The sequence below is a fragment of the Magnetococcus marinus MC-1 genome (assembly GCF_000014865.1).
Lineage (GTDB): Bacteria > Pseudomonadota > Magnetococcia > Magnetococcales > Magnetococcaceae > Magnetococcus > Magnetococcus marinus.
Genome location: NC_008576.1, coordinates 4432402 through 4490072, shown reverse-complemented (window position 1 = coordinate 4490072; position 57671 = coordinate 4432402). Strand labels below are relative to the sequence as shown.

Genomic DNA, 57671 nt, shown 5'->3' with positions numbered 1-57671 from the left:
TCTCGCCGAACCTTCAGGGGACAATAACGATACCCATTTGTGGATGGCGGTCATGGACCGTGCCGTTCGCGACTTGGTGGCGTTAGAGCGTTACCGTAAGGATCCGGCGGTTGTGGATGATCCTGTGTTTCGTTATGATTATCGTACCCTGAAAAAGTGGTTTCATTCCACCTCTATGGAACCTGGCTCATTCAATTGGATCTGTTCCTTGGTTAACATTGATCCAAAGTGGGCGCTGCGCCGTTTAGAAGAGCGTTTAGAAGTTTGTTTACTACCAGAGTCGCGTCGTGACAACCGGGAAGCGTTGGTTAGTGCTGCTGCACAGGCGGCCTGACAATTGGTAGGGTTGATATATAAAAAAGCCGGGCTTTGTGCCCGGCTTTTTTGTCGAGAGGTGGGTGGCGCGCTTGCATCCACACGCTAAGATAGAGGTGAAGTATGAGCAATGAAACCATGCGTAACTCCTGGGAACGCGGTAAAGCATTTTTAGGGAGTCGTTATGCTATTTTGGGCGGGGCGATGTCTTGGTTATCGGAGCACAAGTTGGTCGCAGCGATCTCTGAAGCGGGTGGTTTTGGAGTATTAGCCACGGGTAACATGCCACCAGAGATGTTACGGCAAGAGATCCAAGGGGTGCGTAAGTTGACGGACAAACCCTTTGGGGTCAATTTGATAGCCCTGAACCCCCAGTTGTCAGAGCTGGTAGAGATTTGTCAGCAGGAGCGGGTTAGCCATGTGGTGGTGGCGGGGGGGTTTCCAGATAAATCGACCATCGCTGCGTTAAAAGAGGCAGACATTAAGATCATGCTGTTTGCCCCCAATTTGCCGTTGGCTAAGCGTTTGATCACACGGGGGGCGGATGCCTTGATTATTGAAGGGCATGAAGCAGGGGGGCATGTGGGTCCAGTAGCGACCATTGTATTGGCGCAGGAAATTCTGCCCAACATTGATGAGGTTCCAGTGTTTGTGGCTGGGGGTATTGCCAATGGGCAGATGGTGTCGCATCTGGTGGCCATGGGGGCGGCGGGGTGTCAGGTAGGCACACGCTTTGTCTGTACGGATGAGTGTATCGCCCACGAAAATTTTAAAAATTTATTCATCAAGGCGTCAGCCAAAGATGCGGTTGTAACGGCGCAGTTTGATGTGGTGCTACCGGTCATACCGGTACGGGCCATTGCCAACAAGGGTACAGAGGCCTTTAACGATCTACAACTCAAATTGGTGCAAGAGGTTAAGGCGGGCAGCAAGGATCGTAAGGCGGCCATCCTGGAGTTAGAGCATTTCTGGGTAGGTGCTCTGAAGCGTGCGGCCATTGATGGGGATGTTGAGGGTGGCTCGGTGATGGCCGGGCAGAGCATTGGCTTGATCCACAAAATCGAGCCCGTGGTCGATGTGGTGGTTGAACTGGCCAGTGGGGTTGAGGCGCAACTTTAATCTCTCTAGGGTGCAGGGGCTAAAAAGGGCAGATTCACGAGAGAATCTGCCCTTTTTTTATACGAAGGGAGATGCCAAAATAGAGGTATATAACCGGGGGGATAGCATACCGAAATTTGGTAAACGGGTCGGTTGTGTCGATTTGTAACATATTGTTTTGTTACAGAACGGCTTCAACAAATATGCAAATGATGTTGACCAGTTTCTAGACGTTGAGGTTAAGAAACTGCTACAATTGGTAGCTATTTATGGAACGTTCATGGATGGCTCGTCAAAACAACGCAATGCTGGTCTACGGTTTGGTCTGTCCTGTTTAGTGAGGGGGGAGTTGTGTTCAACAATCTGTCTGTGCGGGTCAAGGTGACCGTTGGTTTTATCATTCCTTTGGTACTGCTGTTTATACTGGGCATCTGGAGCACCATGGTGAGCAGCGAGGTGGAAAAGCGCTCTATTGATGCCCGTACGGTCAGTTTTAAGTATGGCATGCTGGCCACCCAGATGGAAAAACAGGTGATCCAAATTCAGCAGTGGTTGACCGATATTTCAGCGACGCGCGGCTTAGATGGTCTTAACGATGGCTTTGCCGAAGCTGAGGTTAACTATAAAGGCCTGATGGCCAATATTGCAGATTTCAAGGTGCATTTTAAAGCCAGTGGTGCGTTGAAAGATGCCACGTCCATGGAGGAGCTGGGTAAACGGGTCACTAGCTTTTATCGTGTCGGTAAGCTGATGGCAGAGGCTTATATTGCAGAGGGGCCAAGTGGTGGTAATAAACGCATGGCCGCCTTTGATGGTGAATCTGAAGCATTGCAGGAAGTGCTGCAACCCTTTTTGAAAGAACAACTTGCGCGGGCCAATCGGAATTTAGATACCATTGAGCAGCGGGTCAACAGTCTCAAGCAAGGTATTACCTATTTAACCCTCTTTTCGGTGATCTTTCTGGTGGGTACTGGTTACTCCATTGGTCGGGCCATAACCCGGCCATTGAATCAGATATCCAGTGTGATGACCGAGATATCTAAAGGGGATTTGACGGTACGTACAGAGCTGGGCGAGCGTCAGGATGAGATGGGTGTGGTGGCAAAGCATATCAACTTGCTGGTAGGTGGTTTGAGTGAGAATGTGCGGTTGACCAATCTACAGGCTTCAAACATAACCACGTTTGTGCAGGAGATTTTGACGCTGCGTTCGGAACTGAGTGATACCAACATTGCTTTGGGTGAGATCGCGCACAAGGTTGATCAGGACAATCAGGTTCTCAACGATGAGATTGGCACCATCCGCTCGGGTATGGATGAGACCGTTACCAATATGGGCTCGGTATATGAGGCGGCGGCGCAGGTGAGTAAGCAGGTCAATCATATTGCGCGCACCGCCGAGGAGGCCAGCCAGAGTGTGGGTACCATGGCGGTTAATGCCGAAACCATGGCACTAAATGTGACCGGTGTTAATGAGCAGCTTACCCAGGTCAACAGATCGGTGGATCAGGTAGCCGCCTCGGTTAAGGAGATGCAGCGTTCGTTGGGGGATGTTCATAATCGGTGTCAGGCAGCGGTTGAGGCAACAGCGTATACCGAGCACCGCGCCCAAGAAGCGATGTTGGGTATGCAGCGTCTCTCTGAGACGGCCAATAACATTGGCAAGGTTGTGGATGTGATCAATGATATTGCCGAGCAGACCAACATGCTGGCCCTTAATGCCTCCATTGAGGCTGCCGGTGCAGGGGAAGCCGGCAAGGGTTTTGCGGTGGTTGCCAATGAGGTTAAGGCGTTGGCCAGTCAGACGGCAGATGCCACGCAGATGATTTGGGGCAATATTGATGAGATTCAGGATCAATCCAAAGCGGCGGTGGCGTTGACCGAGGACATTACCCAAGCCATTGGTCGGATTGGCAGTGCCAATGCGGAGATCAATGCTGCTGTAGATGAGCAGCACGCCGCCATTGGCGAGATTGCTGGGTCGGCCAATGCGGTCTCCCGTGCCGCCCATGAGGTGACGGCTAAAGTGGAGGTGTTACAGTTGGCGGTACGCGAGGTTGCGATGGCTGCTGCGGAGGCTGCCCAGTCTACCGTGGCCATTGCCGATGCCACCGAAGAGATTCGTCAAGCGGCGCAAAATATGGATAGCCGCACCAGTCGCGCGTTAGAGGCATCCAAGCAGATTCAACAGGCGGTGGGTAACACGGAGCAGATCTCCTATCAAGTGCGCGAGAGCGTGGAGCACTCATTGGACGTGGTGCTCTCCATGAGTGGAACGGTCAGGCATTTTCAGGCCGTGGGTGATGTGGCCAGTGGTATTAGTGATGCGCTTTACACCGCGCAGTGCCGGGTGGATATTGGTCCAGAACCCTTTAATATCCGTCTATTAAAAGAGGCCACGCTGTCGATTATGGGACAGCTAAACCGTGGGGTGACGGTGGGTGATGCTTCATTGGTGAGTGATTTTGGGGATACACAAGCCAGTACGGTGGGTAAATATCTGGCCAATGAGATCCCCGAAGCATTAAAACGCACAGAGCTTTACCAAAAGGTGTTGGGGACCCATGAGCAATTACATCATTCGGCGCGGGATGTGATTAAGCTGTTAAGGGCCTCTGAGACCGAAGGGGTTGAGCATGCGATGCGCTATTTTAACCAGTTGCGCGAAAATTTCTTTGCTCAGCTCAACCAATTGTATATGGGTGGAACGTTTGATGTGGGGGCATACGCCCCGGCCATCGCTTGGCGCAATGAATATTCAGTGGGTGTGCAGTTGTTGGATGCTGATCATAAGCAATTGATCAACCTTATCAATGAATTGTCTATAGCGGTTAAGGATGATCGGGAGAACTTCTTGCAGCATGTCTATGAGCGCTTGGTCAACTACGCGACGACCCATTTTGCCCGCGAAGAGCGCATGATGGCAGAGATCGGTTATAGCGCACTACCCAGTCAAAAGGCGGAGCATGAGCGTTTTCTCAGTACGGTGGGGAGCAAGCGGGATATTTTGTTAAATGGTGCCGATCCAAAGGTCGCCACAGAGATTATCGATTTCCTAAAAGATTGGCTGGTTGGTCATATTATGAAGAGCGATATGGCCTACAAACCCGCTTTTGCGGAAAAAAATGTGAGGTAAAAGGTAAATACAGGCTGTTGGGGGGATGGTTATTTTTCTCCTGCTGGTTTGACACGCCGAGGGTGGCAAGCGGGCAAGCCACTCCGAACGGTTTGGGGTTACAAAGGCCACAGCGGCTACCAGCCGCTGTGGCCTTTGTGTTGGGCCGTGGCGTTTGTGCACCCTTGCTATCCCGTCGTGTTAAACAATAAGGCGCGCCATAGCGTTAAGAAACAGGTTTACCAAGGTTTTGTCCCGAGCTGACGTTGGGCTTGGTCGATATCCACGAGGAGGGAGCCCCCCAGCAGCGCGTGCCCATGTCGCCACATTGAGACAAAACAGCACCCCTAAGGGTCATTGCGCGGGGCGCAACCCGTCGCATATTGGCTGTTTGCGGGGAAAATCGGCTTATCCACGGGTTTGCAGCCTGCCCAGGAGAGGCTGACACTAAGCCTACCTGTTCCCTCTGCTACCCCCCCCCCAAGCAACGGCAGCTTTTACCCTATGCATGGGGTAACTTTTGTAAAATAAGTAAACAAGCGTAATAATACCTATAAATATGAAGGAGATATATTTGGCATGCCGCTTGTAAAGGGTATTAAAGCCTAATTTGGCACAACCCTTTACAGAGGAGTGGCTTATGAGCGCATTCGCCATGCAGCTCGCCTCCTTGGGTCCCGTCTCTGGTGTGGAGTCAAAACCCACTGGAGCGGAACAGGCCAGCGCCGTCAATGAAGATGGCCAAAGCTTTGCCGATACTCTCAACCAAGTGGGCCAGCAGCAACAAGCCCAAGAGAACGCAGAGAAACAAGACCTGTCCAAGGACGAGAAGCAGCCCTCCGCCCATGCCATGCGTAAGGAACACGAAACGGTCAGGCGGAAAAATGGGTCAGATGCGCATAAGGACGTGCAAGGTGGGGAACAAGTCCCGCTTCAACAAACCCAGATGGAATCTAAAGCTCAGGTACAAAAGGGAGAAGTGAAGGGGCAACGGGTTGCGGTCAATGGTGACGGTAAGCCGGTCAATCAGGGGGAAATGCCCCGCGTATCGCCCAATGGTGAGCCGCAGTTGGGGCAAAATATTCCTGGTGTAGAGCTGCAAGTTGGCGGGCAAGAGGCACAGTTTGGTCGTATGCTTGAACAGATGCAGCTCCATGCTGATGAAAAAACAGTAAAAAGTGTTGAAAAACTGGATTTGCAAGTCAAAGAGGGCCTTGCCCAAATCAAGGGTGAGCAGGGGGGATCGAGCAAAGCGATGCGCGCGGTGGCGCAATCACCCATACGGGCACAAACTCCCCAGTTTGGGGATGAGTTGGGTAATCGCATTGGCCGTATGAAGCTTATCTCCAAACCTGGCGAGCAGGAGCAGATACGATTGCGCTTGGAGCCTCGTGAGTTGGGTTCCTTGGATGTGAAATTGCAGATTGATGCTGATAACAGGGTGCATTTGACCATTACCGCCGAGTCAGAAGCCGCTAAAGAGGCCATCAATCGCAACATGTCGCAACTGCGAGAGGCATTGGCAAGACAGGAGTTGGGTTTTGCGGAAGTCAATGTCGAAGTAGGTCAGCATGACTTTGCGGATGCCCGTTCCGATGCGGGTTTTAAGGATGCATCTGAGCAGGGTAAAGAGGGTTCTGAGGAGCGCTCGCCCTGGCAAAAAGAGTGGGATTTGGTGGAGCAGATTATTCAATCTGGGCAGATACGAGGCCCAGGATTGGGCGGGTTAAGCGTTATTGCTTAAAGGGAAAAGCGGCCACCTAAAACGAGGTGGCCGCTTTTTTTGTTAAGGGGTGGCGTGTCGGTGTAGAGGAACGGTTGTAAGCGTGTGGCGGATAGCTGAGCAGAGGTTGTGCAAGCTGGTGGTGCTGGGTGGTTTGGTTGATTTGTTGGAAATAATCGGTGGTTTACCCGGTCAAGCTTTTTTAAGTAGGGATGGGAAAAAAAGGGCAGCACGGGGGGGGGTGAGGCAAGAGTTGCCGGTAAAAAATGGTCGACAGAGCGGGATGAGGGAAGCGAGGGCATAAATTTAAGTATAATAAAAACATGAAGATAGAATAGAAAAATGGCTTGGCACGGCGATTGTTATGTAAAAGTACTAAAGAAAAGAAAAATTCGTCCGAGTAGGGCTGGCGACGTTTGGAGGAGAAGGGAATTATGAGCACAACGGGGATTGTTAATAACGTACCGGTCTACGACCCTAATGCAAGCAAGTATACAAGTACTTCGACCGATGCAAAAGAGTTGCAGTCGGATTTTCTACGCATGTTAACGGCACAATTGGAGCACCAAGATCCACTAGAGCCCATGGAAAACACCGAATTTACCAGTCAGCTTGCGACCTTTGAGGGGTTGAGCCAGCAACAGAACAGTACGCAACTGTTGCAGCAACTGGTGGAATTGATGAGTGGCGGTACTGATCAGGTTGGTCAAGCGGTTGCCTACATTGGCCGGGAAGTGCTGGTGGAGGGCAATACGCTAACCATTGGCGAGAGTGGTAAGGCCAATATTAACTTTGAGCTCTCCGATGCGGCCAATGTTGAGGTGGTGATGTACAACGCTGCGGGTGAAGAGCTCAAGAGTGTTTCCCTAAGCTACGACAGCGGCGGCATTAAGAGTTTGGATCTGAACAATGCGCAGTATGGGGATGCCACTGCGGCGGGTAACTATAAGTTCCGTGTTGTTGTGAGGGATGGCAGTGAGACCACAGCGCAGACATTGGCCACGGGCTTGGTGGCGGGGGTGGTGAATGATACCAATGGTGTGAAACTGGATGTCAACGGTACACAGGTTGATTTAGCCGATGTACGCCGTATTCAAATTGCGAGTTGAACGCGTGGGGCTGTAGTACCCCAGTGATCAACCCAGAGCATTAGTATGTTTTCGTCATGAGGCGACCAGAGAGAAGCCTCTAGCGGTGACTAGGAGATTAAGCAATGTCCATCCATCAGGCGATGTATGCCGGTTCCAGTGCGCTGACCAACTATGGCAATGCCATGACGGTTATTGGTAACAACCTCTCGAACACCAATACCACAGCGTTTAAAGGTTCCCGAACCACTTTCGAAGATGTGCTCATTCAGACGGTTGGTATTAGCGGTACCCGTGCTTCCACGCAGATTGGTACGGGGGTAGGGGTTTCGGCCATTGACCAGCTTATGCAACAAGGGGGGTTTGCTGGCACCTCCACCGTGACCGATTTGGCGATTGATGGTCAGGGTTTCTTTAAGGTTCGGGATGCCAATCCTGGTTCGGCGCAACTGGGTGGTGGTGGTGGTAATGCTACCTCAAGCATGGATACCTTTTACACCCGTGCAGGCGATTTTAAACAAAATTTGGATGGTTATATGGTGACCAACGCAGGTTTGATTCTGCAAGGTTACGCGGTGGATCAAACTTCGGGTGAGACCAGCGGTTCCATGACCGACATTAACCTGGCCACCTATCAGTCGGCAGAGCCCAAGGCGACGACGGCGATTTCTGTGGGTATGATGTTACAGTCGGATGCGGCGATTATTACCGATGCCAACCATAGCACCTATGATCCCAACGATCCGGCCAGTTATAATTATGCCACGCCGATTCGGGTGTATGACTCATTGGGTCAGGGTCACAATGTTGAGCTGCACTTTAAAAAGACCACCGACAACACGTGGAACTGGTATGTGGCTGTACCCAGTGAGGATCTGAGTGCGGCCCAGGCGGGTACGGGTGATCTGACCAATATGATGGCTGTAACCGGTGCCATGGAGAGCGCACCGACGGGTGCGGGTTACACCGCAGGGGTCTTGACCTTTGACACCTATGGCCGTTTAGATACAGAGGGATCTACCCCCATCACCTTCCAGTTTACCGGCAACAGCAGCACGGCGGAAACACAGCAGATTCTGTTTGATTTTGGCGATGCGATCACTGCCGATGCCACCAATGATTTTAGCATTGCCGATGGTGCGGTTTTGTATGGTAGTGGGACCAATACGGCGGAGGTGGCCAATACGGGTCTGCTGGGTAGTGTGCAGCGTGCGAGCTCATTTACCACCATGTCGGCTTCGCAGAATGGTTTTTCGGCGGGCTTTTTAGAGAGCCTGTCGGTGGGTTTGGATGGCACCATCAACGGCACCTATACCAATGGTGAGACCAAGGCGCTGTATCAAATTGGTTTGGTGGATTTTGATAATGAGCAGGCGTTGGATCAGGTGGGTGCCAACCTGTTTGCGGAGACGCATCTTTCGGGTGTTCCTCGCGAGGGTGAGCCCAACTCGGGGGCGTTGGGAACCATACGTAGCTATACGTTGGAAAACTCCAACGTGGATATGTCCAACGAAATGGTGAACATGATTACCACCCAGCGGGCGTTCCAGGCTAACTCGCGGCTGATTACGGTAACGGATGGTATGTTGGAAGAGTTGATCGCGCTCAAGCGCTAGGCAAGCTTGAGGGGTGAATAGGGGTTAACCGGCAACACTGGAATCTATTCTGGTGTTGCCAGTTGGCGTGGAAATCGCATACGGTTGAAGTTGAGTCCCGAAATACGGGCCGTGCCAATGGAACTGTGACGCGCAGGAAGAAGGGTAGAGAGATGGCTGAAGAAGGCACTCAAGAACAAGAAGGCGGTGGTGGCGGTGGTCTGATGAAGATCATCATCCCGGTTGTCGCTCTGTTAATCGGCGTCGGAGGTGGCTATTTCCTTGGCGACATGCTGGCGTCCAAATCGGTAGAGGAGCAGAAGCAGGCTGAGCCTACGGAGACGAAAAAGCCGGAGGATATTCGGGCCATGGTGGGGGATGTTTTCCCACTGGAGGATTTTCTGGTCAATCTCAATGAGGGCCGTGGTAACCGTTATCTTAAGGCGACCATTGAGCTGGAGTTGGATACCGAGGAGTTGCGTCCTGAGGTAGAGCGTCGTCAACCGCAGATTCGTGACGTAATTTTGTCGCTGTTGGGTTCCAAGAGTGCCAAAGAGCTTATGGATTCTGAGGGTAAGTTCCGTTTGCGTGAGGAGATTTTGTCACGCATCAATGCGGTATTGGTTAACGGCAATGTGAAGCGCGTCTACTTTACCGCTTTTGTGATTCAGTAAACACCGCGCTGATGCTCGACCATGCTGCGGCGGGTGGTGGGCAGGTATTTCTGATGGGGTGGTGAGCCTCTTATGAAACGCGAATGATCCGGGCCGAGTGGGGACAAACCGATGTCTCAAATTCTATCCACTGATGAAATTGATGCCCTAATGATGGGGTTGGAGGAGGGCACCATTGATCTGGATGAGATCGATGAGGATATGCCATCTGCCTCCAAGGATGAAAAAAAGACCACGCCTTTTACCTTTGGCCAGAAGACGGCCATTCGTGTGGGTGCATTACCGGGTCTGGATCTGATTAACGAGCATTTGGCGTCGCAGTTATCGTTTAAGCTGACGCAAAAGGTCGGGCGCGAGGTGCATGTGCAGCCCAAGACCACGACCAACCAGGTATTTGGTCGTTTTCTGCATACGGTCGAGCCGCCGATCTTTATCAATATTTTGCGGGTTGAGCCTTCGCAATCCATGGCATTGATCTCCATTGATGGGGATGTGATGTACACGGTATTGGAAGGTTTTTTTGGGGGTCCTGGTGACAGTGAGCGGCCATTCCGCAATTTTTCACCTTTTGAGATGAAGGTGATTGACCGCATCATGGATGTGGCGCGGGAGCAGATTGAGCTGTCGTGGAAAAAATTGGATCCCTCTTTCCGTTTGGTATTGGCGCGGTGGGAGAATCAGCCGCAGTTTGCGGCGGTGATGCCCCTGGACGAGACGGTATTTTTGATTACCTTTTCGGTCGAGGTAGGGGATGCGGAGGGTAACATTACCATCTGTTTTCCGGCGGTTATTTTGGAGCTCTTCAAGCAGCAGCTCAAGCAGGGTTTCCAGCAGAAGGAGGAGGTGGAGGGTGCCTCGGCCTGGATGGATGCGCTTAAGAATGAGCTGAGTTTGGTGCGGGTGGACATGACACCGGTGATGGGTACGGTGGAGATGTCGGTGGAGCAGATGTTAAATCTTAAAGTGGGTGATGAGTTTATACTGGGCACCGATATGTCCGAGGAGATGGCTGTTCAGATTGGTGGCATGGACAAGTTTATGTGTCATGCTGGGGTTGTGGATGGTAAGCGGGCGATTCGGATTACACGGACGGTTCAGCCGCAAAAGTGACGTATAACCGGGCGCGGTGATACACAGGAGTGGACGCGATGGATAGTAGCTTTGAAGACGAATTGGATGCCCTGGAAGAAGAAGCCGATGCCATGGGCGATGACGATGGTATGAGTGATCTTGCCCGTGAATTGAGGGATGAAATGGATCATGCGGAGAACCCATTTGATGTAAGCACGGATGGTGATTTGCCCAAGAACTTGGAACTCCTTATGGATGTTCCGCTTGAGGTATCGGTGCGGTTGGGGAGTGTGAGTTATCAGATCAAGGATCTGTTGCGTTTGAACAAGGGTTCTTTGGTCGAGTTGGAGAAGGAGGCAGATGATCCGTTGGAGATCTACGTGAATGATCGTCTGCTGGCGTATGGTGAGGTGGTGATGATTAAGGACAAGTTGGGTATACGTATTACCGACATTGTTTCGTTGAAGGAGCGGTTGGAGAATCTGCGTTAGCATTGTCAGCCGGTGGATAGAGTGGAAAAGACGGCCCTTGAGCGATTGGGGGCCGTTTTTTTATGGGGTGTATGATCTCTGCGGGGGTGTCGTTGCTTGTGTGTTGACGGTAGGTCATGGATGGGTTGGGGTAGAAAAGCGTTTTTTTCTATTCGCGGTCCATGGCGTTTGCCTATGGGGTGACGTTACACTGTTCATTTAGGATTTTTTCACGGACGGTGATGAGAGACGATGGTTAAGGTTGTGGGATTTTTTATCATGGTTTATCTGGGGTTTCTGCCGGGTTTGGTGGGGGCGGCGGAGGCGGTTACGTCGGTGGGTTTGGCGACGCCGGATGAGTTGGATTTAGTGGGTCAGAGTTTACGCATTGTTGGTTTTTTATTGGTACTTATTGTGGTGGCGGCGTTGGTGAATCGGTATGGACGCAGGTTGCACAATCACATGGGTTCCAATACGGGAATTGAGTTATTGACGGGGCGTAATTTGGGGCAGGGTGTGGGGGTTCGGGTGATACGCATTCACAAGCGGGCGTGGTTGGTGGGTGTGAGTAAGGAGGGGGTTTCCTTATTGGCGGAGTTGGATGAGGAAGAGGTTAACGCGGTGAATGGAGTGGGCAAGTGATGAAGGGACGTCGGTGGATATGGCCGTTAGCGGGCTTTGGATTGGTCACGATGGCGTTCATGGTGCTGTTGGTTGGCGATGCGTTAGCGGTTGAGGTTAATTTACCTGGGTTATCGTTACAGGGTGGAGGTAATCCTGGGGATGCGGATCCGGAGCAGGTGAGTATTGCGCTACAGATATTAGCGTTTATGACGTTATTTTCGTTAGCGCCGGGCATATTGGTGATGGTGACATCGTTTACACGGGTGATTGTGGTGATGTCATTTGTGCGGCAGGCGATGGGGTTACAGGGTCAGCCGCCGAACCAGGTTTTGATTGCGTTGGCGTTATTTGTGACGATGTTTGTGATGGGTCCGGTGATGGACAAGGTGTGGGACACGGCATTGAACCCTTATTTGAACAAGCAGATAGGGGGTGAGCAGGCGTGGGATAATGCGGTGATACCGGTGAAGGATTTTATGTTACGGCAGACGCGAGAGAGTGATTTGGGGTTATTTATGCGTTTGGCGGGTATGGAGCAGGTTGAGAAGCGTGATGAGGCGCCTTTACGGTTGGTGATACCGGCTTTTATGGTATCGGAGTTAAAGACGGCGTTTCAGATAGGGTTTATGGTTTATTTACCTTTTTTGATTGTGGATATGGTGGTTGCGAGTGTGGTTATGTCGATGGGTATGATGATGTTACCGCCGTTGGTGATTTCGATGCCGATCAAGTTGATCTTATTTGTGTTGGTGGATGGTTGGGTGTTGGTGGTGGGTTCGTTGGTGCAATCCTTTCGGTAGGGGGTATGTCTGAGTGATCTTGAATGCCATTATGCCCAGGGAGTTCCATTATTAAAAGGGATTGGGGGGTCTGGGGGGAAGCTCTGCTTGCCCACCCAGCGGGTGCAGGGCGGCGCCCTGCCGGGTCTGGGCGGAGCCCAGTGGGGTTCGGGGCGAAGCCCTGAGATCTTTTGACTTTTAAATCTTTTGATCTTTTGTAAAGCCCCGTACCGATGGAGCAAGGGTGCAGGGATTTTTTTTAAGCGAGCACGGGTTTTGTAGGGGTGCGGTACGGGGCTTAGGGTAGCGATGTCACGCGCCAGCGTGGCGGGCGGTTGGGCACACGGGCGCAGGGGGAAAACACGTTGGGCACACGGGCGCAGGGGGAAAACACGTTGGGCACACGGGCGCAGGGGGAAAACACGTTGGGCACACGGGCGCAGGGGGAAAACACACCACGCACTCCTGCTACAGCCCAGACCTAACCCCCGCTGGGGCATTTGGCATTCCCTCTGGGAGATCCCTTGAAAAAAGCCTCAAGGGACCCCCCAGAGGGAATTAAAAGGGTGGCTCGCTGGTCGCTAAGCGGCAAAAAAACGCCGCTTAGCTCCCCTAGCGAAGGGCGAGCCTAAAAGCAAAAAAGTCAAAAAATTAAAAGCCAAACCCTGGGGGGAGACAGAGAACTTCTCCCCCCAGCCCCCCCTCTAACCTTTTTTTAAGAATAGAAGCCATAACGTTAGGTGCGGAAAGCCGGAAAAAAACAGCAAAAGACGCACAGCCAAACCCAAAAACAACACCCATCATCCCAACGCCTCTATATATGCCCGGTAAAAACCTAACCTGGGATGATACTCTGAATCTCTCTCGTCATGGATCACTAATATGCCCAATATACCCTATCCATCCTTCGGCGAAACCCCCCCAGCAACCCTGGAAGAAGCCCGCGTGGTTATTCTACCCCTGCCCTACGAAGGAACCGTAAGCTACGGCACCGGTACCTCCCAAGGCCCCCGCGCCATCCTAGAAGCCTCAAAACAACTGGAAGTCTGGGACGAACTGCACGGACGCGAAATCCTGCCAGAACTGCCTACCCATACCCTGCAACCCCCCTCATTGGAAAACCTAAACCCCGAACAGGTGGTACAACGTATCTACGCAACCACACTACCTCACCTGCAAGCAGGCCGTATGGTGGTGGGCCTAGGGGGCGAACACTCCGTCACCGAAGGGGTCATCAAGGCCTACCAAACCATCCACGGCAACGACTTTACCGTGGTGCAAATCGACGCCCACGCCGACCTGCGCAATAGCTACCACGATACCCCCCACTCCCACGCCTGCATCATGCGCCGTGTATGGGATATGGGCCTCAACGCCGTGCAATTGGGCATCCGCTCCATCAGCCGCGAAGAGATCCGCCATGTGCGCTATAACGGCCTCAATGAGCGAATCTTCTGGGCCCGAGATATCGTGCGCTGGCACCGCCAAAATAATACCCAATGGCTCGACCGCATGGGCGCACTACTCAAACCCAAAGTGTTCCTAACCATCGACCTAGATGGCTTCGACCCCTCTGTGGTGCCCGGTACCGGTACCCCAGAACCCGGTGGACTGGATTGGTATATGGTGGGCGAAATCATCGACCGTATCACCGCCCAATGCGAAATCATCGGCTTTGATATCACCGAACTGGCCCCCATCCCCAACCAACAAGCCTCCGAATTCCTGGCCGCCCGGTTGGTACAGCGGATTTTGGGCTATATCAAACCCTAAACAGGGTTAATGCCGTCCATCCAACGGCTGCGTGGCAAAGGCCAAGCGGGTAACACCCTTGGCCTTTGCCAGCGCAATGGCCGCCGCAACATGGTCATAGGGGGTCTGCGCCGCCACCGAAAGACGAACCACACACTCAGGTTGAACCGCCATGGACGCCTGTAACCGGGCCTCCATCTGCTCCACTGTAAGGGGCGTGCCATCCAACTGCCACTGCCCATTTTCCAACACCACCCACTCCAAAACCTGACTGGCTTGAAAGCTAGGGGCCGCCACCTGCGGCAGTTTGAGCTGTAGCGCCCGCGCCATCAACGGCGCCGCTATAATAAAGATCACCAAGAGTACCAACATCACATCTACCAACGGCGTGACATTGATCTCATGCAACATGCCATCCTCATCATCCGGTAAACCCATCATGGCCGTAGCCCCTGCCGCATGCTCAACATGACATAGATGCCAATTCCTTCCACATAACCCATCAAGCGCTTGAGCAAACGGACCAGCAGGTTATAACCCAGCAACGCCGGTATGGCAGCAAACAGACCCAAGGCCGTGGCCACCAACGCCTCCGCCACCGGTCCTGCCACCAACGCCAACGAGGCACTATTCTCCGATCCCAGCCCCTGTAACGCATGCATGATGCCCCAAACCGTGCCAAGTAATCCTATAAAGGGGGCGGCCGCCGAAACACTGGCTAAAAAGGATAATCCATTCTCCAAATGTAAACGCCGTGTTTTGAGTAGCTGCCCCAATAACCGCTCTTGATCGCTGTGTTGGGCGCTCGGGTTGCGCTGGTAAAAATCCAGCAACGGCTGGTACAGGGCCAAATCCGGGTGGGAAGCATCCATCTTGCCCTGCTGGCAGACCAAATAACAGGTGCGCATGCGATGCACTAACGTGCTCAGTTGCACCGCCTTATAAAGAATGATGCTCCAGCTCAGCAACGATACCAACAGGAGCAGCATAAAAACCGTACGGACCACGCCGTCAGCATCTTGCCACCACCCAAACCAGAGTTCATGCATGGGGTTTAGCTCCTCTGTTCAGACGAAAATGAATAGGTACCTGCACCGTGGCAGCCACCGCTAAACCGTGCCGTAAGGCGGGTTTAAAAGACCACCGCTTGACCGCTTGGCGGGCCGTTCGGTCCAAAATCAGATGCCCCGAACTTTGCAGGATTGTCACCCCTATCACAAGCCCCGTTTTGGATACCTGAATTTCAAGCAAAACCGAGCCCTGTAGACGCCCATGACGCGCCCTGGGCGGGTAGGCGGGTAGGGGATTGTCTCCATATTGCGGGGGAATATAGGGAAACATAACCGCCGCCGGCCGAGGCGCTGTTGGGGGGGCTGCCTTGCTGGGCCTCTCCGTCACAGGCTTGGCCATGGCCCCGGATGAAGGGAGCGGTGCGACCAACATGGGCTGTGCCGCTGTCACCGGTAACACCACAGGCCGAGCACGGGGTTTAGGTAGAGGGGGCGGCACCACCCTGGGCAGGGGTGGTGCCTGAGCGTGTGCCCGGGGGGTGGCAGGGAGCACGGATTCAGGCACACGCTGTGGGGGCGCAGATGGTGCAAGAGGCTCAGGCACCACCTGGGGTTCTATGGTTTCGGTGACCGGTGGCGGTGGTTCCGGGAGAGGCTCAGGCACCACCTGGGGTTCTGTGGTTTCGGCGACCGGTGGCGGTGGTTCCGGGAGAGGCTCAGGCACCACCTGGGGTTCTGTGGTTTCGGCGACCGGTGGCGGCGGTTCCGGGAGAGGTTCAGGCACCACCTGGGATTCTACGGTTTCAGCCACCGGAGGCAGCGGTTCGGCTGGGGGCTCAGGCCCCACTTGGGGCGCTACGGTGGCGGGCTGTGCAGGTGCTGGTTGAGTGGGCAGATCCAGCAGCACCAGTTGAAAGCTCTCTGGCGCTGGCCTGGGCTGAACCGCTGGGGTTGGCATCGCCAACCCCCACCACACACCCGCATGCAGCAAGCCAGCTCCCAATAGGGCACCCAGTTTGCGCAGCCAAACCAAGGATTAAAACTCAGTACCCAGGGTAAACCATAGGGTGCGGCCCGGCTCGTTCACCTGCAACTGTGTGGCATCAAAGCTGTTGCTTGCATTAAGGTGTTCGGCATAACGCTTATCAAACAGATTGTTCACACCCATTTTGAGGGTCAGGTTGGGCATGGGCCGGTAGGCACTGTAGAGATCCAGCGTGGAAAAACCGGGGGTTTGGTCCGTATCCAGACCGGTAGCCGTGGTGCTGTCGGTATCGGCGCGGGTCTGCTTGGTCACGACCCTTAATTTGCCGCCAAAATCCCACCTGTCTGCCCGATAATCCAGGGTAAAGCCGGCCTCAAAGGGGGCAATCTGGGCCAAAACCTGGTTGCTGGTCTCATTGTGACCATAAACATAAGCCAAGCTCATGCCCCCCACCCAATGGGGATCAAAGTTGTAGGTAAAGGCCGCTTCACCGCCCAGCAGGGTTGCTTCCACGTTGTGGTAGACGGTGGCATTGCCATCGGCCCCGGCGCTATGCTGGTGGTCTTGCAATATATAGTCGTCAACCCGGTTATAAAAAAGAGTGACATCACTCTTGAGCGCTTGCCATTGAATACGGGTACCCACATCCAACTGGTGGTGTTTTTCCGGTTTGATAAAGGGGTTCCCCACCCAGCGACTGTCTGCGCTGGTATTATGGTTGGCTGCCATATAACGCTCGGTGGCATCGGCGGTGCGCACCGTCCGGCTGAGCGCCACATAAAAGTTGCCTTGGTTTCCCCAATAGCCCTGCTCATAGCGTAAAAAACCACCCATATTGTGCTCTGTACTGGCGTCTGTTGACCCCCCATAATAAGTGGTGTAGAGGTCATGCCCACTCAACTTGGCCAACGCCCCCATGGCATCGTTGGGGGTAGCATGGGTTTTGCCTGCATCGGCACGCACATAATCGTAGCGTAGCCCAGCCTTGAGGCGGTTGGTTTCCCCTAGGGGGCGGTCGAGCTGCGCAAACAGCCCCGTGGTGAGGGTGGTCACATCGGGCCAGAGATAGGATTGCAGATTTGTCACCGCTCCAACGGTGCCCCGGTAACGTACGGCATCCCGCTGGTTGCCTTGATGGTCCACCCCAACCTTCCAATCCATGCCCGCATGGTTAAACTGTAGGCTCAGTTTGCCCGTTAAGGTGTCAGAGGTTGAGGGAGCTTGCATATACATGGCCGCAGCGGGTGCGGTGCGCAGGCTGTAGTTATCCATTAAATGCGCGACTTGCGAGTAGGAGATCTGCCCCTCCAACTTTTGCATCACCCCGTCGTGCAGGCCACGGGCAAACTTGAAGCGGGTCACATTATTACGGGTATAGGGGGCGTCCATACCGGCCCCGGCATAGAGCATATCACTGGAATAGCTGGCTTCGTGGGAAAGCTCTACACGGTTTTCGGCATCGGGGGTCCAACCCAGCAGCAGATTACCGGTACTTTCGGTGTAAGAGCTGCGTACCACATTGTTATCGCCATCTTTATAGTCGTTACCATCACTATAGTTACCAATAAAGCGAATAAAAGCACTGGGGGTGCCGCTGGCCATATCCAGATAGCTCTCTAGGGCGTTAATATTACCCCGATAACCTACCCCTGCTTTGCCCCGATAGCGCTCGTCGGCATCAAAGGTTTCGGTTTGGCGATTAAACAGCACCACGCCCCCACTGCCCCCCGCGCCATACTCGACACTCTGCGCCCCTTTGAGCACGGTAACAGAATTATAGCTCTCCGAAGCTCCATAGGCCGAGGGCGGATCCATACGGTTGGGACAGCCCCCATGCACAAAGGCACCATCCAGCACAATGTTCAAACGGGTCTGGTTTTGTCCCCGAATGGAGGGATCCAAACCATGCCCCCCCTTACGGGCTGCTGAAACGCCCGGAATGGTTTTTAATAACTCGCCGCCATCGGCTACCGGACCCTTGTTGCGGTTATCCATATAGAGAATAACCGCGCCATCCTCCTCCAACAGGGTATCTTCCACGGTCAATGGGGCCAGGGTGGTGCTCTGCTGGGCCTGTACCGAGGTGATGGGAAGGGCGAGAAGGGCGGAGAGCATAGCCAGATGAGAACGCGCTTTCATGCAAAGAGGCTCCTTGGGTTGTACGGGGTTGTCTGAACCGTTACCCTTGCGCAACCATTGTACCACTTTAAAATATGTATATATTCAAAAGGATAAAAATATTGATACAACGATTAAGTGGGTCATTAGACCCATTTAATCGGGCATATCACACACTCTTAAAAGGGGGAACAGGGTTACATAAGGTTATGATAATGGCGGCCCAAAGGGAACTTATTAGCAAATGATAATGTCCGACATTAAAACAATGAATAGACAATAGAGCCTGCTTAACAGGACGTTTGAACGCTTGGCTCTGCTGCGGTGTTGTGGTTTCTCCTGCCTGTTTCATGGGTGCGGGGGAGCTTTAGGGGAGGCTAGCCGTCATGACCATCTATCAAAGGTGGATGCGGCGTCTGATCGACTATTTGATGGAGGAACGTGCACCCGAGGGTTTGCCGGTCTGCAATTTTCAGCGTATACGCACCGAGTTGATACCGGGTGATGTCATATTGGTCGAGGGACGTAGCCGCATTGCAGAGGTTATCAAGACCATTACCCAAAGCACATGGTCCCATGCGGCCCTATTTGTCGGGCGATTAAATGATATAAGGGATGCCGCTTTGCGTCGTCAAGTGGCCGCGCACTATGAAGGCGAGCTAGACGAGCCACTGCTGATTGAGGCGCTGTTGGGTAAAGGTACGGTGGTGACACCCTTGCAAGCCTACCGGGATGACCATTTACGCATCTGTCGCCCCCATGGTTTGAGTGATCGAGATCGGGATCGTGTGGTGTTGTACGCGATTGCCCGTTTAGGGTTTGATTATGATATAAGGCAAGTTCTTGATCTAGGCCGATTTTTATTGCCTTACAGCATTATACCCCGGCGTTGGCACTCATCCCTGTTTGTGCACAATGCGGGGGAGGTTGCTACTACCGTTTGTTCCACCATGTTGGCCGATGCCTTTGGTTCGGTGGACTATCCCATTCTGCCGATCATCAAGCGGGATGCGCAGGGTAATCTTAAACTGTTTCGGCGTAACACACGTTTGACCATGCCCCGGGATTTTGACCATTCTCCCTATTTTTGGGTGGTTAAATATCCCCTGTTGGGTGAGGCCGATGGCTACCGCACTCTGCCGTGGGATACGGAAGGGTGGATCTGTAATGGAGCCCGTGAGTGTTATCCGCCGGGTACGGAAATTTTAACCCAGGAGCAGGCTTGGCGGCCTGCACACTGGGCCGAGGGGCAGATGCGTAGTTGGTGGCAAGAGACCCTCTTACACCTGCCCTATATGGAGCGCCCACCATGGTTGGCGCTGCATTGGGATGACAACGATGAGGGCGGTTGGAGCCGTGTTCTGCACTGGCTACACCGCACCCAACATCAGCTACGGGATTCGGTGCAGGGTCAGCGTGGCGGTAAGGAGAAGCAGAGCGTCAAATAGGGGCACGGTGGTTTGTTTTAAACAAAACCACCGGTTGGGGCATGAGGCCGCAGCAGCTCTGTTTGACCATGACCGCGCCAGAGAAGCCGGACCCCATAGCAACCGAGCATGGGAGGCAATCATGAACATGTGGCTATGGCTTGTGGTAATACCGCTGCTCACGCTATTTCTGGTGATCAGCCTACCGATGTTAAGACGTCGTTTGCTGTCGGGACCCATCATGGCGTTGATGCAAGGTGCCATGCCGCCCCTTTCCCAGACCGAGCGCGAGGCGCTGGAGAGCGGCACCGTTTGGTGGGAGCGGGAGCTCTTTTCTGGGCGGCCCGATTGGTCCAAGTTGCAAAATCTGCCCGCAGACACCTTGAGTAAGGAGGAGCAAGCCTTTCTGGAGGGTCCAGTCCAGCGGCTCTGCGCCCGTTTGGATGAGTGGCGTATTAAGCAAGAGGAGCACGACCTGCCCGCCGACCTCTGGGAGATGCTTAAACAAGAGGGCTTTTTTGGCATGATTATCCCCCGAGAATATGGGGGATTGGGCTTCTCGGCGCGGGGTCATTCGGCGGTGATCACCAAGATTGCCAGCCGCAGTGTTACCGCAGCGGTAACGGTGATGGTGCCCAACTCATTGGGACCGGCGGAACTGCTGATGCGCTATGGTACCCCTGAACAGCAGCGTTACTATCTACCCCGTTTGGCCAATGGGCGCGAGATCCCCTGTTTTGCCCTTACCAGCCCACGGGCCGGTAGCGATGCGGGGGCGATTCCAGATACCGGTGTGGTATGTCGGGGTAACTTCCGGGGTGAGACGGTGGTGGGTATCCGCCTCAATTGGGATAAACGCTACATCACCCTAGCACCGGTGGCCACCCTATTGGGGCTGGCTTTTCGGCTCTATGATCCAGATAACATAATGGGCAATATACGGGATCTGGGGATAACTCTGGCATTAATTCCCACCCAAACCGCCGGTGTCTCCATTGGCACCCGGCATGACCCCCTGGGGGTTCCTTTCCTCACCGGTCCGACCCGTGGTCACCAAGTTTTTATCCCCATGAGCTATTTAATTGGCGGCGAGCAGGGCATTGGCCAGGGTTGGCGAATGTTGATGGCGTGCCTCTCTGAAGGGCGGGGTATCTCATTGCCTGCGCTCAGTGTGGGTGCGGCCAAGCTGGCGGCGCGTAGCAGTGGCAACTATAGCCGGGTGCGCAAACAGTTTGGGCTCGCCATAGGCCGGTTTGAAGGGGTACAAGAGGCGCTGGGCCGGATTGGTCTGAACGCCTATCGTATGGAGTCTGCCCGCACTCTGACCGTAACCATACTAGACCAAGGTGAGCGCCCCAGTGTGGCGGCGGGTATTGTTAAGTATCACCTAACCGAAGGGATGCGCCAGACCATCAATGATGCCATGGATATATGGGGGGGTACCGCCATCTGTCGGGGTCCCCATAATTTACTGGCGCACGCCTATCAGGCTATTCCCATCGGCATCACCGTGGAGGGGGCCAATATCCTGACCCGTACCATGATGATCTTTGGACAAGGGGCCATTCGTGCCCACCCCTACCTGTTGCAAGAGATGGAAGCGGTCACGGGGCAACAGCCGGTGGCAGAGCGAGTCATTGCCTTTGACCGGCTATTATGGGCGCATGTGGGTTACACCATGATGAATGGTCTGCGGGCTCTGGTTTATGGGCTGTTGGGGAACGCTGGTGCCGCAGCCCCACAAGGGGTGTGCGCTACCGAACGCAAGTGTTACCAACGCATTAGCCATTGGAGTGCCGCCTTTGCTTTTATGTCGGACCTCGCCCTGGCGCGGTTGGGGGGGTCTCTCAAACGGCGTGAATCACTGTCGGCGCTGTTGGGGGATGCTTTGAGCCATCTTTACATGGCCAGTGCGATTCTGCATCGCTACAGCAAGGATGGTTCCCCGCCCCAGGATCGCCCCATCATGGAGGCCGCCCTAGAGGATAGCCTATTGCAGGTGCGTCAAGCGCTGGTGGAGGTGGTGCGTAACTTCCCCGATCCTGTGGTGGCGCTGCTCATGCGTCTGGTGGTGTTCCCCACCGGTTTAGCCCAACGCCGTTTGCCCCAACACCATTTACACCGGGTGGCAATCCTGATGCAGCAGAGCGGTCCGGCGCGTGAGCGGCTGACGGCGGGGATCTATCTGGGTGGCGGGGATGAAGGGGATTCCATGGCTGAGTTAGAGGCGGCCTTTATCGCCACCGAACGCAGTGACGAAGCTGAGAAACGCTTGATCCAGTGGATGAAGTCCCGACGTTGGGATCCCATCCTCAGCAACGGCATGCATGTACCGGAAGGGTATCTGCAAAGCGCCGTGCAGGAGGGGGTGATCTCGGAACTGGAGGCCAAACAGTTGGATGATACCCTAGAGCGCCGTATGCGGGTGGTGCGGGTGGATGAGTTTCCAGCGGTCTGTTGGTTGGGAGAGGAGGTGGCAGCATGAAACCCACCGAGCAAAACAAGATGCAACCGGTCTATGTGATTGATGGGATGCGTACCCCTTTTCTCAAAACCACAGGGGGGCCAAATCCTTTCAGTGCGGCGGATTTAGGGGTGCAGGCGGGGCGTGCGTTGTTGATGCGGCAACCCTTTCATGCGGATGCCTTGGATGAGGTGATTTTGGGCTGTGTCTCCCCGGCGGCCGATGAGGTGAATATTGCGCGGGTGGTAGCCTTACGGCTGGGGTGTGCGGTGCGCACCCCAGCGTGGACGGTGCAGCGCAACTGTGGTTCGGGCATGCAGGCGTTGGATACGGCGGTGCGGCGCATTGGCCGGGGTGAGGCGGCGTTGATTTTGGCCGGTGGGGTGGAGGCAATGTCCCGTGCGCCGTTGCAGTTTAACAGCCGTTATAGCCGTTGGATGGGGCAACTGGTGCGCAGTCGTACACCGTTGGCCAAGTTGCGTACCCTGCTGGGGTGGCGTCCCGGTTTTATGGCACCGGTTATCACGCTATTGAAGGGGTTGACCGATCCCACCACCGGCCTCTCCATGGGGCAGACGGCGGAGAATCTGGCCTACCGCTTTGGTATTGAGCGGGAGAGCATGGATGCCTATGCGGTGCGCAGTCATCAACGGGCGGCGGCGGCGTGGGAGGAGGGGCGCATGGCCGCCGAGGTGACGCCGCTCTACGATGCGCAAGGGCAGATCTACGCCCAGGATGATGGCATACGGCCCGATAGCCAGGAGGAGAAGCTGGCCAAGCTTAAACCGGCTTTTGAACCGCCCCATGGCCGCATCACAGCGGGCAACAGTGCCCAGATTACCGATGGCGCTGCGCTGCTGCTGTTGGCCAGTGAGGCCATGGTTGAACACTACCAGCTTACCCCGTTGGGCAAGCTCTATCCGGCCCAGTGGGTGGGGTTGGCACCGGAGCAGATGGGGTTGGGACCAGCCCACGCCATCGCGCCATTATTGCAAGAGCTGGAATGGGATATGAGTGCCATTGATCTGTGGGAGATCAACGAAGCCTTTGCTGCCCAGGTGATGGCCTGTAGTGAAGCACTGGCCGATGGGGACTATTGTGCCCAGATGTTGGGGGTGGATCATGCTCTGGGGCATATGAATCCTGCCCGTCTTAATGTGGACGGTGGCGCGGTGAGTTTGGGCCATCCGGTGGGGGCCAGTGGTGCCCGCATTGTATTGCATCTGCTGCACGCCTTGGGGCAGCGCCATCTGAAACGTGGTATTGCCGCCCTCTGTATCGGTGGGGGGCAGGGTGGCGCGATGCTGGTGGAAGGCATGGGAGGTCCGTCATGAAAACGCCGAGCTGTGTAGGATATTATTGGCATTGGGAACGGGATGATGCAGGGGTAGTGTGGCTCACGGCGGATCAACCGGAGCGCAGCGCCAATCTGCTCTCGCGTGGGGTGTTGGAAGAGCTGAACACCCTTTTGCTGCAACTGGAAAAATGGGCACCGGCAGCCTTAGTGATTCAGTCGGCCAAACCAGCGGGTTTTTTTGCCGGGGCGGATATTCAGAGTTTTGCAGAGATGCAGCACCTGCATGAGGCTCAGGCGCTTATTGCGGCGGGCCAACGGGTGATGGATCGTCTGGCACAAACCCCGTATCCAACCCTAGCCCTAATCCATGGTCACTGTATGGGGGGTGGGCTGGAATTGGCATTAAGTTGTGACTATCGCATTGCCTGCCAGGATGGGAACACCCGTATCGGCTTGCCCGAGGTGCAGTTGGGGATCTTTCCCGCTTGGGGTGGTACCTGGCGCTTGACCCGCGCCATTGGTGAGCTGCCCGCCATGCAGATGATGCTCAATGGGCAGCTGCTCCACCCCAAACAGGCGTTGCAGTTGGGTGTGGTACACGAACTGTCGCCGCAACGGCTCATGGTACGAGCCGCTCGGGATATGCTCAGCCATCCCCCCAAGGCGCGACGGCGTAGCCTGCTGGATCGGCTCTTGAGTCGGCCCACATGGCGCTGGGTGGCGGCGGCGGTGATGACCCGCCAAGTGAACAAAAAGGCGCCTTTGGAACACTATCCAGCCCCTCACGCGCTGCTCAAGCATTGGCGTTTGAACATGGCGGACCATGGGCAAGCGATGCTGGGTGAACAGCAGGCGGTGGCACCATTGATGGGCAGCCACACCACCCAACAGTTGGTGCGTTTGTTCCATCTTAAGGATCGTCTGAAGGGTTTGGCAAAAACCGCTGATGGTGCCATCCCCCGCCATGTGCATGTGGTTGGGGATGGGGTGATGGGGCGGGCCATTGCGGTGTGGTGTGCCTTGCAGGGTATGCAGGTGTCGCTGCAAGGGCTCTCCACCGAGCTGCTGGGGCGGGCGCTGCAAGAGGCCACTCAACTGGCCCGCAAAAAACGTTTGGATAGGCTGGCCACGCGGGATTTGTTGGATCGCTTGATGCCCGACCAGCGGGGCGATGGGGTGTGTCATGCGGATCTGGTCATTGAGGCGATTTTTGAGGATGTGACGGCCAAGCAGCAGCTCTACGCCGCGCTGGAGCCGCGTATGCGCGAGCATGCCTTGTTGGCCACCAACACCTCGGCCATACCACTACAGACCTTGGCCCAGGGCTTAAAACGTCCCCAGCAGCTTTTGGGTTTGCACTTTTTTAATCCTGTCGCACGTATGCCGCTGGTGGAGGTGGTGGAGGGTCCCCAGACCAGCATGCAGGCGTTACAGATGGGTTATCGCTTTGTGCATGCGATCCAACGTTTGCCGCTACCGGTTAAGAGCCGTCCGGGATTTTTGGTCAACCGTGTGTTGATGCCCTATCTGATGGAGGCTGTGCGCATGGTGGATGAGGGGGTGGATATGCGCCGCATTGATAAAGCGGCCATGGACTTTGGTATGCCCATGGGGCCGTTGGCGCTGGCCGATGCGGTGGGGTTGGATGTCTGCAAGGCGGTGGCACGGGAGCTGGTGGGTAGTGTGGGTGGCGGTGTACCGCAGCGGTTGTTGGAGCTGGTCAGTGCCGGTCAATTGGGGCGCAAGAGCGGTGCGGGTTTTTACCGCTATGGGCGGGGACGGGCCAAGCCGGGCAGTCGGGGACGCGCCTTTATGGAGGAGCGGGATATTACCTACCGGCTGATATTGCCCATGCTTAATGAGGCTGCGGCCATTTTACAAGAGGGGGTGGTGGCGGATGCGGATCTGGTGGATGCAGGCATGGTGTTCGGCACTGGCTTTGCGCCCTTCCGTGGGGGGCCTATGGCTTATGCGGCCCGCACCGGAGAGGTCTCCATCATCGCTCTATTTAAGGAGTTAGAGGCGCACTTTGGTAGCCGCTTTGCCCCCCATAGTGGGTGGATGGCGCCCAGCCTGAGGCGTTGGTTACAAGAGAGGGAGGCGCGTCATGTGGATGCATCATGGCACCGATCTGATACCGTTACAGCAAACACCCACCCTACCGGACCTGTTCCGCATACGCTGTGAGCGGACGCCCCAGGGTATCGCCTATTGGCAGTTTGCCGAGGATCGCGCCCCCCGTTGGGAGCCGCATACTTGGCAGCAAGCGGCCCGGCAGGCGGCGCAGTGGCAAGCGGCGCTCAGAAATGAGCGGCTAAAGCAGGGCAGTCGGGTGGCCATCTGCATGCCCAACCGTATGGAGTGGGTGCTGTTCGATGTGGCGGCCATGAGTTTGGGCTTGGTGGTGGTGCCACTCTATCCCCACGACCGGCCCGAAGCGATGGTCTATATCCTCAAGGATGCCGGGGTTAAACTGTTACTGGTGGAGGATGAGCGCCAATTGCAGAGCTTAAAGCCCCACTTGGCTCAGTTAAGGCAGCTTAAGCGCGTGGTTGTATTACAGGGCCACTGTAGTGAAAGCTGTGGGGATTGTGTGGCGGCTGGAGATTGGCTACCCCAGGGTAAGCAAACTTGGTTGCGAGTGGCGGGGGCCACCGATCCCCACGGTTTGGCGACCTTGGTCTACACCTCGGGCACCACCGGTCCACCCAAGGGGGTGATGTTGAGCCACCGTAATCTCCTCTCCAATGCCTCAGCGGCGCTGGCGCGGATACGGGCCTATACCGATGATCGGTTTCTCTCTTTTCTACCCCTCTCCCATGCGTTGGAGCGCACGGCGGGGTGTTATCTGCCCATGATGGCCGGTTGTGAGGTGGCCTTTTCACGGGGTATTCCCTACCTTTCTGAAGATCTGGCGGTGATGCAGCCAACCGTACTGATTTCGGTGCCCCGCATTTTTGAGCGCATTCACGGCGAGGTACAGGCCAAGTTGCAGCATGCCCCAGAGTGGAAGGTGCGACTGTTTCAGCACACTGTGGAGAGTGGTTGGGACCATTTTGAACACCAGCAAGGGCGTAGGGGGTTGCACCTTAAAGGTTTATTATGGCCCCTCGTTAAGCCCTTGGTCGCCCATAAATTGCTCAAAAAATTGGGGGGTCGTCTGCGCCTAGCGGTGTCGGGGGGGGCTGCATTAGATCCCCACATCTCGCGATTTTTCCTGGGTCTGGGCTTGCCATTGGTGCAGGGCTATGGTTTGACGGAAACAGCCCCGGTGGTGAGTGTCAACACCCCTGGGGATAATGAGCCCAGCAGCGTTGGACAACCCCTGCCGGGTGTACAGGTGCGCATCGACGCGCAAGGGGAGCTCTGTGTAAAAGGGGCCAGTGTCATGAGCGGTTATTGGCACAATCCCAGGGCAACCCGCCGAGTGATTGATCAAGAGGGGTGGTACCACACTGGGGATAAAGGGGAGCTGGATGCGGCGGGCCACATTAAGGTGGTGGGGCGGTTAAAGGAGATTTTGGTGACAGCCACGGGCCGCAAAATCCCCCCTGGGGATGTAGAAGGGGCAATTCTTGCGGATCCGCTGTTTGCGCAAGTGCTGGTGGTGGGGGAGGGTTATCCCTATTTGGCGGCGTTGGTGGTGCTTAATAGCGAAATCGCCCAGGGTGTGACCTTGGATGAGATGGCATTGGTGGCGCGTATGAACGACCGGTTGCATCGTTTTCCCCGCTATGCGGAGATTATGCGGGCCGCCACGGTGGCGCCATGGACGGTTGAAAATGGACTGTTAACACCGACATTAAAGGTAAAACGTACGGCTGTCATACAGCAGTATCAGGATGTCATTGCCCAGCTCTACGTTGGGCACTAAGGGACCAGCCATCAGGGAGGATGGTTTGGGGCAGGGCGGGATGCGGACGTCGATGCCTCCCCGTCACGTGTCTCACAACTGCAAAGGGCGCAGCTCTCATCGGGCTGCGCTCTTGTGGTGTGGGGTGTAAAGGCGTACATCAAAGAGAGGGCGCGATGCAACCGGTGCAACAGTTGGCCGTGCTGGCATAGAAAAGTGACTTACAGGAGCAAAGTGACATTTTTCTGTCGACATTGTGAAATTTGTGTGACATTATAAAGTCTATTCAGGGAACAGAAGCTTGCGGAAATGGTTGGATAAGCCAATATAAGACCATGATTCGTGTATCTTAAAGGCTTTTGTGGATCTGGTTAAGGGAAGGCAGATCAAACCCAATATGATTTTGCCACATAGTGCCACATTAGAGGAGGTGAGGAATCCCTCCCTTGAAAAAGCCAAGGAGGCCAGCCGATGAATGCGCCTTTAGCAAAACACACCTTTCGCGTGGTAGACAGCGATTTGGTCGAGATTGAAAACCATATTCTGCGTATGTTGGCGCAAGTAGGCCAGCAGTTAGATAGTGTGATTGAGGCTCTGCGTGGTATGCGTTCAGAGTTCTCCGATGGTGTGGTGGTGGAGGATGCCAAGCTCACCACCATGTTAACCGAGGTGGAGCGCTTGGCGCTGCGTTTTATCGCGCTGCGCCAGCCGGTCGCGGTGGATTTACGCGCCACGGTTGCCGCCATGCGCATGGCCCACCATCTGGAGCGGATGGGGGATTATACCAAAGATGTCGCGCGGCGGATTCACACCCTAAGCAACCAAAACCTCAGCTGCACCATTGAGCCCGTCATACAGATGGCCGTGCGTCTGGCGGAGGCGATTAAGGATAGCGTGGTTGCTTATACCAACCGGGACGTGGGTAAAGCGTTACGGGTATGGAGTGGGGATGAAGAGATTGATTTGCTGAACAATGCGGCGTTTAGTGAAACCTTGCAGCATATGTCAACCCACAGCCAAGAGGTCATCGGGGCGAGCCACCTGCTGTTCATGGCGCGGGATATGGAGCGTCTGGGTGATCATCTTACCGATGTGGTAGAAGATATCTACTTTATGATCACGGGCGAGCCTGTACGTGAGCCCCGGCCCAAAGCGGATGCCACCCCCCACATGATGGGTTAGGGCCAATCCTAACGGGTAGTGCAAAAAAGACCACCTTGAAAAAAAAACGAGGTGGTCTTTTTTTTGGAGCGTGCTGGGCAACAAAACAGCTCTAGCCTTTACATAAAATAAGATAAGGCGGTGTTAAAGAGGATGTGTTGAATAAAAAAATGCCCTTCTCTATAACATGCCTGGATACCACAAATAGATGTGGTAGAATAATGGCTTAAATGGATGGATTGTGGCTGCCAAAACAGAAAATGTGGCGTCAGTTAGCAGGCTAAGCCCCCTTTTTTGTTGGCCCAAAGCAACAAATGGGCTAGAATCCGCAACTCAGGCTCAACAATCTGACTCTACATTTCCGTAGTTTTTGGAGGAACTTAGACATGAAGTTTTCCCACATTGCCCTCGCCGCTGCGTTGACCGTTGTTGGTTTCGCTGGTTCTGCTCACGCTGCCGATGACGCAGTTATGAACAAGTGCCGCGCTTGTCACACCTGGGAAGCGGGCAAAAAAGGCAAGCAAGGTCCCAACCTGTTTGGTATCGTAGGCAGTGCTGCTGGTAGCAACGCTGATTTCAAATATAACAAGAGCTCTGTGCTGCCAGACGTTGGCGCTAAGGGTGTGGTATGGGACGCCGCTCTGATTGACGAGTATCTCCAAGATCCCACCAAGTTCTTGCAACGGGTGTTGGGCGATGCCAAAGCCAAGTCCAAGATGACCTTCAAGCTCAAGGGTGCGGATAAAGCCGATGAGCGTGCTGCGATCATTGAGTTCCTTAGCAACAATAAGTAAGCTCTCTTTGTTTTGAGCCTGCTAAGATAAAAAAGGCCCAGCCCCTTCGGGGGTTGGGCCTTTTTTATTATGGGGTTGCATAGCTTTATCGGCGGGGTGCCACCGTGCTGGGTTTGGTAAAACCCAAATAGTGGGCATAGGGGTCGAGCAGGGGTATGAAAGGGCGCAGATAACTATGAAAAACCGGCCATAATGCCACTTGACGGCTATGTAGCGGGGGGGCTTCGGGCAGGCTGCCCTGGGCATTAAACAAGCGCCGCATGGGCACGCCCCGGTAGCGGTGGATGGCGTCATCCCAGGGAATATTCAGTCGGGTTAAGAGGGTCTGCACCGCCATGGGCATGTTTTCGACGATGGACTCATAGCGCAGGGTGTGCAGGGTAGCAGGCTGTAGGCGCAGCGAGGCGTTTAAGAGATTCATCATGGCGACATAAAGCGCGACAGCCTCGTGCAGGGAGCGCACCATCACGGTTGCGGGATCATGGGCGTGGGTGTGACGGATAAAGCATTGTAGCGCTGCATCCATGGGGTGACGGGTGAGGTGAATAATGGCGGCATGGGGGAAAAGTCGCTGGATCATGGGCAGATCCAAAATATGCAAGGGGTGCATATCCACCAAAGTAGCGGGGGCTGGTAGCGCCCCGATAATGCGCTGAACATGCTTGAAGTAGAGTTGACGCATGGCCGCCAGCGTAGGCGGGTCCAACTGGGCCAAACCGCTGGGGTAGCTATGGGGGGCCAGCCGCTCAACCAGGCTGCTGGGCAGGCGATAGCCACTCATAACCACCAATCGGGGGTGGGCGGCCAACATCTGGCTGAGCAGGGTAAAGCCGCTGCGGGGATAGCCCATGATAAAAACCGGCTGTTTGCCTGGGGCTGCGATGGGCGTGGGGTTGGGTGGCGGTAAGGCTGCGCTCCACTGCGCCAGTTGGGGGATAAGTTGCTCGGCACGGGGGCTCTCGCTCGGTTGGGCGGTCAAGTGTTGCAGACGGTTTGCTTCGCTATAACTTTCAAAGGCTTGTTGATAACGTCGGGCATCCTGTTGCAAGTGCCCCAGCTCAAAATAATAGTCCACCCGTTGAGCCGGCAACATACTGGCTGTGGAGAGTTTTAACAGCCGCTTGGCCCCTTGGTCTGGCTGGTTGCGCATGGCATCACAGCGGGCACGGATCATGGTGGCCTGAAGATGATCGGGTTTCAGGCTTAAGGCGCGGTCGGCGGCGCTTTCGGCCTCGATATAGCGTTTTTCTTGCTCGGCCAGTTGCGCCATACTCAGATGGGGTTCTGGATTGGTGGGATCAAGGATGGCGGCCTGTTGCCAACATTTTTCCGCTTCGCTGCTGCGCCCCTGTTTAGCAAGAGTATGGCCCAAGGCGAGGTGACCTTGACCATCCTCAGGGTGGGCGGCGATGGCCATGCGCGCCAGTTTTTCACTCAGTGGCAAATCTCCGCGTTGCCGTTGAATCTGCGCCATAAGAGATAGGATGGCGGCATCACCCGGTGTGCTCCTTAGTGCTCGATCCAGGATATTCCACGCGGTAGGCAAGCGGCCACGTAACAGATGCTCTTGGGCATCCTGGAGCAGTTTGAGCCGTTGGGTCGCGGGGCTGGAGATCATGTAAACCTGCGGCATAAGGGTTTGGGTTTATGGGGTGTCGATGCCTTTTTCCAGCACCTGTAAGATTGCAGCAATATCCAGACCACCCAGGCCCTGCTGCATGGCTTGGGCATAACCTTGACGTATGGCATCCCCCGCAGGCAGGGCGACATGGTGCTCAAGGGCTTGCGCATGGATTAAATTAAGATCCTTATAGAGAAGATGGAGGGGAAAGTGGGGCTCAAAATCGCGGTTTAAAAAGGCCTGCCCCTTCATACCTAGGATGGGGGCGAACAGCACACTATTTTTAATGGCATCCATGAACAGTTGATCCTCTAGGCCACTGTTGCGCACCAACAGCAGGCTTTCGGCCAGGGCTTGCACCATGCCGGACATTAACAGATTCATGGCCAGTTTCATGCGGGTGCCATCCCCCACCGCGCCACACGGGATCACGGCACTGCCCATGCTTAACAACAGGGGCTCGCAGCGCTGTATGACAGCGTGATGCCCGCCCGCCAGAAAGACCAATTTACCTGTTTGTGCCGGTATTTTACTGCCAGAAACAGGCGCGTCAAGAAAAGCGCCGCCTACCTGTTCCACCAGAGTGGCCGCCTGCTGACTGGCTTCCACCGAGACGGTACTGGCGTTAATCACCACCTTGCCGGTTAAATCCGCCGAACATACACCGACGGGACCTTGCAGCACTTCGAGCAAGGCGGCTGGGTCGCTGACCATAATCACCATATAATCGCTCTGGGTGGCCAATGCTTGGGGTGTTGCTGCGGTGGGGATCGACCGATCAATAAAGGGTTTTAGTCGAGCATGCCCTCGGTTATATACACATAATTGGTATCCTGCATGGTGGCAGCTGTTGGCCATGGCAGAGCCCATAATACCAAGTCCTATGAATCCAATCTTTTGCATGAGTTACTCACCTGTTGGTTAATGTGAAGATCATCCCTAGCATAATGCTGAAAAGTGCAGGTAAAAACAGTTGAAAGCAACATTTACCGCAAAATCTTACACCTATAGAAAATTCATATTTCCGGATGGATATAAAAGTGTGTTACCCTAGCGGGCTTCTGGATATGCGGTTGTGTATATTGATTAATCAATTGAATATTCAGATAAAAGCAACGATCCAGTGAACCCTCGAAGCAAGGGTTGTCTGTCTTGGGCAAGCGGGGTGGGTGAATACGGCATTTCAAGCCAATCTTTTGTAAATACAGCCATTTGTATGTGTGCTGCATATCACAATTAAATTGTGTATGATACTCAGCAAATTACCAATGGGGAAACTTACTTCGCATGGGACACTCTTAGTAATAATGCATGGATCATAATGTAGTTAAGGGCACGAGGGTTTAGGTGGCGATTTTCCCGCATGCTTCCCACGAATACATTGGAATGATCCGTCCTTGAGGATATCGTGATGAAAAAAGATCTACATGGGGAGTCTGACTACTCTTCATTAGCAGACCCAAGTAAGACAGTGGGGGAATTTAACACCCTAGGTGAGCGGTTGCGTATGGCGCTGGACCATGTTGGTATGTCCCAATCGGAGTTGGCGCGGCGGGTGGGCATTCGCCCCCAGACGGTACAACATGTCTGTGCGGGCCATACCCGACGATCCGGATATACAGCGGAATTTGCCCAGGTTTTAGGGGTACGACCCGAGTGGTTAGCCATTGGTCACGGTTCACTGCGTGAATTTGCCAACGAACAAAACAGCGGTGCTGTACGTAGGCTGCCCATGCTCAACTGGTCGAATGTGATCCACTGGAGCCAGTCTGGCTATCAGGCACAGCAAATGGGCGAGGTTTATGATCTGGTGGAAGTTACCAAACCCTTTGGTAACCACGCTTTTGCCCTGAAGGTGGGTGGGGATTCCATGGAACCCAAGGTTCCAGAGGGTTCCACGATTTTGGTGGACCCTGCCTACGTGGCACAAAACAACTATCTGGTTATTGCGCACCTCGAGGGTGAACCCGAAGCGACCTTTAAACAGCTGGTACTTGAGGGTGGTGGGCGCTATCTAAAACCGCTCAATCCTCGTTATCCCATCGTGGATCTCTCCCGTTATCGTTACACCCTGCTGGGTGTGGTGCGTCAAGTTGTGATCGACCTCGATCCTCTGTAAGGTGGGCACGGTTTATGGTCTAAGCGCTAGGTACGTTAGGGTAGGAGCTAAGCCACCCCACGCTGAGGGGTTGCCGTAGGGTTTGGTCATCTCGCGGACGGTTTGTCTCCATTTGGCAAAAGCCCCTTTCACAGGGGCTTACCCCCTTTGCATCTCTCCCCGCTTTAAAAGGGCGTTAAGATACTCTGACATGGTTGTCGGTGGATGCCTATGCTATGTTGCTTGGGTGTTGACGAACCCATTTGTGCATGAATGCCCCCATTGTGATGAATATGGTTAATTCCCCCAGTGCAGGCACCCTCTGGTGTCGCTTTCCAACCTATCCATGGTATCTGCTGCTGCTGGTACCCTTGCCCGTGGTGTGGTGGTGGCTACAAGCCCCGCATCTATACACATGGGGGTATGCCCTGCGCCCCCTTGTGCTGCTTTATGGTTTGACCCTGCTGATCTATCTGCTGGGGGTGAGCCTACTGGGTAACCGCCACCGGGCTGGGCTGTTTACTCTGATGGTCATTTTAACTGAACCGGCGGCGCGACTGCTGCTTGGGCATGCTCAGACACTCTATCTGTTTATTGGTACCATGGGGCCGGTGGCACTACCGGCTTTAAATTGGGCGGGCTTTTTGCTGGTGCTGCTGGCGCTATTGGGCTTGGTCTTACTGCGGGAGGGTTGGTCACGGGCCTGGAGCCGGGTGATGTTGGTGGCGGCCTTGAGCACCGCAAGTTTGATGCAGTGGGATCCTCTGTGGGCCGCCGCGCTATTGATGGGTACCATCTGGGGTTATTTAATGGTACGCGCCGTGTGGGGGAGGGGTCTAACCCTCTTGCTGAATGGTGCGATGGTGGTGGTATGGGTTTTGGTGTTGGCGCATCAGCTACCTTGGAGCTTGCTCCAACGGCTGCAACAGCTAAGAGAGCCCCCGCTCAGTGACACCACCCCTGCGCTAAAAATGGCCTCGGCCCCGGTTATTGTGCAAATCCAACTGCAAGGTTATCCCCGAGGGGATGTCTTGCAGGCCAACGCATTTGGGGATAACCACACCTTTCTTACCGCACTACAGCAGCACGGCTTTAGGGTGGCAAGGGATGCCCTGTTGAGCCATCCCCGTACCGACTTGGCGTTGTGGAGCCTGTGGGGTATGGAGAATCGGCTGTTTGAGCGGGTCATTGAGCAGCCTGTGCCGAGGGTATGGTTGCAGTGGTTGGTCAAGCAGCAGATGGCCCAGCGGCCCTGGTTGCACTTTCTGCGGCAACAGGGCTACCAAATTTTTTATGCCGATGCCCAACAGCAAGCGCCTTATCTGGCAGACATCGGGGAAAATCTGTTGGCGCATACCCAAAACCACGCTTGGCTCAACCCCTTGGAGCAGCGGTTGCTGCGCGCCATACCGGCACCGCTGGTACAAGATTGGCTGCGGCGGGTTAGCCATGAGCAGCTTAACCAAGCACGCCACCAAGCCCTCGTGTATGACTACAGCACGGTACCAGAGGGTGATCCGCTGTTTATTATGGAGCATCTGGCCTTGCCAGAGCTCACCCTTGAGGTGCCCTACGATGATGGTTTATGGATGGCCCATCAACGTATGCGCTATAAACAGGCCCTTGAGTCGCTTAATCAGGCGATCCAAATGAAAATCCAGCTCCTCAAGCAGCGGTTTAAAGATCGCCCTTTGATTATCCTACTGCATGGTGGGGCGATGGGGCAGGGGGTGCAATGGCAGAAAAACCGCTGTTTGGAGCATGGCTTTGCACCGCTATTGGCGCTATATAGCCGTGATGCCGGTTGGGCGCAACGGCCTAGCCAGCCCATGCAATGGGTCGATCTGTATGGAGTGCTCAAGGCACAGTGGTTTCACCAACCCTGGTCGCCAACGCACCCCCGTTTTTATGACCAAGGGAATGATGCACATAGCCCCATACGCCATCTACCCCTATGGAAACTACGCAGCGGTTGCCGATCTGGGTTGTGGGCCAACGGGCAGGTCGATGATACGATGACACTTCGATGCACCCCAACAGAATCCCCTGAGGATGTGCTTGCTCTGTTCGGTCTAAAACCGGAAAGCGACCATTATTTAAGGCTCTCTGGGGAGAAACTTCCTTGAGCCCCCTTGGGAAATAGGGTAGACATTATGAGCCTACCCTGGCTCTCTCTTCGATGATTCATCGCGGGGATGATCCTAAATGAACCTGACAAATTGCGCTTTCTCCCCCTGTAAATCCCATCTTCAAAGGGGTTTCCTAAAAAAAAGCATCCAAAAGTCAAAAAAAGGGTTTGTAAACGTACCACTCTGTTTTATAATCATCAGCGTGCAAACTCTTGCTGACCCGATCGGCTCCCGCTGGTTGGGTTTTTTTTATCTATTTTCAGGGACGACCTCTCACCCCGCATGCCTTGATTATAAATAGGCATCCCGCAGTGAATGGCTGGCCGCAGTAAATGGTTGGTTTATTTCCCCACAGCTCTGAGATCGCTATAAGCGTACCCACCACGAGATGAAAATCCATCTTCGTGGTGGGTACGCTTGTAGCGGTTCATGATCTGGCCCGTGAGTCTACTCGGGCTGCTTTATCGTTGGTGTTGGTCGCTGCCGTTAGCATACCCCACCCTTGTAGATCCCCCCTGTTGTTCAATGGCTAACCCTGGCTTGAGGAAAAAGGCTCAGATCTCCTTTATGCTGGACTCCTTGGCCCTTATGTGCTTCAGCCCTCATTATAACTGAATACCGTTTAAGCGCCGAAACAGCCGCATGGCTTGTCCGTCGGTCATGGCTGAGATGGTGTCGGTCAGTGTCTGTAACGCCGCGTAAAGATCTTGGGTGGGCTGCGCTTGCAGGGTTTGCAGCAGATCTTGCCCCAGCAGTTGTGCCAAGTGGCGTTCATAGGTTGGCAAGGCTTGAACCTGCCATGCGGCTTGGTGCAACCGCATAAAAACAGGGTAGAACATATCCAGCAAGCCGGTGAGTACTCGATGGCCGGTAGCAATCCGCAAGAGTACGGCCTCATGGTTAAAAATGGAGTGTCGAGCAGCCTGTTTGGCGGTTTTAACGGCTTGTGCCAAGGGGGAGCTTTCCAGCAAAGTGTGGGGGTAGGTACCCTGCATGATGGCGGGAAGGTGGGTGACAAATTGATCCACGGCGGCTTCAATTAACTTGGTGATGGCCATGGTGCGCAAAAAACGCACTTGCTCCAGCTGCGAGCCACGATTGCGGGGCTCAAACTGGGCGATGGGAGCCAGAAGCGCCTGAATGTGGTCAAAGGGTATCCACCCCAATTCAAAGCCATCTTCCAGGTCAATGGGGGCATAGCAAATATCGTCGGCGGCTTCCATAAGATAGGCCATGGGGTGGCGCTGCCAAGCCTGTTGGGCCACTTGGCGTAGGCCGGTGGTGTGCGCAACTTGGCTAAATTGGTCCAGTTCGGATTGATAGAGTCCATTTTTTCGCTGACCAGCCCCCAAACCGGTTACTGGCCGTGCGCTGCGGGGATATTTACTAAAGGCTGCCAAAACCCCATGGGTCAGCCGCAAGCCCCCCTCACGGCGTCCATATTCCAGTTGGGTGAGGATGCGAAAGCCCTGGGCGTTCCCTTCAAAATGGAGAAAATCCAAACGCTGTGGTTCGGTAAGATCGGCCAAAACCGTGCTGTTTTGTTTGAACCAACTGCGAATGGCATCCTCGCCCGCATGACCAAAGGGGGGGTTGCCAATATCATGGGCCAGACAAGCGGCCTGCACCACATAGCCAAAGTGGGGTGGGGTCAGACCCTCGCAATGTCCAGACCGATCACAAAGCCGATCTCCCGCCAAAACGCCAAGGGAGCGTCCCACCGAAGCGGTTTCCAAGCTGTGGGTTAAACGGTTGCGCACATGGTCGTTATCGGGCAGAGCATGTACTTGGGTTTTATCTTTTAAGCGCCGAAAGGGGGTAGAAAAGGTGATGCGGTCCAGATCGGTTTCAAAAGGGTTACGCCGATCATGTTCGCTACGGGTTTGATGACCGGAACGTTGGGTACTCAACAGCTGCTGCCACGGTAGCTGCATAGGATCGCGTCTCCCAGCACGGGTAAATCGAACAAGGTTTGGCGGCTTAGGGGCAGCCCCTAAACCCATGTGGGGTAAAGCCACGACAAACCGTATGAGATGGCCGTGATGCATGGCCTGCATTGGCGCTAAACATCTGAAAAAAACCTGTCAAGTATGGCGCTATAGCAGGCCAAGAGCAACCGTTAAGATCGAAGGTTAAGCTCGCGCGCCAGCCGTTTGGCAGGTCAAGGGTGCCGTAGGGCGGAAATGCACAAGTGAACAGCCGCGCCTTTGGTTTTTAATAAAGCCATATGAATAAGTCTGTATATATAAAACCACCGTACGTATAGGGACGCATTCAACATAATATTGAAATATTCTAAAGTGCTTAATGAGAGTTATGAGATAAAAAAAGAAACAAATCGAAACTAACTGTAACTATTAGATGCATTTGTTCACTATAATAAAATGAAGTCACTCAAAAAACGGGTGAAGAGAGGCTATATGTACACAGATAGGGTGAACGTGATATGTGGAACAATCAATATTTATCATCAAACATCACGGTAAACAAAGGCGTATTCAACGGTTATAGGTTTAAGGTTGATTGGGTGAGTGAAACGAAAACTTTCTATAAGGTAAGTTAAAATGCTACAACTTTCCGAGACTTCTTTGCGCGCTCGTGTAGGTATGATTATCGGTGTAGCCAGTCTGTTCATGGTACTGATAGGGGTGATTTTAATAGCCTCCAAAAAGGAGCGCATGTTAGAAGATCGGTATAGCTTTGTGCGCATGCAGGTTGAGTCAGCCTACACCATTTTGGCACATTTTAATGCCTTGGAGCAGCAGGGCCGTTTGAGCACCCAACAGGCGCAAGAACAGGCCAAAAATATGATTAAGGTGTTGCGATATGATGGGAGTAACTATTTTTGGATAAATGACAGTCATCCCACCATGATTATGCATCCACTTAAACCGGCGTTGGATGGCAAAGACCTGACAGAGGTAACCGATCAAGCGGGTAAACGGCTGTTTGTGGCGATGGTCACCGCGCTGCAACAGGCTGACGATGCTCTGGTGGAGTACCATTGGACCAAGCCCAACGCCACGGAACCCTCGCCTAAAGTCTCTAGCGTAAAAAAATTTCAGCCGTGGGGGTGGATCATCGGTTCGGGCATCTATATTGATGATGTGGATGAAATTTTTAAGGGTGATGCTCGAACGGCCGCAATTTATCTGATGGGATTTGTGGCATTGACTCTAGTCTTTGGTTTGCTGGTAGGGCGCTCTATTTTAAACGCCTTGGGGTGTGAACCCAAGGATCTGGCGCACATGGCCGGTCGGGTAGCCCGAGGTAATTTGGTCATAGGTGATAAAACGCTAGATAAGGCTCGTAAGAGCCATGCCGACAGCATTGTTAATGCCATGTTACAGATGACCCAATCCCTCCAGCAGTTGGTGCAGGAGATTACCCAGCAGTCACAGCATATGGGGCAAGCGTCGCAAAAATTGTTAAAAATGTCCAACCTGCTCACCCGTGGAGCCGGGGATATGCGAAGCCACGCCAACCAAGCGTGTGATACCTCTAAAGAGGTTAGTCAAAAAATGACCGAGGTATCGGCCGCCGTGGGTAACAGCACTGAAAACCTGTATACGATCTCCCATACCATTGCCAATATGAGCAGTGACATGAGTGCGATTTCTGCGGCCAGTGAACAGGCGGATGCAGGTTTGTCCGGCGTAGCCACAGCCGTAAAGCTGGTAGATGGCTCGCTAGAGCACCTTTACGAAGGGGCCAACCAGAACCGCGATGCCGTACATACGGTGCGTGAGGCGGTAACCGAGTTGGCGTTGGCTGTGCGGGAGATGCGTCAACGCTGCACCAGTGCCAGCCAAGGTTCTGAACAGGCGCAGCAGCAGGTGCAGACCACCAATCGGTTGGCTGGTGAGTTGGAAAAATCCGCCCTTGAGATTGGTAAGGTGGTGGGCTTGATCAATGATATTGCGGAGCAGACCAATATGTTGGCCCTGAATGCATCCATTGAAGCCGCCGGTGCTGGGGAGTCGGGTAAAGGCTTTGCCGTGGTCGCCAACGAGGTTAAAGAGCTGGCGCGGCAGACGGCAGAGGCGACCTTCAATATTGGCCACCAAGTGGATAATATTCAAGATAGCAGTGGTCAGGTAGCCCGTAGTAGTGCGGAGATGACCAAGGTAATTCAACGTATTCATGAAGAGAATGCCAGCATCAATCAGGTGGCGGATGAGCAGGAGAGCATTCTAACCCGCGTCTCAGAAACCATGGACTTAACCGCAACCAATACCGATGGCCTATCGAAACAAATGGGTACTTTGACGGGACAGATGGGCGAGGCATCGCGATCCTTAGGGGAGATTGCACAGGGTATTGGTGAGGTTGCGGCCCGGGTTTCTGAAAGCAGTAGCGGGGTAGGTATGATCAATCATCAGGTTGAGGAGGCCTCCCTTACCCAAGGGCAAATTAGCGATTTTGTGACCGAAGCAGCAGAAACAACCCGTCGGGTTGCCCTTACCATGGACAATATTGGTCATGTAACCAGTGAGTTTGAAGGTATCTCCCAGGAGGTAAGCGACTACGCCGAACAGCTGGCCCAAACCAGTGGCAAGTTAAATGAAATGGTGCGTCGTTTTACCGTGGCCTAAGGTGGAGAAAAAGCAACATGTATGGGCGTGACCCATGGGGAGAGGGCGCTGGTTGGCCGAGGTGACGCCATCTTAATAGTACCAATCTGTGGTCTGTATATGCGATGATGGCCCGGCTATCCATCCATCCCATGCCGCAGAGGTGCGCGATTCATGTTACGTCTGAGCCGAATGACTGACTATGGTACCTTGGTAATGATGCATATGGCCAAGGCTCCAGAACGGGTGCATAGTGCCAGCGAGATTGCTCAGCATACCAAGCTGCCGGAACCCAGTGTACGTAAGGTACTCAAGATTATGGTGCGGGCTGAACTGTTGTGCAGTGTGCGCGGGTTAAAAGGTGGTTATCGGTTGGCAAAATTGCCTCTAGAGATCTCACTGGAGGCGTTGATAACCGCACTTGAAGGCACCGCCGTTGCCATTACCGATTGCTGTGATGACGAGCAGACCGACCACTGTGAGCAGTTCGATGCCTGCCATATGCGCCCCCATTGGGTGGTTATCAACGAAGCGATCCGGCACGCCTTGCAAGGGGTGACGGTGCAAGATCTGCTCAGCTCAGCCGACCCAACGAGCTAAATGGTTTGTGATACCCGTAGGTTGATGGGGTGCAATATCCTGGCAACCTGAATCATGGTATGTATGGATCAACAGACCCTATAGATGGCCCATGCATGGATAATGGGTTGCTAAAAAAAATCCCCACCATCGCGAAGGAATCGTTTTTCCCCTGACGTTTAATAGGCAAGAGCAGATGAGACAGCGTGTCCCATGCTCAATAACCTATCGGAGCGTGTCATGAAAAAGGGAACGGCATTAATCGCATTAACCGCTATCTTGGGTATGGGGCTGGTCGCTAGCGAAAATCTGTGGGCTGGTCCAAATGGTGGCTTTGGGGGGTGTGGCTGCAAGGGCCATGGTATGCGTCTGGCGGATACCGATGGCAACGGTACCGTCTCCGCTGAAGAGTGGAGTGCGCATCGCACCGAGCGCTTTGAAGCGATGGATACCGACAAAGATGGATTTGTCACCGCTGACGAGATTTTACAAGCCAAGCAAGCCCGCCGCAAAGCCCGCATTGAGAGCATGTTGGACAACCTAGATACCAATAAAGATGGCAAAGTAGAGAGCAGCGAATTTGTCGCAGGAAAGCCTGGACAGGGTTTCGGTATGGGTCCAGGCCAAGGTATGGGTATGGGCCAAGGTATGGGTATGGGCCAAGGTAAAGGTATGGGTCAGGGGTATCATAATAAGATGAGGGGGCAAAGCTGTGGTATGCAGCCTGGCATGGGTCGTGGTATGAACCGCGGTTATGGCATGAACCCTGGCTACACCATGAACCCTGGCTACACCATGAACCCTGGATATGGCATACCTCCGTGGGCCTATGGTTATGCCCCTGGCTGGTACGCTCCTAACGCTCAATAAGGGTAAATTGGAGGGGGTCAGTGTTTCCCGCCCCCCTCCCAAATCGGGTTGAATGAGGCATGCTTCAATTGGCCAATCGTGACGAAGCTCAACGCCTAGACGCCGCTTATGCCGATGCAGAACTGCTGCAAAGGGTAGCTGGTGGGGATGAGCAAGCGGCTCAGCAGCTGGTGCGCGGTCATGCCCATGCGCTTTATGGGTTGGCGCGACGGCTCTTGGAGGGGTGGGAGTCTGAGGCCGATGATGTGGTGCAGGATGCCTTTTTGCGGTTATGGCAGCAGGCCGCCAGTTGGCGGCCTGAGGCTCGCATTAACACATGGCTGCATCGCGTGACCTACAACCTCTGTATAGACCGCCTTAGATGCAAAAAAGGGGTGGCACTGGATAGTATTGCAGAGCCAGAAGATCCCCGCCAGGATCTGCTCCAGCACCACCACCGTCAAGAGAAGGCTGCGCGTATTGAGTCGGCCTTGGCGGCACTACCCAAGCGTCAATGCGCGGCCATTACCTTGGTGCATCATCAAGGTTTTAGTCAGCAAGAGGCGGCGGAGATCATGAACATAGGGGTCAAAGCGTTGGAGTCACTGCTCAGTCGGGGACGCAAGCAGTTACGGGTGATGCTGGCGGATTTGGAACGTGGGGTATAGGAGCGCATCATGGCAGACAAGAGAGAGACCATGGATGAAGCGCGTTTGCAAACGTTAATCGAGGCCTACGGGGCGCAAGCCACGCGCTGGCCCCTATTTGAACGACAGGAAGCACTGGACCTGCTGGCCCGTAAACCTGCCATGCAGGCAATCTTGGCGCAAGCGCAACAACTGGATGAGCTGCTGGATGCGGCACCACCGGCCTTGGCACATGGGGCGCTGATAGGCCGGTTGTTACAAGAGTTGCCACGAGCCCCCCGCCAGCGCTTGTTTACCCCGTGGTGGCCTTTTGAGCGGGTTTGGCAGCCGGCCTTGGCGTTGGCGGCTTCGGTACTGTTTGGGGTGCTGGTAGGATTGCAGATTCCGGATATAAACCCCAGCGAGCCTTTGTTGGCAGAGAGTCAGACCATGGAAACTTGGCAGCTCCTGGCTTACGGGCCAGAATCCTTCACGGAGTGGGAGCCATGAGAACGTTCCCGCGTTGGTTGGTGGTGGTGATGTTTGGTTCGGTTGCCTTAAATCTGTTTTTTGTGGGTATGTTGGGTGTCTCTTATTGGCGCTGTGGTCCACTCTATCTGGCCATGCATGGTTCGTTGAGCAGCAACCCCTATAGGATGGGGCTGGCCATGCAGAACCTGGATGATCAGGCGCGTGAAAAATTGACGCCCATCATGCAGGTACACATGCCCACCATGGATAACTCATTACGCCAATTGCGTGTAAAAAAGGCAGAGGTACACCAGCTATTAATCACCGATCCGGTGGATCAGGTGGCCCTTGAGCAGGCTTTTCGCGAGCTGCGACTACAGGCTCAACAGGCGCAAGAGTCGGTTCACCGTATGATGATGCAAGCGGCGGCCACCTTGTCACCGGAAGCGCGTCAACAGATGTTTGAGTTTAAGGGTCGTGGACACCACCCACGCGGTCAGCGTGGTGGTGGACGGTGCGATGGTCCTGGAAAAAGTTCCCCCGTTCAGTAGACCTGTAATGACCCTTAATGGGCACCTTTTTCTCTGCCTAGAAAGAGGTGCCCACTTTTTTTGTGGTGCCTTCCCCCCGCCCACCAAGCAAAACGCATCGGGCATGCTGGTTATCATAATGTAGAGCGCGTTGCATAAAGATTCCCGAACCATCACCCAAAATTCATTTCCCGTCCTTCATGGTGGCATTAAACAATAATAAGCTGAAATAATTCATGAAAAAAGTCTACAAACATGGTTTCATGAATGTTAAGCATTGAACGATTCAATGCTGACTGGATAGCAATATGGCCTTATAACTGCTTGGTAGTAAGTGATTGCCTAGGAATGGCGATTCCATTTTTTCATGGATCAGTACGGTGTTCAATAAGGGTGGCACACTATGTTTCCCATGCATCTGTTGGCAAAGGGTGTCTTAGCGGGTATGGCGTTGCAGGAGGGGGCTCGCGCCGAACAGCAGGCACGCGCGGCGGCCTCAATGGATCAACATGCTCAGCAGAGCTTTCAAGAGGCCCGCGACCGGTTACGGGATGTGGCCCAAGCGGTGATTTGGGAATTGGAGGGTTTGGGCAGTTTGCGGTTGGATATTATGCAGCGCCGCTTAGGCCAGATTGAGCAGGTAAGCCAACGCATTCCTGGCATTGCGGATTCCAAACACACACGGTTGTTAAACCGTTTAACCCGCATGAAACTGTTGTGCGCCAAGGCGGCCATAATTATGCATGACAGTCATGCCGAGCGGGTCCATTCGGCCTTGATTGGGGTTGGTGCTTTTGGTGCCCAAGGTGCCTGTGAAGAGGGCTCTGGATCGTGTTGCATTATGCACTTGGTCAAACGTATTAAGGCCAATACAGCCATACGTTGGTTGGTGCAGGGGGTAACCGAGGTCAGCGAGCAAAAGCATGGCCGTTGGATGCCCTTTGGACGGCGTAGACGCTTGGAAAAGGCGCTCATTCAGACCTTTTTAGACCGTTCTGAGCAGGCCCAACAAGCGATGCAAGCGGCCCAGACAAACCTGGACCGCAGCGATGAGGCGGTGCAGGATATGCGGGACACGGTGCATGCCTTGACCAAAGTGGGTCACGCGGCCTCTGAGATGCGCGATATGATGCGGCAGTTGGATGTGCGGCTGGATTTGGTGATTCAGGAGTTAGAGCAGGCCGCCAGACCCAACAACGCCAGCCCAGGGGATCTGGAGCGTACCCTGCGCGCTCTGGATATTGCCGCCAGCATGCTGCATTTGGCCGAATCGCCACTGCTTGATCCCCAGTGGCAGATCAGCGAACATTTTTTGACCGCCATGCAGGAAGGCGAGACGATTTTGCATCTATTGAGCAGCCATCAACCCAAGCGGGCTAAACCTAACAAGCGACCTGTTATGCATATGGAGAGCCCCAAACAGCAGGGTTGGAACAATCAATCCTGCCCGCTCTTTTTACCCCTCTATGAGCCGAAAAAAGCACCAGATGGGGCAGGTTCGCCACCGTAACGGGTCGGGGGATTTGTCGAGGCCAGCAGCTGTATAAATCCGGCGCGGGTGGTGACGCTCAGCCCGCCATGGGCGGGCTGTTATCCCCAGCGTTCTACTTTAACTGAGCTGCACCACATGCAGCTGCGTCCCCAACTGCGCTTGAGCCAGAGCGACCAGGTGGGGATGGTGGGTGAAAATCAGCACTTGGGTCTTTTTACTAAGCTGCGCCAAGGTTTGCAGTCCCGCCATGGTGCGCGTATCGTCAAAATTAACAAACAGATCATCGGCGATAAAGGGTAGACCATAACCCAACTGATCCACATGGTGCTCTACCGCAGCCAAGCGTAGAGCTAGGTAGAGTTGATCTTTGGTACCTTCACTTAGGGCGTCGATGATGAGGGTGCCCCCACAGCGCTTTTTGACCATGAGAGTGGGATTTGTACCGCTGGCATAGTCGATGACCAGATCTGGATAGCGCCCGTTGGTCAGTTGGCTAAAGTGGTGGCGAGCAGCCTTTAAAACCGGTCCTTGGTTGGTGAGGGAAAACTGTTCCAGGGCGGTTTGAAAAAGCTGTTCGGCCACAAAAGCCGCCATCCATTGACGGGTTACGTGGGTCAACTCCGCTTCGGCATCGGCCAACGCTTGGGCCAACTGCACGGGATCACCCCGTTTAAGCTCCTCCATACGCTGGGCAGCGGCGGTCAACGCTTGGTTGGCCTGCTCTTGGCGGTTCTGCCAGTCGGCTAAGCTTTGCTCGGTGTGGTGAATCTGCTGTTGAATCTCCTCCAAATCCAGATCGGTGACGGCAGCTTTCGCTTCGTCCACACTCCAACCTTCGGCAACCGCCAAGACCTGCTGTTGTTTCTGTTGCCACTGCTGATCGAGCTCACGCCGCTGTCGGGCTCGCTCGAAACGCTCCGCCATTTGGCTGGCATCCCCCACTTGACAGTGATGCAGCAGGGCAGCCCGCTGGGCGGCAAGATCGGCGTGGTCGGCTTGTAACTGCTGATGGCGTTGCTGCTGCTCGGCCAGCTCTTGCTGCCAAGCGTGGCGCTGTTTTTCCACACTACGGGCCTGGGTAAAGGCCTCTTTCCAGACGGCGACGGCCTGCATACGTTGCTCTGGATGTTGGGGAGCCCAGCCTACTTCGCTTAACAGGGTATCGGCCTGTTCATTAAAGAGCGTTTCACGTTGGTTTATGGCGGCGGCTTCGTGGTCCATGTGGCTGCGTTGTTGCAGCAATTGAGTCAATAACTGCCATTGGTTAAGTAGGTTAACAACTTCACTGGGCTGTAACAGGGGGGAAAGTTGCAGCTCTGTTAGGGTAGCCTGCCAGGGTTTTTGCCACTGCTCTTGCGCTTTTTGTAACGCTTGTAATTGGCTTTGTAGTTGGGCCATCTGCTGTTTTGCTTCAAGCAGGTGGTTTTGGGCGGCCTCTTGTTTCGCCAGCTCTTTTTGGGCCCAGCTATGGGTTGCTTCGACCCGGCCAAAGAGGGTGGCAAAGGGGGCGCTGTCATCGCCGGGTTGGGGCCAGGGGTGCAGGGTTTGGCGCAGGGTCGTGCAGGCTTCAGCAAGCTGCTGTTGGGCTATGCCAAACTGGGTTTGCAGGGCGTGTAGATCGCACTGGTTTTGTAAAACGGTTTGGCGTTGCTCCAGCCAACGCTGCATGGCTTGGGGCTCTAGCCCGTGCAGGCTGGTGGGCCAAAGCTTGCGCCATTGTTGCCACCACTGCTGCTGTTGCTGGTGCAGCGCGTGCCCCTGTTGTTGATGGTTATGGAGCAACTGTTGTTGGTGTTGCACCTCGGTTTGGGCCTTTTGCAGGGCGTGAATCTGCTGACCGTGGTGATCCCGGGCATCGGCCAGTTGATCGGCTTGCTGGACCAGGGCCGCATAGTTGTGTTGTTGCTGGGGGGATGTGTCAGACCAATGGTGCAAGAGCTGCTGCCAGAGGGTATCGCGCTGTTGGCGTAGCTGCTGAATACGCTCAGGCGTAGGCAGATCACCCTGCTGTTGCAAGGTGTGTAACTGGTTTTGTAGCTGGGTCATACGCTGTTGGAGATGCTCGCTGTGTTGTTGGTGCTGAGCCTCTTTTTTTTGCAGCAGTTGAAACTGTTCCGTGTGGGACTGGAGCAGGCTTTGAGCGGGAATAATAAGCTGTTGTAGGGCGGTTAGATCCCCATTCCAGCAGGGCAGTTGGGCAAGGCTGAGGGCGAGCTTTTTCTGCTGCTCAACTTGGCGTTCCTGGCACTGGTTATAGTGGTGCAAGGGGGCGTGATTGCCCAATTGCGCAAGGGCGGTTTTAAGCTGTTCCAGGTGTAGGGGCGAAAGGGCCTGAGTGGTCTGTTGTGCCTCTAGCGCTTTGACCCGCTGCTGGATGGTGAGTTGTTGGGAGTGGCTCTGTTGATAGCTCTGTTCCCATCGGGCATGGCTGGCCATGGCTTCGTTGAGGCGTTGAATCTGGAGGGTGGTGGGTTGCTGCTGTTGCAGGGTACGCCAATCGCTGTTGGGGGATTTGCCGAGCTGAATGGCCAGGGTGCGGATTTGGTCATCCAGCTGTTGGATCTCCTGGTTGAGCTTGGGGGTGCGGTGTTGGTCGCCCAGCACCTGGGTGCGGCTCTCTTCCAACAGGGTAAGTTCTTGCTCTCGGTGTAACCAGTTAACCGCAGCGGGCAGCTCATCCAGCCGCTGTTGGGTACTGTGTTGGAGGGTGTGGATGCGATCAAGCTCGCCTTGCAGGGTCATCCAACGCCCTTCTAGGGTCTGCCATTGTTGTTGCAGGTTGGCATCCAGGCGGGGTTCGTGCAGCAGCGGGGTGCGTTGGTTTTCCAACTGTTGCAGCTCAAGCAGATGGGGGATGAGCTGCTTGAGGCGTTGCAGCTCGGCGAGCTGTTTGAGCTGGGTTTTATAGCTTTGGTTGACCTGTTGATGGTGATTTTTGGCCTGTTCAAACGCGGCTTGACACTGTTGCCACTGATGATCGGTGACGGTAATGGCGTGCAGCTCGGTTTGGGCCGTCTTTAACCGGTTGGTGGCGTCGACCATGGGGCCGCTGCGCTTGTTAAGGCCGTGCCAGCGCTCCACCTCTTTATTCAGTTGGGTTTTAATGCTGCCGGCCCCTTGCAGTGCGCCAGAGGCCCCAAACAGCAGCTCGCCTAAATCCCCTTCGGCGAGGGTCATCTTGTTACCACCAAGGCGCAGTTGCTCATGATTGAGGGCAAACAGGTTTTGGTAGGTTGCGCGTTGCATACCGGCCAACATGTCGGTTAATAAATGTTCGGGCAAGGGTTGGTCGTTGGCGCCGCGCAGGGTGTTTTTATTGCCTTTGTGCCGTTTTATAAGGTGTCTTTGACCTTGGTGGTCAAGTTCGGCCTCTAAACGCATATCATGATAGTTATGTAGAAAATTATAGCTGGAACGGGGCTCAATACCAAACAATAGGTCAAGAATGCTATGCAGGGTGGTGGATTTACCGGCTTCGTTAGCGCCCACCAGCAAGGTAAGGTTTGAGGGGTGGCCAAGGGGCAGGTGGCGATCGGTAAAATGACCATAGCGGGAGAGGGTGAGATGGTTGATTCTCATGGATTGTCTCCGTTAAGAATAGGCTCCAGTTGAGCCAAGCCATCTTCGATGGCGTTGTTTAGGGCTCCCTCTTGTAGCAGGATTTCGAGCCGTTTTTTGGCAGGGCCGCGCATCTGTTCCAGCAGAGCGTCACGCAGGAGCTGTTGTTGTTGGGGTGACTGGCTGAGCTGGTTGGCCAAATTGAGCAGGGTGTGGCCGCTATCGGTTCCGAGGGGTTGGGGTTGGGTGGTTTTGCTCATTTTAACTTGTTCAATCCACAGTTGATCATGGATCTCTTGGGCGGCGGCTTCGCATTCGGCATAGAGGCGGTCACGATCTCTAAACAGGGGGCTATGGCCTTGTAGGGTTAGGCGTACCAGGGTGGGCTGGTTAGGGTCGAGTTGTTGCAGTTGGTGGCGAATGGCTTTGAGCCAGGAGGATTCATCTTGCTCGGTTAGGGCAATGGTACACTGTTCCCAGCGCAGGGTATGGACGGGGCAGTGGGTAATCTCTGTAACGGTCTGTTTATCCACTTGGAGCAACAGGTAGCCTTTAGTGCCGGTTTCGCGGATGTGTCGACCTTGCAGGTTGCCGCTGTAGCAGATGGGTGGTGTTTGGTTGAGTTGTTCAAAGCGGTGGGCGTGGCCCAGGCCCCAGTAATCATAATTTAGAGTGAGCAGGTCATTAAGGTGGCAGGGGGCGTAGGGGTCATGTCCTTCGCGGCCATCCATGGCGGTATGGAGCAGCCCCACATTAAAGTATTCGGGGTGGGCTGGTGGGTAGTGGATGACCATATTTTCGGAGATGGCGGGGTGGGGGTAGCTCCAGCCATGGATGGCGGTATGCAGGTCATGGAGTAGAATGGTTTGTGGTTTATGGTGGTCGAGGATGGTGACATTGGGGGGCATGCTTAATTTTTTGGTTAATTTACTTTGGGCGTCATGGTTACCGAGCAGGATGATGAGAGGGATATTGGCTTGGTGCAGTCGTTTAGCGCTACCGGCTAAAAAGTGGCCGGTTCGATAATCTTTCCAATCGCCATCGTAGAGGTCGCCGGCCACGGCTACGAAGGCGACCTGTTTGGAGATGGCCTCATCGACGAGTCTGTTCCAGGCGTTACGGGTGAGGTTTTCCAGCAGGTTTGGGGGTAATTTTTTGCGCAGGGCGGCATCGAGCCCTTGCATGGGGCTATCGAGGTGAATGTCGGCGCAGTGGATAAAGGTAAAGTTCAAGGGCGTAATCCTTTGATCTATTTTTTTGAGTTTACGGGTTAGTTTTTCATGTTTGTTGGGTGGGGGTCTAGGGTGGCTGATGGGGGTTTGTAAGATTGGGGGTAGGTAGAGGGTGGTCTATGCAAGGGATCTTGAATGCCTCTATGCCCAGGGAGTGTCATTATGAAAAGGGATTGGGGGGTCTGGGGGGAAGCTCTGCTTGCCCGCCCAGCGGGTCTGGGCAGCGCCCAGTGGGGTTCGGGGCGAAGCCCTGAGATCTTTTGACTTTTAAATCTTTTGATCTTTTAGCCCCGTACCGATGGAGCAAGGGCGCAGGGATTGATTAGGAGAGCACGGGTTTTGTAGGGGCGCAGTACGGGGCGTAGGGTAGCGATGTCACGCGCCAGCGTGGCGGGCGGTTGGGCACATGGCTGGTGGGGGAGAAAACCCCGCTTGGGCACATGGTGGCTGGTGGGGGAGAAAACCCCGCTTGGGCACATGGTGGCTGGTGGGGGAAATCACATCATGCACCCCAACCACAGCCTAAGCTTGATCCCCGCTGGGGCGTTTGGCATCCGTATGGACGGGGAAATTGAAAAAAGCCCCAATTTCCCCGTCCATACGGATTAAAAGGCTGGCTCGCTGGTCGCTAAGCGGCAAAAAGACGCCGCTTAGCTCCCCTGGCGAAGGGCGAGCCGAAAAGCCAAGAAAAATCAAAAAATCAAAAGCAAAACCCTGGGGGGAGACAGAGAACTTCTCCCCCCAGACCCCCCTCTAACCTTTTTTCAATAATAGAAGCTAGACCCTTAGGCGCAAAACCTAAAGAAAGCACAAAACCCTAAGAAGAGAGAAAACTTTCCCCCCTCCCAAAGAGAGGAGTAACCCCGCCATGCCTTCCCAAGGAGACACAGCAGGGTTTGAAGTCAAACAATCGAGGGCGTGTGGCAGGCAAGCAAGGTGGGCACAGTTGGGAAGTGAGGATCAAAACCGCCGAAACTTCTCCACAGTAAGAGGATGCATACGAACAGGAACCAAACAGTAACGCGTCGGACAGTACAACCAACGAAGCCACTTGATCAGTCGACGGTAAAACATGACAGAAAAAGCCTCCTAATGGCTTTTCTTTAAGATAACAAAGTAGCCAAGCGACCACTTACGCAGCGCATGTATAGAGGTTAGACATGAAAATCACACATCAATTGAGTAAAAATACCATGACCAAAATATGGCATTCCCTCATCCTGTGAACTCTACAAGATTTATGCGGTAAAACATTGACGCACCGCTCAAACAAGCCTACCTATGGACAATTTTTAGATCATTTTGAACAAGAATTTTTAATACGCCAGGACGAAAAGCCTGCGCCAAGGCCTGCTCTGCTTGGGTCAATCCAAAACACCCCTCGATCAAAAAATCCGTCTCCACCCTTGCCTGCGCTAACCAAGCTAAAGCCGGTGCAAAATCACCACAGCGTGAACCCATCACCCGCAGCTCTCGGATCACCACATCATTTAGATCCAACCCCGTGACACCATCAAATGTCGATTTAATCATCAATAATCCCGTAGGGCGAACCATAGCTTGGGCCATTCGTAACCCCGCATCACCCCCCCCACACACCACCACCCGATCCATAAGAGGGGCAACCGTTATCTCATCGACCAACACACCCTCAACTCCACAGCGATGCAATGGCTCCCAACGCTGGGGATGCCGGCCCACCAATCGTACAACCGCGCCATGCATGGCCAATACCTGGGCCACCAATAGACCCAATTTGCCATCTCCAATAACCAAAGCCGCTTCACCCGGTGTGACAGGGGCCTGTTGCACAATGCGTCCTGCGGCGGCTAATGGCTCAGTAAACACCGCCTGCTTATCGCGCATGGCATGGGGGAGCTCGTAGAGATTCTCTAGGGGTAAGGTTAAAAATTCTGCCAATGCCCCAGGGCGGTTTAAAATACCCAACACATTACGTTGCTCGCAGTGACTAACCGCACCCCGCAGGCAGCAGCGACAGTGACCGCAATGGCTATTAATGGCACCCACCACCCGTTTACCCATCCAGGTTTGATCTTGGCACTGGATCACCCGTCCAACAAACTCATGGCCAGGAATGCCCGTGAAATTTTTGTAACCCTTGAGCAAATCCCAATCGGTATGACAAAGCCCCACCCACTGCATATGGATGAGCGCTTCATGGGGCGCGGGTTGGGGCAGGGGTAGATCATGGCGCAACTGGGCCTGACCTTGGTTAAACCATATTCCGGTCATGGTGGCGGGCAGGGGGGGCATGGGCTTACTCCTAGAACAGGCTCAGTTGTTGGGGTTGGGTGGTGGCTGTTTGACTGGAGCAAAGATGGCCCATGCTGATACCCAGTAGACGTACACCCCGATCATAGAGGGGTTCGCGTTGCAGTAGGGCGGTGATAATGCGGGCGGCTTCGGCTTGGGTAGAGATAATCTGTTGTGCGGTATGGGCGCGGGTGATTTGTTGAAAATCGGCAAATTTAATTTTTAGGGTCAGGGTTGAGCCGCGCAGTTGAAGTTGATCTAAGCGGTTCCACAGTTCGGCAAGGATGGTATTGAGTGCTTGTTGCATGAGGGGTTTGGCAAAAATATCTTGGTCAAAGGTGTGTTCAGCACCGACGGATTTACGTTCTCGGTTGGGGTTAACGGGGCGGTTATCGATATTGTGGGCCAGCTCGTGATAGAAACCACCGGCTTTACCGAACCATTTAATCAGCGTTATGCGGTCCCATTGGCGCAGGTGTGCGCCGGTTTCGATACCCAATTGCAGCATGCGTTCGGCGGTACGTTGGCCGATACCGTGAAAGCGTTTAACGGGTAGGGTGTCGATAAATTGGGCGGCTTGTTCGGGTCGAATAAGGGTTAGGCCATTGGGTTTATTCATAGCGGAGGCGATTTTTGCCAGCATTTTATTGACGGATATTCCGGCGGAGGCGGTGAGATGGGTCTCTTCCCAGATTGCGGTTTTGATCTGTTGGGCGATTTGGGTTGCGGAATTGAGGTTTAGAAAATTTTCTGTGACGTCCAGGTAGGCTTCATCTAGGGAGAGGGGTTCGATGAGGTTGGTGTAGCGTTGAAAGATGGCATGGATGTGGTGGGATTCATTTTTGTAGGTTTGCATACGGCCTGGTTGGATGATGAGTTGGTCGCACAGGTTTTTCGCGCGTCCCATGGGCATAGCGGAGTGGATACCGAATTGGCGAGCTTCGTAGCTGGCGGCGGCCACTACGGCGCGGGGGCCTAGGCCGCCTACTACCACGGGTTTACCTTGTAGGTGGGGGAAGTCGCGTTGTTCTACGGATGCGAAGAAGGCATCCATATCGATATGGATAATTTTGCGTGGGGCCATGGTGGCACCGATAATGGGGGGTTGGAGGGGGAAGGTGTTCTATGTTGCCTCTCAGGGTTTTGCGCGTTCTTTAGGTTTTGCACTTAATTTCTTAGCTTCTATGATTAAAAAAAGGTTAGAGGGGGGTCTGGGGGGAGAAGTTCTCTGTCTCCTCCCAGGGTTTTGCTTTTGATCTTTTGATTTTTCTTGGCTTTTAGGCTCGCCCTTCGCCAGGGGAGCTAAGCGGCGTCTTTTTGCCGCTTAGCGACCAGCGAGCCAGCCTTTTAATCCCCTATTGGGGGTCCCTTGAGGCTTTTTTCAAGGGACCTCCAATAGGGGATGCCAAATGCCCCAGCGGGGTTTAGGTCCGGGCTGTGGTTGGGGCGCATGATGTGATTTCCCCCATCAGCCATGTGCCCAAGCGGGTTTTTCTCCCCAGCCACTCTGTGCCCAACCGCCCGCCACGCTGGCGCGTGACATCGCTACCCTACGCCCCGTACCGCGCCCCTACAAAACCCGTGCTCTCCTAATCAATCCCTGCACCCTTGCTCCATCGGTACGGGGCTAAAAGATCAAAAGATCTCAGGGCTTCGCCCCGAACCCCACTGGGCGCTGCCCAGACCCGCTGGGCGGGCAAGCAGAGCTTCCCCCCAGACCCCCCAATCCCTTTTAATAATGGGACTCCCTAGGCATAAAGGCATTCAGTCTCAGTCTGAGCGGTGGCTGGGGAATGTAGAGGTTCCTCCCTCGGTGCCCATGTGCCCAACCGCCCGCCACGCTGGCGCGTGACATCGCTACCCTACGCCCCGTACCGCGCCCCTACAAAACCCGTGCTCTCCTAATCAATCCCTGCGCCCTTGCTCCATCGGTACGGGGCTAAAAGATCAAAAGATTTAAAAGTCAAAAGATCTCAGGGCTTCGCCCCGAACCCCACTGGGCGCTGCCCAGACCCGCTGGGCGGGCAAGCAGAGCTTCCCCCCAGACCCCCCAATCCCTTTTAATAATGGGACTCCCTAGGCATAAAGGCATTCAGAATCACTGAACCCCCCCTCTACCATATCGGCCTGTGAAATGCCCTACACCTCCACCGCCAACGGTAACTTTACATAAAAACATGCCCCCTCAGAACTCGACTCCGCCTGAATCTGACCCTCCATGCTGTCCTCAACAATCATCTTCGCCATGTATAAACCAATTCCCGTACCCTGACGCTCCGTCTTGGTCGTAAAAAAAGGATCAAATAAACGATCTAATATCTCATCCGGTATGCCAATTCCATTGTCCCGTATGGCAATCACCGCCATACGCCCCGACTCCGATAAATTAACCTCTACCTTGCCATCCGTTAACCCCAACTCCTGTATCGCATCCTTGGCATTGTTCAAAATAATCATCAATACCTGTACCGTCTCATTAGGATACCCATAAGCCCATAAATCCTCACTGGATGGCTGATAGGTAAGCGCTATCTGATAATGCGAAAATGAGGCCGATACCAACTCCAACGCTTCCCGTACCGTCTGCCCTAACTCAAACCGAACACGCTGCTTGTCTGGACGGAAAAAATTGCGAAAATCATCAATGGTCGTCGACATCTGACGTATCAAACGACGCGCCTTCTCCATCTGCTCATTCATGGTCTTCGCATCTAACTCATTATACGTAAAAGCATCCTCTACATTGGTTAAATTTAACGCCAACGCATTCAACGGCTGACGCCACTGATGCGCAATATTCCCAACCATCTCCCCCATCGCCGCCATGCGACTCTGACGCATCATCACCATGTCCTTGTGACGGTTCTCATTCACCGCATGACGTACCCGCAACTCCAAATCCGTATTCAGACGCTCCACCTCCGCCTGATGCCGCTTAACCGCCTCCTCAGACTCCCGACGATCAATCAACCCCGCTAATGAGTTCGCAACCGCCTCCAAAAACTCCTCCGCCTCCTGATCCGAAACATAACTCGAACCCAATAATAACGTAATCGCCCCAAAGGGACGCCGCCTTAATAAAATCGGTACACAATACGCTCCATGCGGAAATGGCGACGGCAACATGTGCTCCATCGCCTCATTATTACCACCCTCCACATTAATCAACGTCAACTTGCGCGAAACCACCGCCGTATGACACAACGCCCGGTTCGCCGGTATCCGCGTGTATAACATTTTCTGCACATCCGCTAACCCAACCTGCGCACCCAGTACATAGTGCTGACCATCCGGCTCCTGAATAAATAATGCCGCCTGTAACCGGTCCTTCTGCTCAGGAAAGGCCGATAACAACTGCAACGCCAACATCATCTGCTGCTCAGCCGTATTCGACTCCAACAAACTCTGTAATAACGTGTTCACCGCCGATTGATAACGATGCGCACGCCGTAAACGACGCTCCGCCCGCTGCCGCTCCAATACCTCCCACTGCAAACGTTGATTGGCCTCATCCAACCGGCCCGTGCGCTCCTCCAATAAATCAGCCTCTAAGCGGCGCTTGTAGTTCTGGTGCAAAATAAAAGCAAACGCCAGTAATATGATGCTCTCCATGGCGATAAACTGTAAAAATACCACCCGAACCTTGCTATCCATCTGGGCAAGATCCTTCACCATCATCAACTGCGCCTTACCCCGATATGAGTACAAAAATTCACTGTTTAACCGCAAAGGTGACTCAACCTCAAACACACGCTTGTAAATCGCCATCACCGAACCCGAGGCCGAGGTAATGCGTAATAACACCACATCCCCCTTGCTATTGCCCCACTGATCCAAAAATGGCTGAACCTCGTTATAATCCCCCGACTGCAAAGCACCCTGTACCACCGTCTGAATAAGATGCAACTCCGTCTCCGCCTGACGACGAGCCTCCTCGTACAACTGATTGCGCTGCTGCTGCGCCAACCCCAGCCCCGCCATCGTCAATAACAGAGCAAGCACCAACCACACCAGACCGTGACGTAACAATCCAGCATGGACAGCCATAATCAGCGAATCCCCGCTTCAGCCAAATTGTTGATCAATTGGGTCAATGCATCATAATCTTCATTATGCACAGGGACCAACGCCGTCAAATTCGCCTTAATGCCCGTCAATACCGCACGCCCCTGCGGGGATTGATACATATCTAACATTATCTGGCGAACCTGTTGAACCAGCACCTCATCCAGCGTGCTACGTGCCACAAATAGATGTTCAGAAAACGCTGGTGTGGTCGCTAATACCCTCAACCCCCGCGTTTTAAATGTCTGATAAACCTCTTCTTTAATCGCACCTGCATCAAAATCCCCCGCCAAAACCGCCAGCGCAACATTCTGATGACTGCCTAAAAATGCATAACCCGATAACGCCGATACCGTTATACCCTTTTCCCGTAACATCGAGCGAGGCACCAAATGGCTCATGGTCGATTTAGGATCCCCAAAAGCAAAGAGATGCCCCTTCAAATCCTCTAGCTGTTTAATCGGGCTATCCTTGCGTACCACAATGTACCCATGGAAATAGGGAATTCCCTTAATCGCAAAACGCGTAAGTAACGGTTTTTTTCCATACTGCTGAAACATATCTACATAGGCCGCTGGACCCAACAGTGCCAGATCCACTTTATCGTGGGCAATATGGTAAAGATGATCTTGATAGCTTGTTCCTATACGTACGGCGACCGGGCGATGGAGATGCTCGGCTAAATAGTCCGCCAGTGGGGTAAACCGATGCAACAACTCATCCCGGCTAAGATAGGGATGAATCGCCAACAATAATGGCGATAGCCCCTCTTGCGCCCGTGCTACAGGTGTCCATACTGCCAACATCAACAGAATGATGAGCATGTTTCTCAGCATTCCCAATGCTCCGTTTTTTACCCAGTGTATCCATATAAATTGGCCCATATGCAAAAAACCTTTGCGCTTTTGTGTCGGATGGTAAACATCAACATGCGTCTATCCAGACTATAGCAATCTTCTGGAAAAATACATCTCCTCCAGTTGTCAATCATTTCATTAAGAAATTCAAGCTTCGAACCATTTTTACCCCCGGTTTAATCGTCCAAAACCCGTCAAGCCCCCATCCAAGCCAAATCATGGAATCGATAACCGCCTAGCACCGCTAACCACCCCCTGCTCCCTATGGTATGGCCCAAGATCAACAATAAAATGGGTGAAGAGATCAAATCCCTTCACCCACGTAACGCCTTTTGCCAGCCGCATAAAAAAACCGAAACGTTAAGATGATCACAGCCAATGGCAGCTTATTTTAAATCAATAATCTGTCATCGCGTAGAATCAATAGGCTCTAAAGCAAATGAGGCTCCATGCCCCCCTCAACAGGTGATTTCGATAAGGGTCACGTCATCCCCAAATGTGGCACTTCCATGAAAAGCCTCTAACTGATCAGTGATCGCGGTCAAAGGGGTCTCCCTATGGGTTGCCGTATTTAAGAGTAGAGCGTCGGTAGCCTCTTGCCCAAAAAATTCCAATTGGGGATCTCTGCATTCGACGATGCCATCGGAATAGGCATAAATTTGATCTCCAGCTTGAACGGAGACGGTATGCAGTGTTGGTGAAAAGTCGCCTGCTCGCAAAACACCCAACGGTATATTGCACGACTGCCCGCGCTTGAAAATCTTCCCTTGACGCACCATTAAAATATCGGGGGTTCCCGCATTCCAATACTCTAAATGGTCTCGACTGCTGTTTAAACTGATCCAGCAACAGGCCAAAAAAATACCGGTGGGTAGCTTAGCATTCAACTGGCTGTTCAGTTCACTCAAAATTACCGCAGGGGCCATGCCCTTGTTGGTCATACTGTAAAAAATGTCTGAAACCAACGGGCCGATAATCGCAGCAGGTAGTCCATGGCCAGTTGCATCCCCCATCATCACATGTTGGGCACCGTCTGGACGGATGGCCGATAAAATAATATCACCTGAGGTTGCCTCAACAGGATTAAACAGAGTCCGCAAGTTATGCCTGTTAATCGGAGCTGATTGACGCATACGAGAGACGATTTCTTCAACCAAACGGCGCTCAAAAGATAAACGCTCACGAACCTCTGTCACTTCTGAATAAGCTTGTGAAAGCGCATCTCGGGCCTGTACAACCTCTTGGTGAACCCGGCGCGATTTAATCTGCCGACGTATACGCTGCATCAACACCTTCCAATGAAT

The 57671-nt window shown here is 54.0% G+C and carries 42 protein-coding genes (2 of these 42 only partly in view); 28 read left to right on the top strand and 14 right to left on the bottom strand.

Annotation, left to right across the window (positions count from 1 at the left end; all coding sequences use genetic code 11):
* The 12 genes from MMC1_RS18350 to speB form a co-directional block, all read left to right on the top strand.
* Positions 1–334, top strand: partial view of a hypothetical protein gene (locus MMC1_RS18350; protein ID WP_011715116.1) — the 3' portion only. Its footprint begins 26 nt before the window's first position; the window shows 334 of its 360 coding nt (coding positions 27–360); the start codon falls outside the window, past its left edge; the stop codon is at positions 332–334.
* Between the two features lie 104 nt (positions 335–438).
* The gene (locus MMC1_RS18345; protein ID WP_011715115.1) at positions 439–1434 is read left to right on the top strand and encodes an NAD(P)H-dependent flavin oxidoreductase; all 996 of its coding nucleotides are present in this window, start codon (positions 439–441) and stop codon (positions 1432–1434) included.
* A gap of 330 nt (positions 1435–1764) precedes the next feature.
* Positions 1765–4548 (top strand): bacteriohemerythrin, encoded by a 2784-nt coding sequence (locus MMC1_RS18340; RefSeq protein WP_011715114.1) that lies wholly within the window; start codon positions 1765–1767, stop codon positions 4546–4548.
* A gap of 619 nt (positions 4549–5167) precedes the next feature.
* Positions 5168–6271 (top strand): flagellar hook-length control protein FliK, encoded by a 1104-nt coding sequence (locus MMC1_RS18330; protein WP_011715113.1) that lies wholly within the window; start codon positions 5168–5170, stop codon positions 6269–6271.
* Positions 6272–6684: 413 nt separating this feature from the next.
* The gene (locus MMC1_RS18320) at positions 6685–7359 is read left to right on the top strand and encodes a flagellar hook assembly protein FlgD (RefSeq protein ID WP_011715112.1); all 675 of its coding nucleotides are present in this window, start codon (positions 6685–6687) and stop codon (positions 7357–7359) included.
* A gap of 104 nt (positions 7360–7463) precedes the next feature.
* The gene (locus tag MMC1_RS18315) at positions 7464–8954 is read left to right on the top strand and encodes a flagellar hook protein FlgE (RefSeq protein ID WP_011715111.1); all 1491 of its coding nucleotides are present in this window, start codon (positions 7464–7466) and stop codon (positions 8952–8954) included.
* Between the two features lie 152 nt (positions 8955–9106).
* Entirely contained in the window at positions 9107–9607 is a 501-nt protein-coding gene (locus MMC1_RS18310; protein ID WP_011715110.1) for a flagellar basal body-associated FliL family protein, read from the top strand.
* 111 nt (positions 9608–9718) lie between these two features.
* Positions 9719–10717 carry a flagellar motor switch protein FliM gene (fliM, locus tag MMC1_RS18305; RefSeq protein WP_011715109.1) on the top strand — a complete coding sequence of 333 codons (999 nt, stop codon included), beginning with the start codon at positions 9719–9721 and terminating at the stop codon, positions 10715–10717.
* 38 nt (positions 10718–10755) lie between these two features.
* The gene (gene fliN / locus MMC1_RS18300) at positions 10756–11169 is read left to right on the top strand and encodes a flagellar motor switch protein FliN (RefSeq protein ID WP_011715108.1); all 414 of its coding nucleotides are present in this window, start codon (positions 10756–10758) and stop codon (positions 11167–11169) included.
* A gap of 258 nt (positions 11170–11427) precedes the next feature.
* Complete coding sequence (locus MMC1_RS18295) at positions 11428–11790, top strand: flagellar biosynthetic protein FliO (protein ID WP_160162736.1); 363 nt, start codon at positions 11428–11430, stop codon at positions 11788–11790.
* Positions 11790–12572: a flagellar type III secretion system pore protein FliP gene (gene fliP / locus MMC1_RS18290; RefSeq protein WP_011715106.1), complete on the top strand. Its 783-nt coding sequence runs from the start codon at positions 11790–11792 to the stop codon at positions 12570–12572. Before MMC1_RS18295 ends, fliP begins: the two co-directional genes overlap by 1 nt.
* A gap of 861 nt (positions 12573–13433) precedes the next feature.
* Positions 13434–14324, top strand: coding sequence for an agmatinase (speB, locus tag MMC1_RS18285; protein ID WP_011715105.1), 891 nt, complete (start codon positions 13434–13436; stop codon positions 14322–14324).
* Between the two features lie 6 nt (positions 14325–14330).
* Here speB and MMC1_RS18280 read toward each other — a convergent pair whose 3' ends face one another.
* From MMC1_RS18280 to MMC1_RS18260, 4 genes are all read right to left on the bottom strand, one after another.
* Positions 14331–14744 (bottom strand): ExbD/TolR family protein, encoded by a 414-nt coding sequence (locus MMC1_RS18280; RefSeq protein ID WP_011715104.1) that lies wholly within the window; start codon positions 14742–14744, stop codon positions 14331–14333.
* On the bottom strand, positions 14741–15352 hold the full coding sequence (locus MMC1_RS18275) for a MotA/TolQ/ExbB proton channel family protein (RefSeq protein WP_011715103.1): 612 nt from the start codon (positions 15350–15352) through the stop codon (positions 14741–14743). The genes MMC1_RS18280 and MMC1_RS18275 overlap by 4 nt, the downstream gene beginning before the upstream one ends.
* Positions 15345–16271, bottom strand: a complete 927-nt coding sequence (locus MMC1_RS22435) for an energy transducer TonB (RefSeq protein ID WP_011715102.1) — start codon at positions 16269–16271, stop codon at positions 15345–15347. The genes MMC1_RS18275 and MMC1_RS22435 overlap by 8 nt, the downstream gene beginning before the upstream one ends.
* 78 nt (positions 16272–16349) lie before the next feature.
* Positions 16350–18437: a TonB-dependent copper receptor gene (locus tag MMC1_RS18260; protein WP_011715101.1), complete on the bottom strand. Its 2088-nt coding sequence runs from the start codon at positions 18435–18437 to the stop codon at positions 16350–16352.
* A 365-nt stretch (positions 18438–18802) separates the two neighbouring features.
* Here MMC1_RS18260 and MMC1_RS18255 point away from each other — a divergent pair, with 365 nt between their 5' ends.
* The 7 genes from MMC1_RS18255 (at position 18803) to MMC1_RS18225 (ending at position 29412) form a co-directional block, all read left to right on the top strand.
* Complete coding sequence (locus MMC1_RS18255) at positions 18803–19864, top strand: YiiX/YebB-like N1pC/P60 family cysteine hydrolase (protein WP_011715100.1); 1062 nt, start codon at positions 18803–18805, stop codon at positions 19862–19864.
* A gap of 121 nt (positions 19865–19985) precedes the next feature.
* Positions 19986–22328, top strand: a complete 2343-nt coding sequence (locus MMC1_RS18250) for an acyl-CoA dehydrogenase (protein ID WP_143711464.1) — start codon at positions 19986–19988, stop codon at positions 22326–22328.
* Complete coding sequence (locus MMC1_RS18245) at positions 22325–23641, top strand: acetyl-CoA C-acetyltransferase (protein ID WP_011715098.1); 1317 nt, start codon at positions 22325–22327, stop codon at positions 23639–23641. Before MMC1_RS18250 ends, MMC1_RS18245 begins: the two co-directional genes overlap by 4 nt.
* Positions 23638–25791: a 3-hydroxyacyl-CoA dehydrogenase NAD-binding domain-containing protein gene (locus MMC1_RS18240; protein ID WP_011715097.1), complete on the top strand. Its 2154-nt coding sequence runs from the start codon at positions 23638–23640 to the stop codon at positions 25789–25791. Before MMC1_RS18245 ends, MMC1_RS18240 begins: the two co-directional genes overlap by 4 nt.
* On the top strand, positions 25712–27478 hold the full coding sequence (locus tag MMC1_RS18235) for an AMP-dependent synthetase/ligase (RefSeq protein WP_049757751.1): 1767 nt from the start codon (positions 25712–25714) through the stop codon (positions 27476–27478). Before MMC1_RS18240 ends, MMC1_RS18235 begins: the two co-directional genes overlap by 80 nt.
* A 450-nt stretch (positions 27479–27928) precedes the next feature.
* Complete coding sequence (gene phoU / locus MMC1_RS18230; RefSeq protein ID WP_011715095.1) at positions 27929–28639, top strand: phosphate signaling complex protein PhoU; 711 nt, start codon at positions 27929–27931, stop codon at positions 28637–28639.
* 365 nt (positions 28640–29004) lie between these two features.
* The gene (locus MMC1_RS18225) at positions 29005–29412 is read left to right on the top strand and encodes a c-type cytochrome (protein ID WP_011715094.1); all 408 of its coding nucleotides are present in this window, start codon (positions 29005–29007) and stop codon (positions 29410–29412) included.
* Between the two features lie 85 nt (positions 29413–29497).
* Here MMC1_RS18225 and MMC1_RS18220 read toward each other — a convergent pair whose 3' ends face one another.
* Positions 29498–31030: a tetratricopeptide repeat-containing sulfotransferase family protein gene (locus MMC1_RS18220; protein WP_011715093.1), complete on the bottom strand. Its 1533-nt coding sequence runs from the start codon at positions 31028–31030 to the stop codon at positions 29498–29500.
* 27 nt (positions 31031–31057) lie between these two features.
* Entirely contained in the window at positions 31058–31936 is an 879-nt protein-coding gene (locus tag MMC1_RS18215; protein ID WP_011715092.1) for an NAD(P)-dependent oxidoreductase, read from the bottom strand.
* A 508-nt stretch (positions 31937–32444) separates the two neighbouring features.
* Between MMC1_RS18215 and MMC1_RS18210 the strand changes: the two genes are divergently transcribed.
* Positions 32445–33152 (top strand): LexA family protein, encoded by a 708-nt coding sequence (locus MMC1_RS18210; RefSeq protein WP_011715091.1) that lies wholly within the window; start codon positions 32445–32447, stop codon positions 33150–33152.
* 248 nt (positions 33153–33400) lie between these two features.
* On the top strand, positions 33401–35257 hold the full coding sequence (locus tag MMC1_RS18205; protein ID WP_041641442.1) for a hypothetical protein: 1857 nt from the start codon (positions 33401–33403) through the stop codon (positions 35255–35257).
* Positions 35258–35865: 608 nt separating this feature from the next.
* Here MMC1_RS18205 and MMC1_RS18200 read toward each other — a convergent pair.
* Positions 35866–37194: a deoxyguanosinetriphosphate triphosphohydrolase gene (locus tag MMC1_RS18200; protein ID WP_011715089.1), complete on the bottom strand. Its 1329-nt coding sequence runs from the start codon at positions 37192–37194 to the stop codon at positions 35866–35868.
* A 630-nt stretch (positions 37195–37824) separates the two neighbouring features.
* Between MMC1_RS18200 and MMC1_RS18195 the strand changes: the two genes are divergently transcribed.
* The 7 genes from MMC1_RS18195 to MMC1_RS18165 all read left to right on the top strand — a co-directional run bounded on the left by MMC1_RS18195 (position 37825) and on the right by MMC1_RS18165 (position 44399).
* Positions 37825–39855, top strand: a complete 2031-nt coding sequence (locus MMC1_RS18195; protein WP_011715088.1) for a methyl-accepting chemotaxis protein — start codon at positions 37825–37827, stop codon at positions 39853–39855.
* Positions 39856–40008: 153 nt separating this feature from the next.
* On the top strand, positions 40009–40434 hold the full coding sequence (locus MMC1_RS18190; RefSeq protein WP_011715087.1) for an SUF system Fe-S cluster assembly regulator: 426 nt from the start codon (positions 40009–40011) through the stop codon (positions 40432–40434).
* Positions 40435–40653: 219 nt separating this feature from the next.
* Positions 40654–41283 carry an EF-hand domain-containing protein gene (locus tag MMC1_RS20720; protein WP_011715086.1) on the top strand — a complete coding sequence of 210 codons (630 nt, stop codon included), beginning with the start codon at positions 40654–40656 and terminating at the stop codon, positions 41281–41283.
* A gap of 59 nt (positions 41284–41342) precedes the next feature.
* Positions 41343–41930, top strand: coding sequence for a sigma-70 family RNA polymerase sigma factor (locus tag MMC1_RS18180; RefSeq protein WP_011715085.1), 588 nt, complete (start codon positions 41343–41345; stop codon positions 41928–41930).
* Between the two features lie 9 nt (positions 41931–41939).
* Entirely contained in the window at positions 41940–42398 is a 459-nt protein-coding gene (locus MMC1_RS20715) for a hypothetical protein (protein WP_011715084.1), read from the top strand.
* Positions 42395–42910 carry a periplasmic heavy metal sensor gene (locus tag MMC1_RS18170; RefSeq protein ID WP_011715083.1) on the top strand — a complete coding sequence of 172 codons (516 nt, stop codon included), beginning with the start codon at positions 42395–42397 and terminating at the stop codon, positions 42908–42910. The genes MMC1_RS20715 and MMC1_RS18170 overlap by 4 nt, the downstream gene beginning before the upstream one ends.
* 382 nt (positions 42911–43292) lie before the next feature.
* Positions 43293–44399 carry a hypothetical protein gene (locus MMC1_RS18165; RefSeq protein ID WP_011715082.1) on the top strand — a complete coding sequence of 369 codons (1107 nt, stop codon included), beginning with the start codon at positions 43293–43295 and terminating at the stop codon, positions 44397–44399.
* A 99-nt stretch (positions 44400–44498) separates the two neighbouring features.
* On the opposite strand, the gene MMC1_RS18160 is transcribed toward MMC1_RS18165, so the two are convergent.
* The 7 genes from MMC1_RS18160 to MMC1_RS18125 all read right to left on the bottom strand — a co-directional run.
* On the bottom strand, positions 44499–47960 hold the full coding sequence (locus tag MMC1_RS18160) for a YhaN family protein (RefSeq protein ID WP_011715081.1): 3462 nt from the start codon (positions 47958–47960) through the stop codon (positions 44499–44501).
* Entirely contained in the window at positions 47957–49171 is a 1215-nt protein-coding gene (locus MMC1_RS18155) for a metallophosphoesterase family protein (protein WP_011715080.1), read from the bottom strand. Before MMC1_RS18155 ends, MMC1_RS18160 begins: the two co-directional genes overlap by 4 nt.
* 1275 nt (positions 49172–50446) lie before the next feature.
* Entirely contained in the window at positions 50447–51445 is a 999-nt protein-coding gene (locus MMC1_RS18145; protein ID WP_011715079.1) for an MDR/zinc-dependent alcohol dehydrogenase-like family protein, read from the bottom strand.
* A 10-nt stretch (positions 51446–51455) separates the two neighbouring features.
* Positions 51456–52529 (bottom strand): DNA polymerase IV, encoded by a 1074-nt coding sequence (gene dinB / locus MMC1_RS18140; RefSeq protein WP_011715078.1) that lies wholly within the window; start codon positions 52527–52529, stop codon positions 51456–51458.
* Between the two features lie 1055 nt (positions 52530–53584).
* Positions 53585–55492, bottom strand: coding sequence for a sensor histidine kinase (locus tag MMC1_RS20710; protein ID WP_011715077.1), 1908 nt, complete (start codon positions 55490–55492; stop codon positions 53585–53587).
* A gap of 2 nt (positions 55493–55494) precedes the next feature.
* Positions 55495–56346, bottom strand: coding sequence for a phosphate/phosphite/phosphonate ABC transporter substrate-binding protein (gene phnD, locus MMC1_RS18130; protein WP_011715076.1), 852 nt, complete (start codon positions 56344–56346; stop codon positions 55495–55497).
* 479 nt (positions 56347–56825) lie between these two features.
* Positions 56826–57671 carry the 3' portion of a SpoIIE family protein phosphatase gene (locus MMC1_RS18125; protein WP_011715075.1) on the bottom strand. Its footprint extends 336 nt past the window's final position, so only the last 846 of its 1182 coding nucleotides appear in the window; its start codon lies beyond the right edge, outside the window; it ends in the stop codon at positions 56826–56828.

What these genes read in the sequence shown, in the direction of transcription:
- MMC1_RS18245 (WP_011715098.1), top strand. Translation starts at nt 22,325, where the DNA reads ATGAAACCCACCGAGCAAAACAAGATGCAACCGGTCTATGTGATTGAT.
- MMC1_RS18250 (WP_143711464.1), top strand. Translation starts at nt 19,986, where the DNA reads ATGAACATGTGGCTATGGCTTGTGGTAATACCGCTGCTCACGCTATTT.
- fliP (WP_011715106.1), top strand. Translation starts at nt 11,790, where the DNA reads ATGAAGGGACGTCGGTGGATATGGCCGTTAGCGGGCTTTGGATTGGTC.
- fliN (WP_011715108.1), top strand. Translation starts at nt 10,756, where the DNA reads ATGGATAGTAGCTTTGAAGACGAATTGGATGCCCTGGAAGAAGAAGCC.
- speB (WP_011715105.1), top strand. Translation starts at nt 13,434, where the DNA reads ATGCCCAATATACCCTATCCATCCTTCGGCGAAACCCCCCCAGCAACC.
- phoU (WP_011715095.1), top strand. Translation starts at nt 27,929, where the DNA reads ATGAATGCGCCTTTAGCAAAACACACCTTTCGCGTGGTAGACAGCGAT.
- MMC1_RS18225 (WP_011715094.1), top strand. Translation starts at nt 29,005, where the DNA reads ATGAAGTTTTCCCACATTGCCCTCGCCGCTGCGTTGACCGTTGTTGGT.
- MMC1_RS18145 (WP_011715079.1), bottom strand. Translation starts at nt 51,445, where the DNA reads ATGCCCCCCCTGCCCGCCACCATGACCGGAATATGGTTTAACCAAGGT.
- MMC1_RS20720 (WP_011715086.1), top strand. Translation starts at nt 40,654, where the DNA reads ATGAAAAAGGGAACGGCATTAATCGCATTAACCGCTATCTTGGGTATG.
- MMC1_RS18215 (WP_011715092.1), bottom strand. Translation starts at nt 31,936, where the DNA reads ATGCAAAAGATTGGATTCATAGGACTTGGTATTATGGGCTCTGCCATG.
- MMC1_RS18200 (WP_011715089.1), bottom strand. Translation starts at nt 37,194, where the DNA reads ATGCAGCTACCGTGGCAGCAGCTGTTGAGTACCCAACGTTCCGGTCAT.
- MMC1_RS18190 (WP_011715087.1), top strand. Translation starts at nt 40,009, where the DNA reads ATGTTACGTCTGAGCCGAATGACTGACTATGGTACCTTGGTAATGATG.
- MMC1_RS18220 (WP_011715093.1), bottom strand. Translation starts at nt 31,030, where the DNA reads ATGATCTCCAGCCCCGCGACCCAACGGCTCAAACTGCTCCAGGATGCC.
- MMC1_RS18240 (WP_011715097.1), top strand. Translation starts at nt 23,638, where the DNA reads ATGAAAACGCCGAGCTGTGTAGGATATTATTGGCATTGGGAACGGGAT.
- MMC1_RS18275 (WP_011715103.1), bottom strand. Translation starts at nt 15,352, where the DNA reads ATGCATGAACTCTGGTTTGGGTGGTGGCAAGATGCTGACGGCGTGGTC.
- MMC1_RS18320 (WP_011715112.1), top strand. Translation starts at nt 6,685, where the DNA reads ATGAGCACAACGGGGATTGTTAATAACGTACCGGTCTACGACCCTAAT.
- MMC1_RS18180 (WP_011715085.1), top strand. Translation starts at nt 41,343, where the DNA reads ATGCTTCAATTGGCCAATCGTGACGAAGCTCAACGCCTAGACGCCGCT.
- MMC1_RS18255 (WP_011715100.1), top strand. Translation starts at nt 18,803, where the DNA reads ATGACCATCTATCAAAGGTGGATGCGGCGTCTGATCGACTATTTGATG.
- MMC1_RS20710 (WP_011715077.1), bottom strand. Translation starts at nt 55,492, where the DNA reads ATGGCTGTCCATGCTGGATTGTTACGTCACGGTCTGGTGTGGTTGGTG.
- MMC1_RS18210 (WP_011715091.1), top strand. Translation starts at nt 32,445, where the DNA reads ATGAAAAAAGATCTACATGGGGAGTCTGACTACTCTTCATTAGCAGAC.
- fliM (WP_011715109.1), top strand. Translation starts at nt 9,719, where the DNA reads ATGTCTCAAATTCTATCCACTGATGAAATTGATGCCCTAATGATGGGG.
- MMC1_RS18310 (WP_011715110.1), top strand. Translation starts at nt 9,107, where the DNA reads ATGGCTGAAGAAGGCACTCAAGAACAAGAAGGCGGTGGTGGCGGTGGT.
- MMC1_RS18160 (WP_011715081.1), bottom strand. Translation starts at nt 47,960, where the DNA reads ATGAGAATCAACCATCTCACCCTCTCCCGCTATGGTCATTTTACCGAT.
- MMC1_RS18165 (WP_011715082.1), top strand. Translation starts at nt 43,293, where the DNA reads ATGTTTCCCATGCATCTGTTGGCAAAGGGTGTCTTAGCGGGTATGGCG.
- MMC1_RS18170 (WP_011715083.1), top strand. Translation starts at nt 42,395, where the DNA reads ATGAGAACGTTCCCGCGTTGGTTGGTGGTGGTGATGTTTGGTTCGGTT.
- MMC1_RS18345 (WP_011715115.1), top strand. Translation starts at nt 439, where the DNA reads ATGAGCAATGAAACCATGCGTAACTCCTGGGAACGCGGTAAAGCATTT.
- MMC1_RS18205 (WP_041641442.1), top strand. Translation starts at nt 33,401, where the DNA reads ATGAATGCCCCCATTGTGATGAATATGGTTAATTCCCCCAGTGCAGGC.
- MMC1_RS18260 (WP_011715101.1), bottom strand. Translation starts at nt 18,437, where the DNA reads ATGAAAGCGCGTTCTCATCTGGCTATGCTCTCCGCCCTTCTCGCCCTT.
- MMC1_RS18195 (WP_011715088.1), top strand. Translation starts at nt 37,825, where the DNA reads ATGCTACAACTTTCCGAGACTTCTTTGCGCGCTCGTGTAGGTATGATT.
- MMC1_RS18315 (WP_011715111.1), top strand. Translation starts at nt 7,464, where the DNA reads ATGTCCATCCATCAGGCGATGTATGCCGGTTCCAGTGCGCTGACCAAC.
- MMC1_RS18235 (WP_049757751.1), top strand. Translation starts at nt 25,712, where the DNA reads ATGTGGATGCATCATGGCACCGATCTGATACCGTTACAGCAAACACCC.
- MMC1_RS18280 (WP_011715104.1), bottom strand. Translation starts at nt 14,744, where the DNA reads ATGATGGGTTTACCGGATGATGAGGATGGCATGTTGCATGAGATCAAT.
- dinB (WP_011715078.1), bottom strand. Translation starts at nt 52,529, where the DNA reads ATGGCCCCACGCAAAATTATCCATATCGATATGGATGCCTTCTTCGCA.
- MMC1_RS18295 (WP_160162736.1), top strand. Translation starts at nt 11,428, where the DNA reads ATGGTTTATCTGGGGTTTCTGCCGGGTTTGGTGGGGGCGGCGGAGGCG.
- MMC1_RS18330 (WP_011715113.1), top strand. Translation starts at nt 5,168, where the DNA reads ATGAGCGCATTCGCCATGCAGCTCGCCTCCTTGGGTCCCGTCTCTGGT.
- phnD (WP_011715076.1), bottom strand. Translation starts at nt 56,346, where the DNA reads ATGCTGAGAAACATGCTCATCATTCTGTTGATGTTGGCAGTATGGACA.
- MMC1_RS20715 (WP_011715084.1), top strand. Translation starts at nt 41,940, where the DNA reads ATGGCAGACAAGAGAGAGACCATGGATGAAGCGCGTTTGCAAACGTTA.
- MMC1_RS22435 (WP_011715102.1), bottom strand. Translation starts at nt 16,271, where the DNA reads ATGCCAACCCCAGCGGTTCAGCCCAGGCCAGCGCCAGAGAGCTTTCAA.